The 57,671-nt window shown below is 60.0% G+C and carries 48 protein-coding genes and 3 pseudogenes; 25 read left to right on the top strand and 26 right to left on the bottom strand.

All coding sequences use genetic code 11. From position 1 onward, the window contains the following. Positions 1-3: 3 nt before the first annotated feature. Together FH08_RS0108585 and FH08_RS0108580 are read left to right on the top strand one after the other, a co-directional pair. Positions 4-357: pseudogene (locus FH08_RS0108585) on the top strand (hypothetical protein); the annotation flags it as partial. A 700-nt stretch (positions 358-1,057) separates the two neighbouring features. Further along, positions 1,058-1,564 carry a cytochrome P460 family protein gene (locus tag FH08_RS0108580; RefSeq protein ID WP_051887962.1) on the top strand — a complete coding sequence of 169 codons (507 nt, stop codon included), beginning with the start codon at positions 1,058-1,060 and terminating at the stop codon, positions 1,562-1,564. A gap of 453 nt (positions 1,565-2,017) precedes the next feature. Here FH08_RS0108580 and FH08_RS0108575 read toward each other — a convergent pair whose 3' ends face one another. Beyond that, on the bottom strand, positions 2,018-2,950 hold the full coding sequence (locus FH08_RS0108575) for a 3-hydroxyacyl-CoA dehydrogenase (RefSeq protein WP_031357938.1): 933 nt from the start codon (positions 2,948-2,950) through the stop codon (positions 2,018-2,020). Positions 2,951-2,971: 21 nt separating this feature from the next. Further along, positions 2,972-4,093 (bottom strand): ATP-NAD kinase family protein, encoded by a 1,122-nt coding sequence (locus FH08_RS0108570; protein ID WP_031357937.1) that lies wholly within the window; start codon positions 4,091-4,093, stop codon positions 2,972-2,974. A 103-nt stretch (positions 4,094-4,196) separates the two neighbouring features. Here FH08_RS0108570 and gcvPA point away from each other — a divergent pair, with 103 nt between their 5' ends. Then, positions 4,197-5,615, top strand: a complete 1,419-nt coding sequence (gcvPA, locus tag FH08_RS0108565) for an aminomethyl-transferring glycine dehydrogenase subunit GcvPA (protein ID WP_031357936.1) — start codon at positions 4,197-4,199, stop codon at positions 5,613-5,615. Beyond that, on the top strand, positions 5,605-7,158 hold the full coding sequence (gene gcvPB / locus FH08_RS0108560) for an aminomethyl-transferring glycine dehydrogenase subunit GcvPB (RefSeq protein WP_031357935.1): 1,554 nt from the start codon (positions 5,605-5,607) through the stop codon (positions 7,156-7,158). The genes gcvPA and gcvPB overlap by 11 nt, the downstream gene beginning before the upstream one ends. A gap of 55 nt (positions 7,159-7,213) precedes the next feature. On the opposite strand, the gene FH08_RS0108555 is transcribed toward gcvPB, so the two are convergent. Continuing rightward, positions 7,214-8,623 (bottom strand): aminotransferase, encoded by a 1,410-nt coding sequence (locus FH08_RS0108555; protein ID WP_081889398.1) that lies wholly within the window; start codon positions 8,621-8,623, stop codon positions 7,214-7,216. A gap of 169 nt (positions 8,624-8,792) precedes the next feature. Between FH08_RS0108555 and FH08_RS0108550 the strand changes: the two genes are divergently transcribed. From FH08_RS0108550 to FH08_RS0108515, 8 genes are all read left to right on the top strand, one after another. Then, the gene (locus FH08_RS0108550; protein WP_031357933.1) at positions 8,793-10,250 is read left to right on the top strand and encodes an NAD-dependent succinate-semialdehyde dehydrogenase; all 1,458 of its coding nucleotides are present in this window, start codon (positions 8,793-8,795) and stop codon (positions 10,248-10,250) included. 65 nt (positions 10,251-10,315) lie between these two features. Next, a complete protein-coding gene (locus tag FH08_RS0108545; protein WP_051887958.1) occupies positions 10,316-11,113 on the top strand; it encodes an IclR family transcriptional regulator domain-containing protein in 798 nt (265 codons plus the stop codon). A gap of 185 nt (positions 11,114-11,298) precedes the next feature. Then, positions 11,299-12,054, top strand: coding sequence for an SDR family NAD(P)-dependent oxidoreductase (locus tag FH08_RS0108540; RefSeq protein ID WP_031357931.1), 756 nt, complete (start codon positions 11,299-11,301; stop codon positions 12,052-12,054). Positions 12,055-12,110: 56 nt separating this feature from the next. Beyond that, entirely contained in the window at positions 12,111-12,878 is a 768-nt protein-coding gene (locus tag FH08_RS0108535; protein WP_031357930.1) for an SDR family NAD(P)-dependent oxidoreductase, read from the top strand. Positions 12,879-13,082: 204 nt separating this feature from the next. Continuing rightward, positions 13,083-13,886 carry a transporter substrate-binding domain-containing protein gene (locus tag FH08_RS0108530; RefSeq protein ID WP_031357929.1) on the top strand — a complete coding sequence of 268 codons (804 nt, stop codon included), beginning with the start codon at positions 13,083-13,085 and terminating at the stop codon, positions 13,884-13,886. Positions 13,887-13,967: 81 nt separating this feature from the next. After that, complete coding sequence (locus tag FH08_RS0108525; RefSeq protein WP_031357928.1) at positions 13,968-14,642, top strand: amino acid ABC transporter permease; 675 nt, start codon at positions 13,968-13,970, stop codon at positions 14,640-14,642. Then, positions 14,642-15,388 carry an amino acid ABC transporter permease gene (locus FH08_RS0108520; protein WP_035565685.1) on the top strand — a complete coding sequence of 249 codons (747 nt, stop codon included), beginning with the start codon at positions 14,642-14,644 and terminating at the stop codon, positions 15,386-15,388. The genes FH08_RS0108525 and FH08_RS0108520 overlap by 1 nt, the downstream gene beginning before the upstream one ends. Beyond that, a complete protein-coding gene (locus FH08_RS0108515) occupies positions 15,309-16,049 on the top strand; it encodes an amino acid ABC transporter ATP-binding protein (RefSeq protein WP_031357926.1) in 741 nt (246 codons plus the stop codon). The genes FH08_RS0108520 and FH08_RS0108515 overlap by 80 nt, the downstream gene beginning before the upstream one ends. 19 nt (positions 16,050-16,068) lie before the next feature. On the opposite strand, the gene FH08_RS0108510 is transcribed toward FH08_RS0108515, so the two are convergent. From FH08_RS0108510 to FH08_RS0108500, 3 genes are read right to left on the bottom strand one after another with little or no spacing between them, the layout of a single operon-like run. Next, the gene (locus FH08_RS0108510) at positions 16,069-17,205 is read right to left on the bottom strand and encodes an NAD(P)/FAD-dependent oxidoreductase (protein ID WP_031357925.1); all 1,137 of its coding nucleotides are present in this window, start codon (positions 17,203-17,205) and stop codon (positions 16,069-16,071) included. A gap of 32 nt (positions 17,206-17,237) precedes the next feature. Then, positions 17,238-18,413 carry an NADH:flavin oxidoreductase/NADH oxidase gene (locus FH08_RS0108505; protein WP_235210308.1) on the bottom strand — a complete coding sequence of 392 codons (1,176 nt, stop codon included), beginning with the start codon at positions 18,411-18,413 and terminating at the stop codon, positions 17,238-17,240. Beyond that, entirely contained in the window at positions 18,376-19,317 is a 942-nt protein-coding gene (locus FH08_RS0108500; protein ID WP_160172440.1) for a dihydrodipicolinate synthase family protein, read from the bottom strand. The genes FH08_RS0108505 and FH08_RS0108500 overlap by 38 nt, the downstream gene beginning before the upstream one ends. 415 nt (positions 19,318-19,732) lie before the next feature. Here FH08_RS0108500 and FH08_RS0108495 point away from each other — a divergent pair, with 415 nt between their 5' ends. Continuing rightward, positions 19,733-20,863, top strand: a complete 1,131-nt coding sequence (locus tag FH08_RS0108495) for a porin (RefSeq protein WP_031357922.1) — start codon at positions 19,733-19,735, stop codon at positions 20,861-20,863. Between the two features lie 101 nt (positions 20,864-20,964). On the opposite strand, the gene FH08_RS51265 is transcribed toward FH08_RS0108495, so the two are convergent. The 10 genes from FH08_RS51265 to FH08_RS0108450 all read right to left on the bottom strand — a co-directional run bounded on the left by FH08_RS51265 (position 20,965) and on the right by FH08_RS0108450 (position 32,295). Next, positions 20,965-22,155: an NAD(P)/FAD-dependent oxidoreductase gene (locus FH08_RS51265; protein WP_051887954.1), complete on the bottom strand. Its 1,191-nt coding sequence runs from the start codon at positions 22,153-22,155 to the stop codon at positions 20,965-20,967. Beyond that, positions 22,152-23,876: an FAD-dependent oxidoreductase gene (locus tag FH08_RS51260; RefSeq protein WP_051887952.1), complete on the bottom strand. Its 1,725-nt coding sequence runs from the start codon at positions 23,874-23,876 to the stop codon at positions 22,152-22,154. The genes FH08_RS51265 and FH08_RS51260 overlap by 4 nt, the downstream gene beginning before the upstream one ends. Before the next feature lie 46 nt (positions 23,877-23,922). Continuing rightward, positions 23,923-24,648, bottom strand: coding sequence for an SDR family oxidoreductase (locus FH08_RS0108485; RefSeq protein WP_031357921.1), 726 nt, complete (start codon positions 24,646-24,648; stop codon positions 23,923-23,925). Continuing rightward, a complete protein-coding gene (locus FH08_RS0108480; RefSeq protein WP_031357920.1) occupies positions 24,648-25,430 on the bottom strand; it encodes an SDR family NAD(P)-dependent oxidoreductase in 783 nt (260 codons plus the stop codon). The genes FH08_RS0108485 and FH08_RS0108480 overlap by 1 nt, the downstream gene beginning before the upstream one ends. A 62-nt stretch (positions 25,431-25,492) precedes the next feature. Continuing rightward, on the bottom strand, positions 25,493-26,908 hold the full coding sequence (locus tag FH08_RS0108475; RefSeq protein WP_031357919.1) for a diaminopimelate decarboxylase family protein: 1,416 nt from the start codon (positions 26,906-26,908) through the stop codon (positions 25,493-25,495). A gap of 57 nt (positions 26,909-26,965) precedes the next feature. Beyond that, positions 26,966-27,871: a dihydrodipicolinate synthase family protein gene (locus FH08_RS0108470; protein ID WP_081889394.1), complete on the bottom strand. Its 906-nt coding sequence runs from the start codon at positions 27,869-27,871 to the stop codon at positions 26,966-26,968. A gap of 29 nt (positions 27,872-27,900) precedes the next feature. Next, positions 27,901-29,028 carry an ABC transporter ATP-binding protein gene (locus FH08_RS0108465; protein WP_035565679.1) on the bottom strand — a complete coding sequence of 376 codons (1,128 nt, stop codon included), beginning with the start codon at positions 29,026-29,028 and terminating at the stop codon, positions 27,901-27,903. Between the two features lie 52 nt (positions 29,029-29,080). After that, positions 29,081-29,911: a carbohydrate ABC transporter permease gene (locus FH08_RS0108460; protein ID WP_031357916.1), complete on the bottom strand. Its 831-nt coding sequence runs from the start codon at positions 29,909-29,911 to the stop codon at positions 29,081-29,083. Continuing rightward, positions 29,901-30,824: a carbohydrate ABC transporter permease gene (locus FH08_RS0108455; protein WP_081889393.1), complete on the bottom strand. Its 924-nt coding sequence runs from the start codon at positions 30,822-30,824 to the stop codon at positions 29,901-29,903. The genes FH08_RS0108460 and FH08_RS0108455 overlap by 11 nt, the downstream gene beginning before the upstream one ends. Before the next feature lie 103 nt (positions 30,825-30,927). Next, positions 30,928-32,295, bottom strand: a complete 1,368-nt coding sequence (locus FH08_RS0108450) for an ABC transporter substrate-binding protein (protein ID WP_031357914.1) — start codon at positions 32,293-32,295, stop codon at positions 30,928-30,930. A gap of 523 nt (positions 32,296-32,818) precedes the next feature. Here FH08_RS0108450 and FH08_RS48215 point away from each other — a divergent pair. From FH08_RS48215 to FH08_RS0108425, 4 genes are all read left to right on the top strand, one after another. Further along, complete coding sequence (locus FH08_RS48215) at positions 32,819-33,091, top strand: hypothetical protein (RefSeq protein WP_152602757.1); 273 nt, start codon at positions 32,819-32,821, stop codon at positions 33,089-33,091. 882 nt (positions 33,092-33,973) lie between these two features. Beyond that, positions 33,974-35,239 (top strand): hypothetical protein, encoded by a 1,266-nt coding sequence (locus FH08_RS0108440; RefSeq protein WP_031357912.1) that lies wholly within the window; start codon positions 33,974-33,976, stop codon positions 35,237-35,239. A 96-nt stretch (positions 35,240-35,335) separates the two neighbouring features. Next, positions 35,336-36,211 carry a tyrosine-type recombinase/integrase gene (locus FH08_RS48210; protein WP_200878720.1) on the top strand — a complete coding sequence of 292 codons (876 nt, stop codon included), beginning with the start codon at positions 35,336-35,338 and terminating at the stop codon, positions 36,209-36,211. 165 nt (positions 36,212-36,376) lie between these two features. Beyond that, a complete protein-coding gene (locus tag FH08_RS0108425) occupies positions 36,377-36,637 on the top strand; it encodes a hypothetical protein (RefSeq protein ID WP_031357911.1) in 261 nt (86 codons plus the stop codon). A 66-nt stretch (positions 36,638-36,703) separates the two neighbouring features. Here the strand turns inward: FH08_RS0108425 and FH08_RS52470 are convergent, their stop codons facing one another. Beyond that, positions 36,704-36,844 carry a hypothetical protein gene (locus FH08_RS52470; protein ID WP_160172439.1) on the bottom strand — a complete coding sequence of 47 codons (141 nt, stop codon included), beginning with the start codon at positions 36,842-36,844 and terminating at the stop codon, positions 36,704-36,706. A gap of 201 nt (positions 36,845-37,045) precedes the next feature. Next, positions 37,046-37,876 carry a hypothetical protein gene (locus FH08_RS0108415; protein ID WP_152602756.1) on the bottom strand — a complete coding sequence of 277 codons (831 nt, stop codon included), beginning with the start codon at positions 37,874-37,876 and terminating at the stop codon, positions 37,046-37,048. 1,803 nt (positions 37,877-39,679) lie between these two features. Here FH08_RS0108415 and FH08_RS0108400 point away from each other — a divergent pair. Then, on the top strand, positions 39,680-40,642 hold the full coding sequence (locus FH08_RS0108400; RefSeq protein WP_031357907.1) for a DUF2971 domain-containing protein: 963 nt from the start codon (positions 39,680-39,682) through the stop codon (positions 40,640-40,642). Positions 40,643-40,813: 171 nt separating this feature from the next. Here FH08_RS0108400 and FH08_RS0108390 read toward each other — a convergent pair whose 3' ends face one another. The 3 genes from FH08_RS0108390 to FH08_RS0108380 form a co-directional block, all read right to left on the bottom strand. Next, positions 40,814-41,860 carry a hypothetical protein gene (locus FH08_RS0108390; RefSeq protein ID WP_031357906.1) on the bottom strand — a complete coding sequence of 349 codons (1,047 nt, stop codon included), beginning with the start codon at positions 41,858-41,860 and terminating at the stop codon, positions 40,814-40,816. 393 nt (positions 41,861-42,253) lie between these two features. After that, positions 42,254-42,616 (bottom strand): hypothetical protein, encoded by a 363-nt coding sequence (locus tag FH08_RS51700; RefSeq protein ID WP_152602755.1) that lies wholly within the window; start codon positions 42,614-42,616, stop codon positions 42,254-42,256. Positions 42,617-42,911: 295 nt separating this feature from the next. Then, positions 42,912-43,970 carry a DNA-binding protein gene (locus FH08_RS0108380; protein WP_051887942.1) on the bottom strand — a complete coding sequence of 353 codons (1,059 nt, stop codon included), beginning with the start codon at positions 43,968-43,970 and terminating at the stop codon, positions 42,912-42,914. A 143-nt stretch (positions 43,971-44,113) separates the two neighbouring features. Here FH08_RS0108380 and FH08_RS0108375 point away from each other — a divergent pair, with 143 nt between their 5' ends. Further along, positions 44,114-45,307, top strand: coding sequence for a tyrosine-type recombinase/integrase (locus FH08_RS0108375; RefSeq protein ID WP_031357903.1), 1,194 nt, complete (start codon positions 44,114-44,116; stop codon positions 45,305-45,307). 304 nt (positions 45,308-45,611) lie between these two features. Here the strand turns inward: FH08_RS0108375 and FH08_RS0108370 are convergent. The 5 genes and pseudogenes from FH08_RS0108370 to FH08_RS0108345 all read right to left on the bottom strand — a co-directional run. Further along, positions 45,612-46,031, bottom strand: a pseudogene (locus FH08_RS0108370) (DDE-type integrase/transposase/recombinase); the annotation flags it as partial. Between the two features lie 169 nt (positions 46,032-46,200). Then, positions 46,201-47,655, bottom strand: coding sequence for an ISKra4 family transposase (locus FH08_RS51695; RefSeq protein WP_152602754.1), 1,455 nt, complete (start codon positions 47,653-47,655; stop codon positions 46,201-46,203). Between the two features lie 115 nt (positions 47,656-47,770). Further along, positions 47,771-48,331: pseudogene (locus tag FH08_RS48205) on the bottom strand (trehalose-6-phosphate synthase); the annotation flags it as partial. A 64-nt stretch (positions 48,332-48,395) separates the two neighbouring features. After that, a complete protein-coding gene (locus tag FH08_RS0108350; protein WP_031357899.1) occupies positions 48,396-49,322 on the bottom strand; it encodes a LysR family transcriptional regulator in 927 nt (308 codons plus the stop codon). Beyond that, the gene (locus FH08_RS0108345) at positions 49,319-50,221 is read right to left on the bottom strand and encodes a LysR substrate-binding domain-containing protein (protein WP_051887940.1); all 903 of its coding nucleotides are present in this window, start codon (positions 50,219-50,221) and stop codon (positions 49,319-49,321) included. Before FH08_RS0108345 ends, FH08_RS0108350 begins: the two co-directional genes overlap by 4 nt. Positions 50,222-50,378: 157 nt before the next feature. Here FH08_RS0108345 and FH08_RS0108340 point away from each other — a divergent pair, with 157 nt between their 5' ends. The 6 genes from FH08_RS0108340 to FH08_RS50285 form a co-directional block, all read left to right on the top strand. Next, entirely contained in the window at positions 50,379-52,661 is a 2,283-nt protein-coding gene (locus FH08_RS0108340; RefSeq protein WP_051887939.1) for a N,N-dimethylformamidase beta subunit family domain-containing protein, read from the top strand. A gap of 1 nt (position 52,662) precedes the next feature. Further along, complete coding sequence (locus tag FH08_RS0108335; protein WP_200878719.1) at positions 52,663-54,060, top strand: aspartate aminotransferase family protein; 1,398 nt, start codon at positions 52,663-52,665, stop codon at positions 54,058-54,060. Between the two features lie 365 nt (positions 54,061-54,425). Next, on the top strand, positions 54,426-55,790 hold the full coding sequence (locus FH08_RS0108330) for an MFS transporter (RefSeq protein ID WP_063771177.1): 1,365 nt from the start codon (positions 54,426-54,428) through the stop codon (positions 55,788-55,790). 31 nt (positions 55,791-55,821) lie between these two features. Further along, on the top strand, positions 55,822-56,937 hold the full coding sequence (locus FH08_RS0108325; RefSeq protein ID WP_031357894.1) for a porin: 1,116 nt from the start codon (positions 55,822-55,824) through the stop codon (positions 56,935-56,937). Positions 56,938-57,013: 76 nt separating this feature from the next. Beyond that, complete coding sequence (locus FH08_RS0108320) at positions 57,014-57,466, top strand: acyl-CoA thioesterase (protein WP_051887937.1); 453 nt, start codon at positions 57,014-57,016, stop codon at positions 57,464-57,466. A 63-nt stretch (positions 57,467-57,529) separates the two neighbouring features. Further along, positions 57,530-57,671: 3-keto-5-aminohexanoate cleavage protein (locus FH08_RS50285; RefSeq protein WP_160172438.1), on the top strand; the 142-nt coding region annotated here is incomplete at its 3' end.

The following is a 57,671-nucleotide window of genomic DNA, read 5'->3' as shown; positions in this document are numbered from 1 at the left end:
TGTAAAAAGGCAGCGTTGCTGGCGCGCGGCGGCGATGCGTATCAGGGATATTGCGGCGGTTGCCCTGTGGGCAGCTTCATCAAGGCAAGCGCCTATTTGACCGCGATAGAGGGCGTGCCGGTTCCCTGTGTCATCGAGCGACCGGATCGGGCGCCCGTCTACATTGACGTCGACGTGGCCGCACTGAGGCGCGTTCTGCTGCGCTCGCGCATCAACATCTACGATCTGACGACCGTCGAACTACTGAGCTGCCTGCGGAACGTTCATGACGTCTTCGGTCATGGGAGGTGGGACCACTTGTTTTCGATCGGTGGCCAGTTCGGGCTTCCGACTGATCAACTCAGTTCCGCCGCCTAAGCAATTGCATTAATCGCGTAGTGCAAATAGGCGCTATATGAACTTCTTCAGGAGCGCCGGCTAGATTAGGCCGACTTCGTGCTGAAATGCCGCAAAACCGTTGGGTACGTCCACTTACTCCGCGGTGTGGACCAAGAGCCAGTCGGCAAATGGCGCCTAGGCCAAACACGCTCAGACCTCTATAGGAGTGGATCCCTCACGGCCCGGATCATTTCGACCGACAGGACTCGGATTGCCAGCGACCTCGTTACGTCGTGGATATCTGTAGAGCCGTTTCTTCTCCGAGGTGACGCTAAGGAAACGCACGTACTAACACGACCGAAACGAAGGTATCGCCCGATACCAAGGTCCTATCGATCCGTCCACGCGTTTCTGCTCAAATCATGTCAACGGCTTGTGAAAGGTGTTCCCGATCCAGTTGAGCGCCGGTTTCGGCGAGACGATATGCAAATGCGGAAAGAAATCACTGCACGTTTGGTTCAAAGCTGCGTGCCAAAGTCAAGGCTCGGCTTGCGATTTACGTATTCACGGAATTCACGCGGTGCTTTCTCAAACATCCCAGATAGCTCCCACTGCGGCTTGTATCGTTCTGATATCACCAATCGGATGTAGATCTAAAGAACCCTTTTTGTGGAGACATTCACATCGAAATCTTCCTCAGCATTCGGGATTCTGGCCAATTCGGCAATCAGTAATTTTTATGAACTGGACCCCCACGAAACTATTTTTGACAGCCACTACATCGGCTGCTGTTGCGATAGCAACAGCTCCCGTCAGCGCACATGCGGAAGCCGGATCGCCGATCTACGGCATCACCATCCCCGACGGTTACAGGCAATGGGAGATGATTGCACCCGCCGAAGAGGCCGCTCCGCTGAACGAGCTTCGTGTTGTACTCGGGAACCCTATCGCGATCAAGGCAATCCGCAACTCGACGCTTCCTTTTCCAGACGGAGCCATTCTGGCAAAGCTGGCTTGGAAACGCGTACCATCCCCCGAGTTTGCACCGGCTTCCATTCCCGGGACGGCTACAACAGTTCAAATTATGGTGAAAAATTCAAAGAAGTACGCTACTACGGGAGGCTGGGGATTTGGGCGGTTTATCAATGGCAAGCCCGCTGACGAAGCGCAGCACCAATCATGCTTCGCATGCCACCAAGCGCTGGTGAAAAACCATGATTATGTCTTCACGCGCTTAGCGCCATGAAACGTTTTGTCGCGGTAGGAAACTGCGGAGGAACGATCACCGACAAGTGCTAATCGTGATCCGTTTCGGATGAACTGCAGGCGGCTCTTGTGCGAATAGGTAACTGCGGCTGAGTGGCAAGTCGACTTCGGTCGTTGCCCGTGGGTTCTGTCTGCCTGTCGTGCCTGTCATGCCTGTCATGCCTGTCGTGCCTGTCATGCCTGTCATGCCTGTCATTGTCGCTTAAGATCATAGGGCGATTCAAAAGACTTTTAGGGAGCCGCTCCTACTGAGTGTCACGGCGTGTCGTGTCGTGTCGATGTCGACCGACGATTACTTAACATTATTTCAAGTGCGAAACTTCGATCCGAAAATCCCTTCAAATCAGGTCCCTCATCCGTTCGGAAGGCAGAGACCGGATGAGGCAATTTGCTCTGACGATCGATTGGCATACCGATACTTGCCCCTCAACGCTCAAATCTCCATCTCCCTGCGATCTCGGATCAAAGCCATTAGCTGGCGATCACGCCATTGCACGCGTGCGTCCCAGTCATCAAGCAACAATTCGGCGCGCCGCTCGCCAGCCACACGCGCCACAAGTTCGGGGGTCCACGGATCATGCTGGCCTCGTGAAGCACCCATTCGTTCGTAGGCGGGACCCATCTTTCGCGCATGGGATTCAATCCCGCCACGCGTGTTGAGATCGACTGTCTCGAACGGCCCAGTCACCGACCAGCGCAGGCCCACACCATCGCGCACCACACGGTCGATATCAGCCACGGACGCCACGCCGTCACGCACAAGGCAATACGCTTCCCGCAATAAGGCGCCTTGGAGGCGGTTAAAAATGAAGCCTTCTATTTCCTTCGTTACTCGAACCGCGCTCATCCCCGCCTCTTCGTAAAGCGCATTCGCGCGAGCGATGGTCTCGCTTGAGGTGAACGGCGCGGCCACGATCTCGATCACGGAAATCAAATACGGCGGATTACCGGGGTGCGCGACGAGGCACCGCGCGCGGCCCGGCAGCGCATCCGCAAAAGAGGAAACCGTCAGAGCGGACGATGAGCTCGCCAGCACCGCGTCGGCCCGCGCATTTTCATCGATCTGCATGAACAGCTCGCGCTTGAGGTCCACTCTTTCAGGCGCGCATTCCTGCACAAGCACGGCGCCGCGGACGGCATCGGCGAGGTTGTCGAGCACGACAATGCGGGCCAGCACTGACTCCGCCGAATCATCAAGCAGGTCAAATTCAGCGAGGTCGTTCAGGCGAGCTCGCACCTCAGGTTCCACTGCACACCGCCGTTCATCGGCCGGGTCGTACAAACGCACGTTGAAACCCGCCCGCGCGAACACAATGCAAAACGCCACGCCAATACTTCCCCCGCCGACTATTGCTACCGTCCTCATCTTTCCTCCGTGTCTGAACTTTCAATACGTCACGCGCATGACCATGCTCCGGTTCGCGCCTGTGCGAATCCGCAGCGGTCCTGCAAGCGCGCGATCCATGTCTGCGTCGCCGGTATCCACGAACAGGCGGCCATCGACTAACGACAACAACTTGTGAACGCTCGCAACGGCTTCGATACGCTGCCGCGGTACGCACGCCAGCACGCGTGCGCTGATCGGCTGGTTGCCACGCCCGAACAGGCATCCCTGGCGTCCGATCACGCCGACCACGATAGCTGACGACGACCATCGGTCCAGCAGATTCAACAGCGTCGCTTCGGACGCATCCGCAGCAACCATGCTGCCGTTCACGATCGCATCGACGCCCAGCAAGGTGCCCTGCACGCCCGCGTGTTCACAGAGCCTCGCCATCGTGGTGCCGGGACCGACGATATAAAGCGTGTCGCGCTCGAATTCAGAGGCCAGTTGCCGGCACGCGGCATCAATGTCAGCGCGATCGTTGGCGGGCATATGCGCCTTGCTGCCCTGCATGCGCACGCGGTCAACCGGCGCCAGCGCATAGCCATGCAACCGCGACGAAGCGCGGTCGGCGCGCAGCGTCGCTTCGTCGATATCCAGCAACTCGACGCGCTGCGTATCGAACGCTCCATGAGTGCAATGCGCCGCCAGTTCCCCGGCGCGCGCAGCACTCAGCGCGAACACCCCCGAGTACATTTTCACGCCACACGGCACTCCGATCAGCGGGATGTCCGTGCCGACGATCGCCGCCACGTCGCGCGCCGTGCCGTCGCCGCCGGCGAACAGGATCAGGTCCGCTCCGGCATCGATAAACGCCCGGCATGCCGCACACGTATCCGCCGATGAACTCGGCGCGCCCTTTGGCCACGCGACGACTTGCGCATTCAGCCCAGCCAGGCGGCACGCGTTCTCGCCCATCTCCGCGGCGGCAGTGACAACCCGCACACGCGATGCATCGAGCGCCCGGAGCTTCAACAGCGCGGGCAACGCCCGAGTGCCGGCATCGAACGAGGCATGCAGCGCGCGCGCCGCCTCGACTGTATCGGCGCCATCGCTGCCCTTGAGCCCGACCGCCCCGCCAACGCCGGCGAGCGGATTGATCACTATTCCAATGCAGATCGCCACGTACGCGTCGGGCCTTGCGGCAAAAATTTTATGTGGCTATATTGTGCGCCATACAAACAATTGTGCGCAATAACTATTCAGGCGCCAGTTACCGGAGTAATGAATGCGAAACCAGCCGCATCCCTTCATGGCGAATTCCGTGAGCGCGATCCAGCAGGAAATGCTGGACGCTATCGGCGCGAAAACGATCGAGGAATTGTTCGAGCAGATTCCCGCCGATCACCGGACTCAAGCCCCGCTCGACTTGCCGCCTGCCCTAGCCTCGGAACCAGCGTTGCGGCGTCATCTCATCGATACACTCAGCCAGAACCGTCACTGCGAAAGCGATCTCAGCTTCCTGGGGGGCGGATGCTGGCGCCATCACGTGCCGGCCATCTGCGACGAGATCGTCCGCCGCAGCGAGTTCCTGACATCGGTCTGGGGCACGCCGTCTTCGGACCAAGGGCGCTATCAGGCGTGGTTCGAGTTCTGCAGCCAGTTGGGTGAGCTAGTCGACTGCGATCTGGTGGGCCTGCCCGTCTACACCTGGGGCTGCGCAGCCGGGCACGCGCTGCGTATGGCCTCGCGCCTGAACGGACGGCGTACGGTACTCGTGCCGGAAGCGATTGACCCCGAACGGCTGCTAGTGATCCGCAACTACTGCGAGCCGCCCGAAATGGCGCAGCACCTTTCAATCGTGCCGATGCGTTTCGATCCCGCGACCGGACGCATCGACCTGGCCGACGCTGCCGCGAAAATCCGCGACATCGGCGATGACATTGCCGCCGTTTACATCGAAATGCCCAACTACCTCGGGATTCTCGAAGAGGATGCGCGGCGCCTGGCCGAGCTGGCGCATGCGGCGGGCGCCGAAATGATCGTCGGGGTGGACCCGATCTCGCTCGGCGTGCTCGCACCGCCGCCGTCTTATGGCGCCGACATCGTGGTCGGGACGACGCAACCGCTCGGTGTCCACCTGTATGGCGGCGGCGGACTGGGCGGCTTTATCGCAACGCGCGACGAAGAGCGCTACGCGCGTGAATATCCCACCTTGCTCGTTAGCCTGACGGGAACGAGCCGGCCCGGCGAGATCGGCTTCGGGCTGTCGCTGGCAGAGCAGTCGTCGTATGGATCGCGTGAAAACGGCAAGGACTGGACCGGCAACTCCGTCTACCTGTGGGCGATCGCCAACGCGGTGTATTTATCGCTGATGGGACCGCAAGGTTTCGAGGATGTCGGCAAGCTCATCACTGCACAAGCCCACTATGCGGCGCAACGGCTGGAAAGCCTGCCAGGGGTCACCGTGTCGCTGTCCGGCAGTTTCTTCAAGGAGTTCGTGGTCGACTTTTCCGCGACAGGACGCAGTGTGGCGTCGATCAATCACGCGCTGCGCGAACGCGGCATCTTCGGTGGCCACGACCTTTCCGCAGACATTCCGGCACTCGGCCAGAGCGCGCTTTACTGCGTCACCGAACTTCACGAACGGCGTGATATCGACCGCCTCATCGACACCCTCAGCGAGATCCTGAACCATGACGACTAAGCCACCACTGCGCCGTTATCACGCCGCTGTCTGGGACGAGCCGATCGTGATGGAGATGTCACGCGAGGGACGCCGCGGCGTGGTGTTTCCCGACATCGATGCGGCAGTTGCCGAGCGGGTCGGCGACCCGCAACGACTGATTCCCGCATCGATGCGCCGCTCGACGCGCCCGGCGCTCCCGGAGATGTCGGAACCCGATGTGCTGCGCCACTATCTGCATCTGTCGCAACAGACGCTGGGCATGATGGGCATTTCGCTCTTCGGCACGTGCACGATGAAATATAACGCGCGCCTGAACGAAGCCATCACGTCGCGCGATGAAGTCGCCGAACTGCATCCACGCCAGCATCCCGAGACGCTGCAAGGCGCGCTGCAAATCATTCACTCGCTGGATCTCGCGCTGCGCGAACTGTCCGGCATGGCCCGCTTCGTCTTCCAGGCGGCCGGCGGCGCAGACGCGGCCTACACGCACGCGTGCATCACACGCGCCTACCATGCGGCGCGCGGCGAGCTTGAGACGCGCGACGAAATCATCACGACCATCCAGTCGCATCCGTGCAATCCCGCGACCGCAGCCACCGCCGGCTTCAAGGTGATCACGCTGGCGCTGGAGGAAAACGGCTACCCGTCGGTGGAGGCGCTGAAGTCGGTCGTGTCGAAGCGCACCGCTGCGTTGATGGTCAACAATCCCGATGACATGGGCATCTATAACCCGCATATCAAGGAGTGGGGGCGGATCGTTCACGAAGCAGGCGGACTGTGTTTCTACGATCACGCCAACTTCAACGGCGTGATGAGCCGGATCCGCGCACGCGAACTCGGTTTCGACGCATGCATGTTCATGCTGCATAAAACTTTCGGAGGCCCGAAGGGCGGTGGCGGCCCTGCCGTCGGCGCGTACGGGTGCAGCGCCGCGCTGGCGCCTTATCTGCCGGGACCGCTCGTCGTCGAACGCGATGGTGCCTATCAGCTTGAGCCGGGAGCGGATGGCGGCATCGGCCGGGTGCGCGAGTTTTTCGGCAACGTGCAGACGGTCATCAAGGCCTATGCATGGGTGCGTGCGATGGGCGCGGACGGCATCGCGGCGGCGGCCGACCTGTCCGTGCTCGCGAACAACTACATGACACAGGAACTCATGAAGATCCGCGGCGTGACGTGCTCGCATCCGCACATTGGCGCATGGCGCATGGAGATGACGCGCTTCAGCCTGGAGACGCTCGAAAAGGACACCGGCGTGACCGTGTTCGACGTACAGAACCGGATGGTAGATTTCGGCGTCGATGCATTCTGGCTCGCGCACGAACCGTGGATCGTGCCGCAACCTTTTACGCCGGAGGCAGGTGAGATGTGGTCGAAGGAGGACATTGACACCTGGATTGCCGTGCTGGCGCAGATCTGCCACGAGGCATACACCACCCCGGATATCGTCAGGACCGCGCCGCACAACCATCCGGCCGGCCGGATTGATGGAGCAGCGCTCGAAGATCCATCACGCTGGGCGATGACCTGGCGCGCGCACGTGAAGAAGCGCGCACAAGCATAGAGGTGATCCCAAGAAGTGAACGGTCAGCCGCGTTGCGTGGCGGACCGTTCGTGCTTCAGCCTTTCCAGTGCCCTTCCGCCTTCAGTTCCCCGAAGACCTGATCGACCGCGAGCCGCGCACGCTTCACCATCTCGCCAATCTCGTCTTCCGATATGACGAACGGCGGCGAGAACGCGATGGAGTCGCCGTCCGGCAGGCCGCGCGTGATCAGGCCATTCTTCAGCGCCGCCTTCGCGACGCGCAAACCGACTTTCAACGCCGGATCGAAGCGCTTCGCCGGATTGCGCGCGGCCACGAACTCGACTGCGCCAATCAACCCAAAGCCACGCACATCGCCCACTGCCGGATGATCGCCGAAGGCCGCACGCAGGTGTTTGTGCATGACTTCGCCGCGCGCGCCGGCTTGCGCCACCAGCTTGTCGTTTTCAATGATCTTCAGGTTGGCGAGCGCTGCGGCCGCTGCGATCGGGTGCCCGCTGTAGGTGAAGCCATGGCCGAACACACCGAGCTTGTCGCTGCCCGAGACAATCGTGCGCCACACCTTCTCCGACACCAGACTCGCCGATAACGGCACGTACGCCGAGGTCACGCCCTTGGCAACCGTGATCAGGTCTGGCTTCATCCCCATGGCCTCGGTGCCGAACATCGTGCCAAGCCGGCCGAAGCCGCAAATCACCTCGTCGGCGATCAACAGGATGTCGTATTTATCGAGGACCTTCTGGATGGCCGGGTAATAGCCCTCGGGCGGCACGATCACGCCGCCCGCGCCCATCACCGGTTCCATGATCATGGCCCCGACCGTCTCCGGACCTTCGGCCAGAATCAGCTGCTCCAGATCGTTCGCTAACTTTGTCACGAACTCAGCGTCGCTCTGCCCCGGTTCGGCCTCCCACAAACGGTGCGGCGCCGTGGTGTGCTTGATGAACGACAACGGCAGGTCGAAGCCGTTATGCAGGCCCGGCAAACCGGTCATGCCGGCGGTGACCACGGTCACGCCGTGATACCCGCGACTGCGCGCAATGATCTTCTTCTTGAGCGGCAGGCCGCGCGCGTTGTTGTAATACCAGACGAGCTTCACCTGCGTATCGTTCGCGTCCGACCCCGAGTTGCCGAAGAACACTTTCGACATCGGCACCGGCGACATCTCGATCAGCTTCTGCGCGAGCAGGATGGGCGCATCCGTCGACATCGATGCGAACGTGTGATAGTAGGCCAGCTTCATGGCCTGCGCGTGCATTGCGTCCGCAATCTCACGACGCCCATATCCCACGTTCACGCACCACAGCCCCGCCATCGAGTCGATGTAGCGCTTCCCGCGGTTGTCTTCCAGCCACACGCCCTCGCCGCCCACCATCACGAGCGGTCCGTTGCGTTCGTGATCGCTCAGCGCCGTGAACGGATGAAAAAAGAACTGCCGGTCCAGATCGTTGAGATCGGGCACGGGGCCCGCCACGGGAAAACTCATGAACATTCTCCAAGTTGGAACAGATAAAAAGCGGGTTGAAAGCGCATCGCGCTATGTCAGTGAAAATAACCTAAGTCATATTTGTGCGCATTGCGTCATTTTGGGCGATATGAGAACATAAATCAACGAGTCGAAATTGATCAAACGCCCAACCGAGGAATTTTCAACGATGCTGACACTCAAAGATCCGACCCTGCTCAAACAAGCGCTGTTTCTGAACGACGAGTGGATAGCCGATACAGGGGCGGGTTTTATCGAGGTAGTGAACCCGGCAACCGGCGCACTGGTAGGCAAGGTGCCCAAGGCCACCCGCGCGATGACCGCTATCGCCATCGAAAAAGCGCATAGCGTTTTGCCGGCATGGAGCGCACGCCCTGCGGCGGAACGTTCGCAAATAATCAAACGCTGGTTCGATTTGATCGTCGCCAACGCCGACGATCTCGCCCGGATCCTGACCGCCGAGCAAGGCAAACCGCTGGCCGAGGCCCGCGGCGAAATCCTGTACGGCGCAGCGTTCTTCGAGTGGTATGCGGAAGACGCCAAGCGCCTGCACGGCGAAGTGCTTCAGGCGCCGTCAGCCGGCCGGCGCATGCTTGTGCTTCGCCAGCCGATCGGCGTTTGCGCAGCCATCACGCCATGGAATTTCCCGATGGCCATGATCCCGCGCAAAGCCGCGCCCGCGCTTGCCGTTGGCTGCACGATGGTGCTCAAGCCGGCCAGCGCGACGCCCTTTTCCGCGCTTGCGCTCGCCGAACTCGCGCAGCGCGCCGGCTTGCCCGCCGGCGTATTCAGCGTGCTGACAGGAGCGGCATCGGAGGTCGGCGATGAACTCGCCATCCACCCCCTCGTGCGCAAGCTCACCTTCACCGGTTCGACGGAAGTCGGCCGGTCGCTCATGCAGAAGGCATCTGGCACGATCAAGAAAGTCGCGATGGAACTGGGCGGCAACGCGCCGCTGATCGTATTCGACGACGCCGATATCGACGTCGCCGTGGCCGGGACGATCGCGTCCAAGTTCCGCAACATGGGCCAGACCTGCGTGTGTGCGAACCGAATCTACGTCCAGGCGGGCATTCATGACCGCTATGTGGAGGCGCTCACCCGCGCAGTGAACGCGCTGAAAGTGGGCGACGGCCTCGAGCAAGGCGTGACGCAAGGCCCTCTGATCGACGAACAGGCGGTGGCGAAGGTGGAGGAGCACGTGGCGGACGCGCTCGCGCAGGGGGCAAAGGTCGCGACCGGCGGCAAACGCCACGCGCTGGGTCGGTCATTTTTCGAGCCGACCGTGCTGACAGGCGTCACCCAGTCGATGAAAGTAGCGATCGAGGAAACGTTCGGCCCCGTCGCGCCCGTTTTCCGCTTCGGCACTGAAGAAGAAGCCGTCGCCGCGGCAAACAACACGGAATTTGGCCTTGCCGCCTATTTTTTCACCCGCGACAACGCACGCGTCTGGCGAGTCAGCGAGGCGCTGGAATGCGGCATCGTGGGCGTGAATACAGGCGCGACATCCTTTGAGGGCGCGCCGTTTGGCGGGGTGAAGGCATCGGGCGTCGGGCGCGAGGGGTCCATGCACGGCATCGAGGAATTTACCGAACTCAAATATGTGTGCATTGCTGAAGTCTGCTGATAAGATTTGCACACTGCACAATTTGTGCGCCATGCGCCCACCGGGCTTATTGGAAGGGGAAGCATATGGCCGCATTCGAAACGGCTTTGGATGACGACGACGAAGTTCGTGACCGCGACTACGTCGGCTCGTTCGCTCGCGGACTGGAAGTCATCAAGGTGTTCAACCGGCACATGCCGCGTCGCACGCTAAGCGAGGTGGCCGAAGCGAGCGGCATGACACGCGCGACGGTCCGGCGCTTTTTGCTCACGCTCGTGCGCGAAGGCTACGCGGAGACCGACGGCAAGTACTTCAACCTGAAGCCGAAGATCCTTGAGATTGGTTTTTCGGCGCTGTCGTCCATGAACATCTGGGATATCGCCCAACCGATCATGAGCGCGCTATCTGCCAACGTGCAGGAGTCGTGTTTTGCCGCAGTACTGGACGGTGACTCGGTGATCTATGTCGCGCGGGCGGCATCGAATCGCATTGTGAATGTGGGGATTTCAATTGGCAGCCGGACCCCGGCGCACTGTGTATCGACAGGACGGGTGTTGCTCGCCGCCTTGCCGGATGCCGAGTTTCAACAATATCTGGAATCCGCCAAGCTCCATAAATTCACGGCTAACACGGTGACGTCGAAGGTCAAGCTGCGAGAACTGGTAGAGGAAACCCGCCTGCGCGGCTGGTCGATCGTCGACCAGGAACTGGAGATCAGCCTGCGCTCCATTTCCGTGCCCATTCGCGACCGCGACGGCAAAGTCGTGGCTGCGCTCAACGTATGTTGCCCGGCTGATCGCGTCACGCCGCAAGACATCAGCACACGGATTCTATCCGCCATGCTGGAAGCATCGAAGGACATTACACGGGCGCTGCAGGCCTGATTCTTACTGATCGATCCTCCGTCTCATGAAAACGGCACGCCTCGCGTGCCGTTTTTTTTCGCCCTTTTTTCATCCATTAGTCATCCTTCGTCGCCGATTTTTAATGACACGATGTTTACATGGCGAACTTTTGTGCGCTAATATCGATTCGCCATCGGAAGACGTCACTATCGGAGCCATCGTTCATGCAGTCGTCAGTGAAAGGTAAGGTCGTATTGGTCACGGGAGGCGGTCGCGGCCTTGGTCACGCCATCGCATCGATGTTTGCCGGACAGGGCGCGGTAGGCGTGGTTGCGGATTTGCCGTCGTCCACGCGGCTGGCCCCGCCGCCCGGCATGACGGCGCTCGATTGCGATGTGAGTTCCGAGGCAAGCGTCGCGGCATGCGTGACGGCGACGATCGAGCAGTTCGGCCGTCTTGATGTAGTGGTCGCGAATGCGGGACTCGTGCCGGGCTGGCGCACGACGGACAGCATCGACTTCGATGAATGGGACCGCGTCATGGCCGTCAACGCCCGCGGCGTGGCGATCACGATTGCCAGGACCGCCAAGGTCCTCGGCGTCACGCAAGGATCGATTGTCGTGATGGCATCGATCAATTCGTTCGCGGCCCACGGCCGCCAGATGCTCTACACCGCGTCGAAGCACGCGGTACTGGGCATCGTGCGCGCAGCGGCCCGCGATCTCGGTCCGCAGGGGGTGCGCGTCAATGCGCTTGCTCCTGGCCCGATCGCCACGGACGCACTGCTCGATCGCATCCATCATCGCGCCCGCACGGGCGGCACAGAAGCCGATACCGCACTGCAGGAACTCGCGCGCGGCAATTCATTGGGACGCCTCGCCACCGCGGCCGAAGTCGCGAAGGCCGCGATGTTCCTGGCATCGGACATGGCGAGCGGCATCACGGGCGTGCTGCTCCCCGTCGACGCCGGCTTGCAGTAATCCCCGACAAGCAATCTCCGGCACACCGGCCCTTCTCTCGCTACAGGTCATCATCGATGTTCAGTCTGGAAAACAAGACCGTGCTCGTCACGGGGGCGTCGAAAGGAATCGGCGCGGCAATCGCAACGGCGCTCGGCGCTGCCGGCGCACACGTCGTGGCGCACTACGGCCATGATCGCGCGGGCGCTGAACAGGCTCTCGCCGGCGTGCCTGCATCGCGCAAGCATTTCGTGCAAGCCGACCTGCATGATCTCGCCGCGACCGAAGCCATGTGGGATGACGCGCAAGCATGGCGAGGACACATCGACGTGTATGTCAACAACGCCGCGATCATGCTGTGGCACGGCGGTTTCGAAGCCGATAACGCCACCTGGGACGCCGTCTGGGAAGAGACGCTGGCAGTCAATGTACTAGCGCCCGCGCGCCTGATCCGTCGGGCGGTCAAGCATTTCCTCGCCCGCCAGGGCGGCGTGCTCGTGACCATCTCCAGCTGGGCGGCGCAGCGCGGCGTGACCAATCCCGACACCATCGCGTATGCAGCGTCGAAGGCGGCCGTGCGCTCGATGACCCAGACGGTCGCGCGGGCACACGCACGCGATGGCCTGCTCGCTTATGTGGTCGCGCCAGGCGTGGTCCGCACGCAAATGTCGGAAGCGTTCGCGGCCACTCAAGGCGGCGAGGACAAGATCACCGCCACACTCGCGATGGGCGAGTGGGTTCCACCCGAGGACATCGGCAACCTGGTCGCGTTCCTGGCCAGCGGCACCGCGCGTCACCTGAGCGGCGCCACGCTCGATGTCAACGGCGCAAGCTACGTGCGCTAAATAAAACATCAATTTTGAGAACATAAGTGCGCCTTGCGCACATTTTCTTTGACAGCGTATTTTGATGCGGCGACAATTTTTTCATGCGTTGCCCGAGCGTTACCTGAGTGCGATCTGAGCCTGACCTCTGTCACCGAATCAGCTAACCCGGCAACCCGGCATCCGCCGCGCAGATTTTCCCTTGCCCTTTCTGGAGAGTTCGCAATGTTTAGAGCAGTATTTCTCGTGCTGGCGGCGGTTGTCTCAACAATGACCGCTCAGGTATCCGAAGCCCGTACACTCGATCAGGTCATCAAGAGCGGGACTATTCGCATTGGCGTGAATCCGAACTTTCCGCCCATGAGCTCGTACAATGCGACGAACCAGCTCGCGGGTTTCGATATCGACATTGGCAACAAGATTGCCAGCACGCTCAACATCAAGGCCGAGTTTGTGCCGACCGAAGCCGCGCAGCGCGTGCCGTTCCTCGTGTCCGACCGCATCGATATCTCGCTCGGTGCACTGACCCGGTCCGCCGAACGCGCACAGTTGATCGACTTCACGGTGCCCCTGCATACCGAGTCCATGTCCGTGCTGACCACCGACAAGATCAAGGCCACGAAATGGACGGACCTGAATTCGCCGTCGGTCACGCTGGTCGATATGCGCGGCAACTGGTCGGTCGACTACGTGAAGGACAAGCTGCCGAAGGCCAAGATGCTGCTGGTGGAGTCCATTGCGGACACGGTGCGCGCAGTCGCGCAAGGACGTGGCGATGCGATTGTCGAGAACATCGACTTCTTCCAGAATTTCACCAAGAATTACCCGAACATCAAGTGGCGGACGCTGAACGACCCGATCTTCGTGAATTACGACAGCATCGGGGTATCGAAGGGCAATTCAACGCTCAAGGACTATTTGAACGTGGTGTTGTATGACCTGCACTCGACAGGTTTCGTCAATGACTCATGGCAAAAGGCGTACGGCACGCCGATGCAAAAACCGATCGTACCTAACCCGTATTTCTGAGCCGTGGCCGTGCAAGCACGGCCATATCGTGCATGACAGCCCGTGCCCCGCCGGGCACGTCGTCGTTTGATCCGGATTGCCATGACTTACACCCTTCAATACGCCGACGTTCTGCGCCAGTTGCCGTACCTCGCAACCGGCGCGGTGCTGACGCTCGAGATCGCCTTCGTCTCGTTCTGGCTCGGCAGCGCGATCGGACTTGCCGGCGCACTCGGCAAGCTGCACGGCGGCGCGGTGGTACGCCGCCTGGTGGGCCTGTATGTGGTTGTGCTGACCAATACGCCCGCACTGGTGCAGATCTTCTTCCTGTTCTACGCACTGCCCGACGCCGGCATCACCCTCTCTCCGATGACCGCCGTGCTGATCGGCCTCACCTTGAACTCGGGCGCGTATCTCACGGACATCCTGCGATCGGGTATCAATTCAGTGCGGGTATCGGAACTGGAAACCGCTGAAACGCTCGGCATGTCACGCCTGCAAATGGTGCGTTACGTGATCCTGCCGCACGTTGCCAAGACCATCTATGCGCCGCTCTGCAATTTCTTCGTCTGGCTCGTCCTCGGCAGTTCGATTGGTTCGATCTTCGGTGTCGAGGAACTCACGGGACGTGCGATCAACATTTCCAGTGCGAACATGCGCACTATCGAAACCTTCTCGGTCGTGGCTGCCATGTACGTGGCGCTGACCTTCGTTGCGTCGATCGCCCTTGCGCTGACCGGCCGCTATGCCTTTCGCGTTAAAGCGAGGATCTTCTGATGCTCGACCAGATCATTGCGCAAATTCCCACGTTCTTCACGCGCTTCACGTTCGAGTTCCTGCTGGAGGCCATGGGCCGCACACTGGCGATGACCGCGCTCGGTTGCGGCGTCGGCATTGTGCTCGGGGCCATCATTGCAGTGATCCGCGGCACGAAGGCGCGCGCGCTTGCACCGTTGCGTTTCGTGCTGACGGTGCTGGTCGAAGTGTTCCGGCGCATTCCCTTTCTCGTGAACCTGTTCATCGTCATGTTTGCCCTACAGGGCTTCGGCTCCGACATCTCGCTCTTCACGATTGCAACGGTATCCATTTGCATCGTGGCAACGGCGTTTCTCTCGGAAGTCATTCGCGCCGGGCTTGAATCCGTACCACGCCAGCAGATAGAAGCGGCCGAGGTCATGAACTTCGGCTTCATGCGGACGCTGTTCCTGGTGCTGCTGCCGCAGTCGTGGAAAGTGATCCTGCCACCCGCGTTCGCGTTCATGGTGATGTTCATCAAGGACACGTCGCTGGCATCGCAAATGGGTGTGGTCGAGCTGACGTTCACCGGCAAGGTCCTGATGAACCGGGGTTTCTCGCCCTTTCTCGTGTATGGCGCCGTCCTTGCCGCCTATTTCATTTTGTCCTACCCGCTAAGCCGTCTGGGTGCCTATCTGGAGAATCGCCTTGCCTCACCTCGCAGTCGAAAAACTCTCAAGCGCGTACGCTCAGCAACAGGTTCTCCGCGACATCACACTCTCGGTTGAACGGGGCGAAGTAATCAGCCTGATCGGGCCGTCGGGCTCGGGCAAAAGCACCCTGCTGCGCACGCTGGTCGGGCTGATGCCGCCGACCGGCGGGCGGGTCGTGCTTGACGACGAACCGCTCGATTATTCGTCACGTAAAAGCGTGCGCGCCGCGCGCGACAAGATGGCGATCGTGTTCCAGCAGTACAACCTGTTCCAGAACATGGACGTGCTGCGCAACGTCACCATCTCGCCGCTCAAGATCAAAAAGCGGCCGCGCGAGCAGGTTGAAGCCGAAGCGAAGGAGTTGCTGCGACGAGTGGGCCTTGCTGAAAAGCATGCGAGCTATCCCGATGAACTGTCGGGCGGACAGCAACAGCGTGTTGCCATTGCACGAGCGCTCGCGCTCAAGCCGGAGCTTCTGCTCCTCGATGAAATCACCGCTGCGCTCGATCCGGAACTCGTGAACGAAGTGCTCGACACGGTGCGCACGCTGGCAGGCGAAGGCATCACGATGTTGCTTGTGTCACACGAAATGTCGTTCGTGCGCGAAGTCTCCACGCGCGTGGTGATGATGGATAAGGGGCAGGTAGTGGAGATCGGTACGCCGGACAAGATCTTCGGCAATGCCAGCGAAGCCCGCACGCGTGACTTCGTCGGCAAGATACTGCGGCATCACTGAGTAAAAGCCACTATAGCGATCAGGCGCTCGCCAGCAGGAACGGCGAGAGGTCGACATCGAAAGGGGCGGGCTTCCCCTGCACCAGGCTCGCTACGATCTGCGCCACTGCGGGGCCGGCGGTGAAGCCCATCCAGGGGAAAAAGTTGATGAAGAAGCCGGGCGTGCCCGGCACTTCACCCAGGATCGGCTTCCAGTCGTCCGTGCCGTTCACCACCGCTGCCCAGGTCCGGATCACGCGCAGCGCGCCGAGCGCCGGCACCGTGGCCAATGCCACGGCCATGTTGCGTTGCAGGGAATCGGGATCCGTGCTCGGATAACCGCGGCTGTGCCAGCGCGCAGGCCAGCCGCCGCCGATCAGGATGGAGCCCGCCTGGTTTTGCTTGAGCGTGAGTTTGTCGCCGGCCGAATAGACCAGGTGCGGAATCAACGGCCCGACGCGCTCCGTTACGGCGACCTGGATCGCGAACCCCTGCACGTCGATGGCGATCCCCAGCAACGCGGCAATCTTGCCCGCATCGGCGCCGGCCGCGTTAACCACGCGCCTGGCCCGCACAACCTCGGTCCCGGCCGTTACCTCGAAGCCATCGCCTATTCGCGTGATCCGAGTCACTTCGGCTTGCCGCACGAATCTCGCCCCTAGCGCACGCGCGGCTCGCGCATACGCAAGCGTCGCAGCAAGGGGGCTAGCCTTACCTTCGTCCGGGCAGAATGCACCGCCCACGATTGCGTCCGAGAGATAGGGCGCCAGCGTCCTCACCTCTGCGCGATCGAGCAGCCGGACATCCAGACCTTGCGAGCGCTCCACCTCCGCCTTGGCGGCGATCGATGCCATCTGCGATGCGTCGGTTGCAACCAGCAGGCCGCCTTTCAGGGACACTTCGAGATCGGCGTCGAGCGTCGCCGGCAAATCGCGCCATACATCGATGGAATGACGTAACAAGCCGATGGTCGGCGCGAACGTCCGGGCCCACTGCGGGCCGCGATTGACAAAGGGATCATGGGGGATCTGCGCGTGCAGGCTTCCGGCGTTGGAGCCCGATGCCTGCGTGTTGAGCTCGCTGCGCTCGAGCACGGTCACGGCCACGCCATCGCGGGCGAGATAGTAGGCGGTCGCGCAGCCGGCGAGACCGCCGCCGATCACAATCACATCGTTCATCGGGTCAGCCAAGCGGGATGTTAAAAACGAAGTTACGTGGAGGTGGCATTCGGAACTTGCATGTTACGCCGGGCGAGGAAGAAGGCGAAGTTCTGGGGCAGCAAGGCGTGCGGCGCCGGGTGACCCAGCGAGCGCGCCGCGCGATACACGAAGTTCGGATCGGCCAGTAGTTCCCGCGCGATGGCGACAAGATCAGCGGCGCCTTCGCTGACGATCGCGTCCGCCTGACCCGGCTCCGTGATCAGTCCCACGGCCATGGTCGGGATGCCCGCTTCGCGACGGATCCGCTCCGCGTAAGGCACCTGGTGCCCGGGCGCTTCCGGGCGCGTGGACCTCGCAACCGGGCCACGGATACCGCCCGACGAACAGTCGACCAGGTCGATGCCGGTCTCCTTCAGCCGGCGTGCCAGTTCGATAGTCTCGTCCAGCGTCACGCCGCCCGCGCTTTCATCCACGCACGACGCTCGATACCACACCGGCATGCTGTCCGGCACGGCTCGCCTGACCGCTTGCGCGGCGTCGAGCGCGAAACGCGCGCGGTTCTCGAAAGTGCCGCCATACCGGTCGGTCCTGCCATTCGATATCGGCGATAAAAACTCGTGCAGCAGATAGCCATGCGCACCATGCACTTCGACAAAATCGAGGCCCGCGCTAACGGCGCGCCGGGCACTTGCCGCAAACGACCCGACGATGCGCGCGATCCGTGCCTCGTCGAGCGAAGCGGGAACTGGCCAGCCTTGCGCATGAGCAATCGCCGAAGGCGCGACCGTTTGCCAACCCCGCGGAGGCGATGCACTCGCGAGCGGTCCCGCCCCATTCCAAGGACTGGCCGAACTGCCCTTGCGCCCGGCATGCCCGATCTGCACGCCGACCGGAATGCCCTCCCCGTGATAAAGCTCCGCCAGTTGCCGGAAGCCATCGATCTGACTGTCATCCCACAGTCCGAGACAGCCTTCGCTGATGCGGCCGTCCCGCTCGACCGCGGTGGCTTCGATCACCGCACCGCCCACGCCACCGAGCGCAAAACGCGCGTGATGCGCAAGATGCCACGGGTTCACGGCGCCTTCGACGGCGCGGTACTGGCACATCGGCGAAACGACAATGCGATTGGAGAAGGTAATGCCCCGCGAACTGAACGGCGTGAACAAGCGGATCTCGTGCATTGCCGGCTCAGGCTTTTTGCGCAGCGCACCGCGCGACGTAAGCATTGATGTCGTCGATGATCGAGACGATCTTCGCGCGCCGTTCGATACCCTCGCCGCCCAGCGCCGCGAACTTGGTCAGCGGTGGCCGCACGTCGCCGACCGGATAACCTTGCGACGCCGCCAGCGCCTTCGAATAGCACTGGTGCCCGTAGGTCGGATGGCCTTCCGCGATAATCCGGTCGAAGCTGGCGATCATCTTCTGGATGGTCTTGGCTTCCTCCAGTTCGCCCTCGACCAGGGCGTTCCACAGCCGCGTGGAGGCCTCCGGGATGTAGTTTGCGTACGGGTTCACGTAGCCGACCGCGCCGAGCAGGAAACTCTCCACCGGCCGCTCGCCGGCAAACACGTTCATCACGCCCTCGGTCGCCTCGATCACGTCATAGACGCGGCCGACGTCCATGCTCGCTTCCTTGATATAGCGGACGTTGTCGAGCGCTCGCGTCAGGCGCGCCACCAGTTTCGCCGACATGTCGACGTTGGTCGTCACGGGGTTGTTGTAAAGCATGATCGGCAGCGACGTGGCCTCGGAGATCGCCCGGTAATACTCGAAGATCTCGTCGTCAGTGGGAGTGTAGTAGTACGGTGGTGCGATCATGAAACCGTCTACGCCCAGCGCTTCCGCTTCGCGGGTATAACGCACCGCGTTCGGCGTCGACGCGTTCATGGTGCCGACCAGTACGTCCATCCGCCCGTCCACGTGCTTGACCGTGGCCTCTACATATTGAGTGCGCTCCTCGTCGCTGATGGTCAAGAACTCGCCGGTCGTCCCCAGGATGATCACGCCGGGCGAGCCCGCTTCTATTTGCCAGTCAAGGAAACGCCTGAGTGCGCCTTCATCGATCGACTTGCCGTCGGCGGTAAAGGGCGTCACGGTCACACCATAGCTGCCACGAAAAACTTTACTCACGTATCTCTCCGTTAATTCGTTGAACGCTTGAGCGCCACGCGCACATATTTTGCGCGTGAGATCGAAGCGGGTTTTTGTCTTCAACCGCGCCCCTGATCGCCTTTCACCCGATTCTCGCCGCGAATCAGTAAGATTTGGCGTGTCTATTTAGGTAGCATTAAGCCAATTTCGCAAAAATTTCACAAAATTCCAACATTGAATTTTGTTCACATGGCGTCTGAATGTTAGCATGGCGCACGTTTTGTCACAAAGCGTCTACGTCAAAAATTGCTCCGATGTAGTTCGCCGTGGCGACCGCGAGACGTGCAAACCACGTGTCAGGCGGCACGATTCAGGAAATTCTTCGCAACGGTTGCGAAGGAACTGCTTCGTACTGCCAATTTTCAGCAGCATCAATTCAGGGGAGTTGAGTGGCATGAGAACTATCAGGCGGATCGCAGCGCTTGTGGGCGTTGCAGCAACGGGCTTGGCTCACGCGCAGAGCAGTGTCACGTTGTATGGCGTAATTGACGTAGGTCCCACGTATGTCAGCAATGAAGGCGGCGCGCATAACATCAAGATGGACGACTCGATTGCCTCGGGGGACCGTTGGGGCCTGAAGGGAACGGAGGATCTCGGCGGCGGCCTCAAGGCGATCTTCACCCTTGAAAATGGCTTCGACGCGTTGAACGGCCAACTTCGTCAAGGAGGCCGCGAATTCGGCCGGCAGGCATGGGTAGGCTTGCAGAACGACTACGCGGCCATCACTATCGGCCGCCAGTACGACTTGATCTACGACTACACCGCTAACTACGCAATGAGCGCCTGGGCCAGCGGTTATGCCACGCATCAGGGCGATCTGGATCGGATGGGCTGGGAGCGCCTGGACAATGTCGTCAAGATCAAGAGCGCCGATTTCCACGGGCTTCAGGGTGGCGCGATGTATTCGTTCGGCAATGTGGCTGGCAGCCTTCATCAGCAAAGCGCATGGTCCGCCGGTGGGCAGTACAACCACGGCGCATTTTCGGCAGGCGCGGTCTATTTGCGCATGAATAACCCGTATGGTTCGAACGCGATCGATCCGTACGCCTCCATGGGCGTCTCCAGTTTCCTGGGCCAGACCACGGCAACTCGTAACCCCGTGACCGGGCAGGTCACTGACCTGTTCGCGAGCACACCCCTGCAGATCGACAGTCAGAGCGTCCTGACGCTTGGCGCCAGCTACGTCATGTCGAACGTCACCTACGGGGTTGCGTATTCGGATGTCTGGTTCAAGGGCTTTGGCCGCACGTCGGCATTGCGCACCTACGATGCCGGCGCGTCGTGGCAGGTCACGCCGTCGTTCAATGCGGCCGCGGGTTACTTCTACTCGACCTTCGAAGGTCATCACTACAACGAGGCCAGCCTCGGCTTTGACTACGCGTTCACGAAGCGCACCGATGTCTACCTGCAAAGCTCTTACCTGCGGGCATCGTCCGGTGTGGATGCAGTTCAGGGTTACCTGTTCACACCGTCAACCACCAGCACGCAGACCAGCGTGCGGATTGGCCTGCGTCACCGCTTCTGATACATACACGCCGCACTGCCTCCGGGCGGTGCGGCGCGGTAGGTTGATTTCAATGCTGGTTTCCAAGCTAATTCCAGGCCTATTTTCAGGCTTCACCGCACTCACTGAGCGGTGAGCACTCGCAGTTCTTCTGCCTGAAACCGCATGGGCGAATACGGTCGCATGTCTATGCCAGGGTCACGGCCGGTCATCAGGTCTGCTACCAGACGCGCGGTCAACGGCCCAAGCGTATAGCCGGCATCGCCGGGAATGGCGGCGTGCAATCCGGGGATTCCGGGCATCTCGCCCAGTACGCCGCGGCCATCGACTTTCGAATTCAAGCCGGCCCATGTCCGGATGATATGCAGCGACGCGAGTGCCGGCACCATGAACTGCGCCAGCGATACATTACCGATCATGCTCGCGGGATCGACAACAGGATAATCGGCGCCCGCCGCAAGCTTTGCCGGCCATCCGCCGCCAATCACCACCTGCCCCGTCGATAATTGCTTGAGCGTGATAGACCGCTCGGCATGCTGCACGAGATGCAGGATCAGCGGCGGTGCCGCCTCCGTGAGGTTCATGTGCAGCGGCTCGGGATCCACCGGCAGGAAGGTACCTGCGCTGTCCATAAGCGCGCGTGCGCCGGGGCCGGCCGCAACGGCAACCTGGCTCGCATCGAGCGTGCCGAGCGAGGTGGTCAGCGCAAAGCGCGAATCAGTAGGTCGCAGTTGGTCAACCTTGCATTGATCGACGATGGTCACGCCCATGCGTACGGCCCACGCCCTGATCTGCGCGTTGCACTTGAGCGGATTCAGCTTGCCTTCATTTGCGCACAACTCGGCGCCGAACGCAGCAGGTCCAAGATATGGTGCGATGCGCTCCAAGTCGGCGCGTTCGAGAAGTTCGACGGAAAGACCCAGCTCTCGTTCACGACGGCTCTTAGCCACGAGAAAATCGAACTGCTCGGGCGTCTCGGCGACCATCAGTCCGCCCGACACCTTCATTTCGAAATCCGCGTTGATGGCGCGTTCGAATTCCCGCCAGTACTCGACCGCTTTCGGATAGAGCGGCAACTGCTGTTCGAAACTAGCCACTCGCTCCGGAAAGAGCCGCATGAAACGGCTCTGCATCTGCACGTGAAGACTTCCTGCATTGGCTGTCGATGCCGCAGAGCCACCGGCATCGAGCAGCATGACATCCCGTCCCCGCTGCGCCAAAAAACCCGCCAGGCACAATCCGACAATGCCCGCCCCAATGACCGCAACGTCGGTTTGCCGACGCGGTAGCGTACCTATAGTGGAACCTTTCATGAATCGCTGCCGTAGCCGGCCAGTTCCGCAATTGATACAGGCTTGACCGGCACACGCGGGGCGAAGCCGGACATCTCGTCGCGCGAACGGCCAAAGCGTTCGCAGACGATCTCGTCGAGAACGGACGCGCAGTAGCGCCCCTGGCAGCGTCCCATGCCAATACGCGTGCGCCGCTTGATTGCGCCGACCGTGCTCAGGCCCTCATCGAGCGCTGCATCCAGCTCGCCGAAGGTGACTTCCTCGCACCGGCAGATGACGGTGTTGCCGCAGCGTTCCTTCGGGGCCTTCAGCGGAGTTGCATAGACAGTCCAGAGCGCTTGCTGGAAGCGGCGCTGTTTAGCCAGTTCGGCGGCCGCATGATCGCGCTCGCCGATGAGTGATCCACCAAGTGCATGGCCCAGTGACGCGACAACGGAAGCGCCCACGACTGATCCTTCGGCGAGCGCCGCTTTTGCTCCGCCCAGTCCCGTGCAGTCGCCAAGCGCGTAGACGCCTGCGACGCTGGTCAAGCCGGTGTCATCGCGGCGTGTTGCAAGCTGCCGCCGATGGGTATCGAAGTCATGGGTGCAACCTAGCGCACGCAACAGCTCGTTGGCCGGCTCGAAGCCATAGCCCAGGCACACGACATCTACATCGATACGCTGCGAAAGCGTCTCACCCGAGACACGTGCAAGCGTGACCGACAGCCCGGCCCCGTTTTTCTCTATGGCCTCGATCACGGTGTCATTGATCATGCGCACGCCCTTGCGTTTTGTCGTCCGGCTATAGCCGATACCCTCGGCGACGAGCCCGGGAGCGGCGAGACTCATCGTGACGAGCGCGCCTAAAGTAGCCAGCCCGGGCCGCGGCGCCGCTTCGACCACGGCTGCGACTTCCGCACCACCGCTCAGCAGTTCAGCCGCAAGCTGCAAGTTGAGCGGCCCGTTGCCCGCGATCAGCACGCGCTTGGCCGGCAAGCGCCGGGACGTGCGCCACAGTGTTTGTGCGGCGCCTGTCGTCATGACCCCAGGCAGTGTCCAGCCCGGCACCTGCCAGCCGCGTTCATAGGCGCCGGTCGCGACAATGCACGCCGCGGGCCGGAAGCGGATCGACCGTCCGCGCACAGTCGCGATGAATTCCTTCGGCTCGAATGCGCCCCAGACCAGCGCGTCGTGGATGAACTGCACGCCCGCCTTGCGCGCGGCTTCGATGAGCGCAGCGCCTCGGAGATGCTGCGCATCGGGAGGCGCGACCCCTTGCTCCGAGTCCGACACCCCCAACTGCTTGTAGTACTGGCCGCCGGCCTGACCGCGTTCGTCTAGCACGGTAACTTGGACGCCGGCTCGCTGCGCAAAGAGCGCGGCGGACAATCCGCCTGGCCCGGCGCCGATCACGAGCAACTCCGGTTCGCGTACTTCGGGTTCGGGCGCGGCAACATAACTGCCTGACCCTGACCCTGACCCTGACGCCGAGACCGGCGGCAATGGACGCGCATGCTCCCCGCGATGCACGGTGATTGGCTTCTCGATCTTCGTCATGCAGGCACGCCGGTTCGCCACGCCGTCTATTTCGACGAGACAGTCCTGGCAGACACCCATCCCGCAGAACACGCCGCGCGGCTGACCCGAGACGGTAGTCCGGAACGATCGCACACCATGCGCGATGAGCGTCGCCGCCAGTGATTCACCGGGCCTGGCGTGCAGCGTTTCGCCGTCGAACTGGATAGGAATGGTGTGGGTCATGGTCGGTCAGTGCGTGTATCAAAAAGCTTGAAACAAACGGTCCGCCTCAAAGCGATGGCTCCAGCCGCGTGTTCAGGACGAGTTCGGCCACGGTCGCATTGTTCGGCAGCGACAGCAAGAAAGCGATCGTATCAGCGACAGTTTCCGGACGCAGCCGGTCAGCGACTGGGCTCGCGCTGGCAAAGTGCGCGATCAACTCTGTGTCCACCGCGCCCGGACAAAGAGCCGTCGCGCGCACGCCACTCTCCCAGCCATCGAAGCGCGCCGCATGCGTGAGCGCCATCACCGCATGCTTGGTCATCGAATAACCGATGGAATCTGTCGGCCGATACCGCTTGCCGTCAGTCGAGGCCACGTTGATCACCCGGCCGCGGCCGCCCTTTCTCAACGCGGGCATCGCGGCGCGAATGGTACGGAATGGCCCCTTCACGTTGACCTCCCACATCTGGTCGAGCGCGCTTTCATCGCCTTGTTCAAGCAGTATTTCGAGCAGGATACCGGCGTTGTTGATCAACGCGTCAATGCGCCCGAAGCGAGCGAGTGTTGCCGCGACCCACGTGGCAGGCGACGCGGCGTCGAACGCATCGTAGTGCCCGATCAGCACGCGCGCCGTGTCGGCCGCGAGCACCGGATCGATCCTCGCGGGGTCCCGCACGCCAAGCGACAACGTATACCCGTCGTCGTAGAGACGCTTCGCGATCGCAGCGCCGATACCTCGGGACGCACCCGACAACATCACCACGCCACGCTCTTCCCCGTTAGCGTAAGTCATCAGAAAAGCCCCTGATAGACACCGCCGTCATTGACGATGTTCTGAGCCGTCATGAAGCCGTTCTGGGCGCTGCACAGGAACGCGATCAGATCGCCGCATTCCGTCGGGTCCGCGAAACGTCCGGCCGGGCAGTGGCTCAACCGGTCCGCGACGATGGCTTCATAGGTCGTGTTGCCGCGTGCCGCATGGCCGTGCAGGTTCGTAATCAGCGCGTCCGTTTCGAAGAGCCCGGGGCACACGCTGTTGATCACCACGTTGTGTGGAATCAGTTCGCGCGCCATGGCGGCAATCGCACCGGCGAGCGCGAGCCGCGCTGCATGACTTGGCCCGAAACCGATCTGCGGGAACTTGATGAAGCTCACCGACATGTTGACGATACGGCCGAAACCGCGCTCGCTCATGCCCGGTACAACGGCACGAATGAGTTCGAGCGACGAAAAGAAATGCGCTTCCATCCAGCCGTCCCACGCCTCACGCGTGATCGTCCGGAAGTTATCCGGGACCTGGCGAATGCCGGGATTGGCCACCAGGATGTCCACGATGCCGGCCTGTTCGAGGACCTCGGCGCGTCCTGCGGCGGTGCCCAGATCGGCGCTGACGGTCGCCACTTTCACGCCCGTTTCGGCCGCGAGCTGACGCGCAGCCGTTTGAAGTGTTTCCTGTGAGCGCGCGACCAGGGTGAGGTCCACGCCCTCTCGCGCGAGCGAACGCGCGGCTGCCAGTCCCAACCCTTTGCTGCCGCCGCATACCACCGCGCGACGGCCTCTAATACCTAAATCCATGATGTCTCCGCAGGCCGGCATAGCGCATGCCGGCTCGATCTTGGTTAGTCCCGCATTGGTCTTCAGACCGCTTTCGAAAACGATGCGGCCAGCAAGCGCGGCGGCACCTTGAAGCGGCCGGCCACGTCGCGCCATTGCTCGCGCACCGTGGTGATTTCGGCGGTGCCGCCCGCGACCAGCAACGTCGCCGGCAGCAGTTGTGCGTTGTAGCGCGCAGCGCCCGATTCCGTGTACCCGCCAGCGTCCAGGAACGCGACGAAATCGCCGCGCGCAAGCGGCGGCATCGTGCGGTCGGCGCCAACTTCATCGGAATTGCATAGCGGCCCGACGAGATCCACGTGGTCGGTTGCATCACGCGCCGTCTCTTTTACCGCTACTGCGTGGTAGTACCAGTTGAGAGCCGATGCCCAGGAAAGATGATTCGTCGACAGGTCGAGATTCACCCATTTCTTCGACGCCCCTTGCTTGATTGCACCCACCTGCCCGACCGCGACACCTGCCGGCCCCGAGATCGCGCGACCTGGTTCGATCCTTAGCTTCGGCAGCGGCAGGTTCAACCGCTCCGCTTCCTCGCGGATCGCTGCCCCGCACAGACGACCGTAGATTTCGGGCGTGGGTGCGGCGTTGTCGTCAATCTGCGAACGCGGTCCGGTGCCGTACCATTTGCCGAAGGTCCAGCCACCGCCAATATCGATACACGGCGGCGTCCAACCTGTTTCATCGCGCAGGAATCCTGACCAGGTGATCATTTCGCGGGCCATGATCGCGAAGTTCTCGGGATCGTTCGACATGCGGCTCAGGTGGAAGTGGGTTTCCTTCAATTCGATGTTCGGCATCTGCTGCGCGCGCTTCACGATCTCGACGGTCTGTTCGCGTGTCATGCCCCACTTGGTGGAATCGCTTTGTTCCTTGAGCGTGCCGGGGCCGTGCATAGCCACACCCGTGCGTCCCGCCAGCGGCAGCAGGTCGAGCTTCAACCGGATGCCTATGCTGACCTTCTTGCCGAGCCGGTTTGAAATTGCGTCGATGCGATCAAGTTCGTCCATCGCGTCAATATTCACGCAGATGCCGTTGGCAATCGCCATCTCAAGTTCTTCGTCCTGCTTGTTCGAACCGTTCAGCACGAGCTTCTGCGGGTCGGTTCCCGCCAGCAACGCGATATACATCTCGTTCACGCCGAAGCAGTCGCCGCCCGCGCCTTCCTGATTGAGGATGTGACGAATGGCAAGACCATTGTTCGACTTGTTGGCAAACAGGATTTCAACGTACGGGTAGTGGGCGAGAAAGCCGTCGCGAAACGCGCGATACCGGTCACGTAGTTCGTTTTCCGAAATAATGTAGAGCGGCGCGCCGTGCGTCTCTGCCAGCACCTGCACATCGCAACCGTCGACGCATAGATTGCCGTTTGCCCCGATGCCGATGTACTTGCCGTATTGCACGGAAAAACCGCAGGGGTTTGCATCCGTTCGTTCTGTCATTGTCTTCTCCTTGCTGAAGTCTGGTGTCTGAGTTTGCCGGGGCCGCCGGGGTCCGATCTACAGCAGGCCTTCGGCCTGCAAGCCAGCTGCGAGCGCGTCGCACTGTGCAGCGCCGAGCGGACGCAGCGGCGCGCGCGGCTTGCCGCCGCCGGGAATGTCCAGCAGGTCCATGGCGGCCTTGGTCGACGGATAAAGCGTGCGGCCGTCGCTGGTGAACAGGTCGGTCAGACGGCGCCCCGTGGCCTGGAGTCGTGCGGCGAGCAGGCTCTCGCCATCGCGAGCGGCTTCGAAGAGCATTTGGCCGCCCTCGTCCCACACGTTCGGGAAACAATCGATCACGCCATCCGCGCCCAGTTGCACGGCTGGAACGCCGAACACCGAGGACGGTCCGCAAAACACACGCAAGTTGTCGTGCACGGCGAGGAAAGTACCGTAGAAGTTGTTCCAGTCGCCTGAACTTTCCTTGACGGCCACCACGCGCTCAAGATGGCCCAGGCGCGCGACGAGTTTTGGCGTCAGGTAGTTCACCGCGTTGCCGGGGATGTTGTAAAGCATGACCGGCAAACCGATGCGTGCGGTGACATCGGCGTAATGTGCGTGGATTTCATCGTCGGTCAGCTTGACGAAGTAAGGCGGCAGGATCAGCGCACCATCGCACCCCGCTTTTTCCGCCTGCAATGTCAGCGCGACCGTCTCTTCCACTCCGATCATTCCCGTCCCGGCGATCAACGTGCCGCGCGTGCCGATCACCGCTTTCGAGCTCGCGAAAAGCCGGGCGCGCTCGTCGGCGCTCATCGCCCAGAATTCGCCGGTGCATCCACCCACCACCACGCCCGTCGCACCCAGGGCAAGATGGCGTTCAATCACATCGCCCAGCTCGCGTTCGTCGATCTTGCCACCGTCGTCAAACGGCGTAGTGATGGCCGGCATGGCTCCGGACCAGTTCACACTGTCTCTGTTCATTCAGAATCCTGTTGTCGTTAAAAGTTGTTTCAGGCCGCGTCGCGCGTGCGCTTGATCGACGTGACGTTCGTATCGTCGCAGTTTTGGCGCAAGCCGCTCTTGCGCGAGAACACGTGCACGCGCGCGAGCGTCACGTCGAACAGCACGTCCTGGCCCGCACGAAGTTCGGCGGCAAGCGGCACATCGCTCGAAATGCGCGTGCACAGCGTTGCGCCGCCGCATTCCATCAGCACGATGGATTCATGTCCGGTCGGCTCCACTACCTTGATGCGTGCGCTGTGGGTTCCGCGGCCGAGCACGATGTCCTCGGGTCGCAGGCCGATCGCCACCTCCCGGTCCACATCCGGTTGAAGCGCCGAATGCGGCAAGCGCAGCGACAGCCCGCCCGCACGCAGGGCAAAACCAGTGTCGTCGCGCTGCAGGTCACCGTTGACCAGCGACATTGCGGGCGTGCCGATAAACCCCGCCACGAACTGATTTGCCGGGCGGTAGTAGATTTCGTCGGGCGCGCCGAACTGCTGCAGCACGCCACCGCTCATCACGGCAATGCGCGTGGACATGGTCATGGCTTCAAGCTGGTCGTGCGTGACGTAGACAGTCGTCGTCCCAATGCGCTGATGTAGCTCGATGAGCTCGGCGCGCATGTGCGCACGCAGCTTAGCGTCGAGATTGGACAGCGGTTCATCGAGCAGGAACACCTTGGGCTTGCGGATCAGCGCACGTCCAAGCGCCACGCGTTGCTGCTGGCCGCCAGAAAGCTGTTTCGGCTTTCTTGCCAGCAAGGGTTCGAGTTGCAGCAACTGGGCGATATGAGTCAGCATCGCCGGCCATTCGTTTTTCGGGACGCCGCGCTTCTTCAGCGGGTAAACAATATTTTCCGCCACCGTCAAATGCGGATAGAGCGCGTATGACTGGAACACCATTGCTATGTCGCGCTTGGCTGGCGGCAGTTCGTGCACTTCCTGCCCGCCTATATGAATCTCGCCACTGGTTGGTTGCTCCAGCCCCGCGAGCATGCGCAGCGTGGTCGTTTTTCCACAGCCTGACGGTCCCAGCAGGCAGACAAACTCGCCGTCGCGAATATCGAGGTCGAGCGACGGGATCGACACCGTGTCACCGAAGACCTTGCGTACGTTCTTGAACCTTACTGCTGCCATGGATTTGCTCCGGAATACTTGATCGTGATATTGCTCATAAGGTCGTGAATGCTCATCCCTTCACGCCACCCGCGCCGAAGCCGCTGGTCAGGTAGCGCTGCAGAAAAGCGAAGAAGAAGAGCAGCGGCACGCTCATCATCACGGAGGCCGCCATGAGCAGCGACCACTCGATGTTGAACGACGATACGAGCATGTTCATGACGCCCGTGGTGAGCGGACGGGTTTCGTCGGTGTTGACCATGACCAGTGCGTACAGGTACTCGTTCCACGCAAGGATGAACGTGAACAGAGCGGTCGAGATCATGCCGGGCAGCGCCTGCGGCAGGATGACGTCGATGAAAGCGCCAAGGCGGCTCGCCCCGTCTACCAGGGCCGCTGCTTCCAGGTCTTCCGGAATCCCCGCCATGAAAGAGCGCAGCAACCACAGCGCGTATGGCAACGCGAATGTGGTGTACGAGATGACGAGGCTCGTCAGCGTGTTCTCCAAGCCGAGCTTCACCATCATCAGGTAGAGAGGGATGATCAGTACAACCGATGGCATCAGATAGGTGCAGAGCACCGCGATGGCAATTGTCTCGCGCCCCCGGTACTTGAAGCGCGCGAGACTGTAACCACCCAGCGTCGCGACGACCATCACCACGACAGTCGTTGCCACCGACAGCACCACGGAGTTCCAGAAATAGCTGAGAAACGGCGTGTCTTCCAGCAACCGCTGGTAGTGCTCCAACGTCACGTGCTCAGGCAGCAACTTGATCGGAAAGACAAACAATTCGCTTTGCGGCTTGATCGACGTGAGCACCATCCAGATAAGCGGGAACACCATCAGGATCACAATCGCCCACGTGACAATAGAAGCGGCCAGGTTGGTTTTATCAGCTCGCATCACGGCTCCTCGTGCGTTGCGAGCGGTAGAGATACGCTGCCATCAGTACGCCCATCACCACCATCATGCCGACCGCCGATGTGGACGCGGCCCCCATCTGGTTCAACCCGAACGCCTGTTGATAGACAAGCAGCGGCACCGAGCGTGTCTGATTGACCGGCCCTCCGCCCGTCATAAGGTATAGCAGATCGAACTCCTTGAAGTCCCAGATAATGCGCAGCAGGATCACTACCCCCAGGACTTCCTTCAGTTGGGGCAGCGTAACATCGAAGAAACGGCCGAACGGTCCGGCGCCATCCATTCGGGCCGCCTCATAAAGCGACAAAGGAATAGTCTGTAAGCGCGCCAGCACGGCAATCACGACGAACGGGAAGTACTTCCACGTGCCGACCAGCACGATGCTGATCATCGCGTTCGGCATCTGCCCCAGCCAATTGACCGGTGCGTCGACCACGTGTAACTCCAGCAGCACCTGGTTCAGCAAACCATAGAGGTCGTTGAAGAGCCAACGCCAGACCAGTACCGCCACGACAGTGGAAACGAAGTACGGAAACAGGACTAGACTGCGAGCCGCCGACCGGAACATGATCTTCTCATTCAGCAGCAGCGCCATGCCGACACCGCAAAGAATCTGCAGGACGAGTGTCGACGTCGTCCAGACAATCGTCACCCCGAGTGAGAACCAGAAGGTGCTCGAGACCAGCATGTCGCGATAATTGGCGAGGCCTACAAATGTGGATTGCTGCGTTGGCGTATATACCGCGTTGAGCGAGAGCCAGAGCGCATAAAGCAGCGGATACACAATAGTTGCGATCAGCAGCAGCACCGCCGGAGCGATCAGCAGGATACCGAGCCGGCTGTAAGTCGACTCGAGAGATCGGATGCCCATATTGGGCAATGAAGCTGTAGCCATGCGTTTTTCCGTGACGTGTCCGCCGGTGGCTGCACAAGCCACGGACGGTGAATGGCGTAGGAGCGCGTCAAGTACCGCCTGACTGCTGCAGGCGGTATCGCGCTCAGGCTTTCATCAGCGATTCAAGTTTCTTCGCTGTTGCGCCGATCACGGGCTTGGGCGGCTCGTTGTTCAGCACGACTCGCTGAACCATCTCGGCCAGCACGTTGCTTGCGACAATTTCGTTCGCACGGCGGTTCGGTTTGTGCGCCGGCGATTCGTAGCCGAGGTTGTGACCCGACGCGGCCGCAGCCGACATAAGTTCCACTTCCTTGGGGTATTTCTTGATGATTGCATTGCTGTTGTAGCGCGAATCCGAGGCAATCGTTTTCAGCACGGGCAACAGGTGTGCAGGCGCGCCGAGCAACTCGGAAATATAGCCGGGCGGATCAAAGAGATATTCCGCGAACAGTTTGGATGACGAAATATTTTTCGCCCTCTTAGGGATGAAAACGCACGGAAAGTCGTTATAGGTCCAGGCCGGCACCGACTTCGAGATCGTCGGGTAGGTCGCGCACGTCACCGAATCGGCAATGCCCGGGTTCTGTGTTGCAATATTGTCGAGCACGCGGCCGCCGTAGATACCGGTCGCGGTCGAACCGGAGACGAACGCGGTCAGGCTCTCGCCCCAGCTGTAACCCGTGGCGCCGGGCGGACAGAATTCGCGCATCGACTTATAGAAGTCGAGTGCGTCAAGCGTCGCTTGACTATCGATAGCCACCTGTAACTCCGGCGTGAATACCTGACCGCCGGCCCGATGGATGAAACCGAGCATGATCAGCGACGTCATGCTGTTCAGGCCATACGGCAACGGTGCACCGTAGATTCGGCCGCCCTGCATCTTCTTGCACGCGCTGCGCAATTCGTCCCATGTTTCCGGCACCTTGTCTACGCTGGCCTTTTGCATCAGGTCGCGCCGGATCCACATAACATCCGCTGCGGTATTTGCAAGGCCAGTGGCGCACAGCTTGCCGTCGGCGGTCTTGAACACATCGTTTGCATTCGGATAGTACTTGTCGAGCCCCACGGCTACGGCGACGTCATCAATAGGTTCGACGAGTCCGTCAGCGAAATAAGTTTGAGCTGCATAGGACGGCAGGTGCGTGATGATGTCCGGCACTTGATTCGCTGCAAACGCCGCCGCCAGTTGCGCGGGATAGCCCTCGTCTGACGTGGCTTCGAACACGACCTTGATGCCCGGATGCGCCGCCATGAAACCGGCGATTTGCGCCTTATAGGCCTTGAGTTGGTCCGGCGCGGCTTGTGTCGACCACCAGCGCAGCGTGATGGGCTCCGCGCCGAAGGCGCTGCGGCCGAATGGCAAGCCCGCCACCGTCGCCGACACGCCGGCCGATGCGGCCAGCTTGAGCAAGCGGCGCCGTTTTGCCGAATGACCTGCCGACTCTCTCCCGCGATCCTCGTTAAACGTCATGCCACGCTACTCCTGGTTGATTGTGTGCGCCTGTCGCACCGATGTTCGTATTTATACCTCACCGTAAAACGAGAAACAATGAAAATTCGCGCATACTTTACTAATTCCGCGGACCTTATGTTGTCTTGCCGACAACCATGTTCGCATTGCGCACGAGGTGGAGCGATAATTTTAAACGGCGTCTGCGAAGCCACGGGGAGGCAAGTGGATATCAAATGCATCACTAGCCCAGCGTCGCTTCGTATTTCGAAACCAACTTCGCTGCGCAATACAAACAAGAATGATTGCCATTTGATCTCCCAAGTACGTAGGCGGTCGCCGAACTACAGAAGACTTTGCGGTTGCTGTTCATACAGCGATTTTTCCGGACCGGAACCAGTTTCCAGCGCACATTCCCAACGCGCTACCCACGATTGTGAAAAAGTGCCTCGCGGTCTCGGTCAACGAGCGATATGCGGCTGTTAATCAGGTCGCAAATGCGTTGGCAAGTCTGGACGACAACGAGCTAGACTGGAGCTGTGGGGTGGAAGCCGATGGCACGCGCACGTGGACGAAGTCGGACGGTGAGCGAACCTTTACTTTAGTTGTCGAGGCCGATGGCACTTCCACGGCAACCCGCCAGACCGAAAAGACGACACAAAAACTGAAGGATGGGTGCGCCATGGCCATTGACGAAAAAACCATACGCCGTCTCCTGAAGGAGGTTGAGATGGCCGTTGTGAAGCATCGACCTGAAGACTATTGCACGCGTGCGAAGCTGGGCGCTGGCAGGCGCTCGCCCGAAAAAAGCAGGTGAAACCGGTGTCTACAGAGCAGTTGCTGAGCCGCCTTCGCTACATGGACTCATCCTCCGATTTCCGTATTGGTACAGAGGTGTTGCGTCGGCCAGTTGAATCCGCCAGTTCCAAGTGATAACTTTGCTTATGTAAACTTAGTTAGATGTGCGATATATCTTAAAATTTTGCTTGCTCACTTATCCACCGAAAGTGCGATGCGCTCCGTGAAAACGCATGCAAAATCATAGTCCCAAAACTTTCTCGCCCCCCCTCCACCGGCGCCGGACGGCGCCCCACTCCCCTTTCATCCATAACCTTTGAGTGGTCTGGCACCTCCGATCCGCAGTTGCACATACTCGGGCACAAGTGAGTAAAGCGACCGCCGTCCTGGTGTAGACAAGTTGTCGCGGGTGATTTTGCAATGTCGAACAGTTCTTTCGGACCGCACAAGCCAATTCGCCTATGCTTGTCCGACGCCCTTTCGGCCTGAGCCGACATTCGAGCATCGCCGTTTGAAAGGCCGCTTCACCGCCCTGACCAGTCATCCGCGCATCCTGCAGCATGGGTCCTCGTGCAGATGCTGCGCGCGTATCTTCCGCTAACGGGGCATCCCATAGAGGTGAGCCCACCGTCCCATCGTCGCCATTCCAGAAAAGCCAGAGCCCCGCAACGGACTGGTGCCGTTCGGGGCTTCGGATGATGCTACGGTGCTTCTCTGCAAAGTTCGGTAACCCTGGCGAAAGGGTAGGTGTACTGTCCCACCACTTCAAGTTAAGAAGCTACAGTGCAGGCAACCATAAATACGGAGACTCGCCGTGCGGTATCACGCCTTTGCTGGATAATGCACGCGTGCGCCATAACGCTGCGATTCGCAGCCCAACACAACCGTGGCACTTGTAGACATGTCGTCAAATGACTCCGGATTTAGCAACACGTGCATCTACTGCCCGAGCATCGGCCCATTTACCGCTGAGCACGTAATACCGGCCGGACTGGGCGGTGACGATAGGCGCTTTATGCTTCGCGGGATGGTCTGCAAGCGGTGCAACACCACTATTTTTTCACCTTTGGAACGTGAATTTTTGCGCAAAACGCCTGCTGCGTTGGGCCGTATCTTTCTCCAGCCCGAGGGCCGTCGGCGCGGAAAGACGTCGAATCCACCAAAGCTCGAAGCAAGATCGAAGGTATTGATTGCACCCGAAGGATATCCGGTTGAGATTGAGCTTGGCAGTCGGGCACAGCCAATTGTTCTTCCTCAGATGGTACTCATTGGTGAAAGAGACGGTCAGACGACTGGCTCTGATGAGATGCTGTTGCGAGAGTACGTCGAAAGCGCGCGGACCCTGCTTGCCGCCACGGTAACGTGTGTTCGCAATGAACCAGTTGAAGGGGTTCGGTCGTTACTAGCTACAACGTATACTTGGGGACCCGACGGGTACGAACGAGGGGAAACGCGGTCAGTATCAGAGCCTCCACTTCAGAGCATCTGGAATATCATCCTTGAGCCGAACGAAGATGGTAGCGAACCTTCCTCCCGCGCCCGTATGTTCCGGCGGGAAAACGGCCAGATCGTTCTGCGGGTTACTGAAAAATTGGGTGTAGAAAGAGCATTAACCTTTTTCAGGAAAGTCCTTGAGCAATCCAACTTCGAGGTAATGGCCGCCCGCGACATTCAAAACCCACCTGTGCGATTCGACATGTCGTTTCAGTTGGATGTTATCGGCAGACTGATAGCTAAGATTGGTATCAACCTCCTTGCTTACCTAGTAGGTAGCGACTACGTTAAGCACCCGGAGTTCCAAAAAATAAAGCGCGCGATATTGACGGGCGACCCAGAAATACAACTCCTGCCCACGGAACAAAAAGCCTCGATCGCAAACATATTTTCCGGATTGCCGATCACCCAGCACGGATTCATTATCGTCGCGAAACCCGGGCCTTTCCGGACGTGTTCGCTAGCGGTTGTCACAAGGCTATACGGATCGCTCATCGAGATGATAAGTCTCGGGGAAAACCTCCCGTGGCCCGACCTTCCTAACCACACATTCTTCGCAGTGGATTACCAGATGCATCGCATCGAGCGATACGAAATGCTTGATTTCGTTCGGGCATTCCCGTTCCGTTTTACGGCGCGAGGTGACGCTGCGAACGAGGCGAGTGCCATTTGATAGTGGTAGGTGGCAAAGAGAGTAGTCAACCCGACGGTACCCTAAACAGTTGGACGGTATCCCTCCCCTGTCGAACTCGACGATCTATTGCCGAAAGTGGGACATCGCGAACATCATTCACCCGAAGCTCGGGTCGCTGGAAATCCGCACAGTCACGCCTCCGACATCGTCTACATTCTTGAGAACAGCGGACGGACGTGGACGGTCTGCAAACGCATGCTGGTCTCCATGAAGAAGGTCTTCGACCATGCGTTCGGCAAACGGATTATTGACGTGAACCCCGCCTTCGGAATTGACCTGAAGGCGCTGATGGGCAAGCGCCCACCCGTCCGGAAGCGTCTGATGCTGACCGAGGGTGAGCTGCGGGCGCTGCTGCCGGGTATTGACGATAAGATCGGGCGGGGGAACGGCCCGATGCTGCACGTTCTGTTAGCCACCTGGGTGCGTACCAACGAGCTGGTTATGGCGAAGAAAGCACTTGTCGATGTCAGGCGTGGCAGTTGGTACGTACAGGAAGAGGCAGTTAAGACCCGCGACGGGTTCCTCGTACCCCTAGTCCCGATCGTGACCGCTTGGGTGAAAGAGCTGAACGCCCTCTCGGGTGACTCCGAATGGCGCCTGCCGGTTCGTATCGGCAAGCGACGCAACAGGCTCGGCGAGACGCACGTCGGGAATACAACGCTATGGGCAGCGATTGCCAGAGGGTTCGAGCGGAGCCGGCTGACAATGCCTTACTTCACGCCGCACGACACACGGAGCACCGCGAAGAGCCATATGCGCAACATGGGCATTTCGAAAGAGATCAGCGAGCTGGCGCTGAATCACGCGCTCAAGGGCATGGAAGGGATCTACGATGTCCGTGAAGAGATCCCGGAGCGGCGGGAGGCGATGGAACTATGGGCACAGTTCATCGCCGACTGCTCCAAAGGCGGGGAATCAAATGTGATTCCCATGAATAGAAAGGCCGGCTGAGGGATATTTAGCTTCGACGAGAGCGTCCATGCGCTATTCCAAATTAACGCTGGTGCAGCGAGCGTTTATCGACTACTGCATCGCTTACGAGAAGTACCAAATACTGAGTTCAATGGCGATAAGCACGATGTCGCCAGCTATGACGAACTCAGCAACGAGGTTCGTATGGACGAACATAGCTTCCTAGACCTCCCTGATGAGATCAAGAAAGCCAAAAGCCTATTTCCGGCCGCTCCAGGTGAAGCAGCAGATGCTGCATATCATGAAATGCGAGCGCTGGTCCACGCGGCGCTGGATGAGTGGTTGCGCACCATCCCACCGATGCCGATCGAGCAGGTCGATTTTCCGCCCGAACCCTGGCTGGATAATTTTCGACGCCGATACACTTGGCGTCGAAAACCTGATGCGGTTATCAATCACTGTTAAAATGTACAGTTGTTTACATGGGCACTATGCCCTACACTTGAAGAACGAAGAGCGTGCGGGCCGATCTTACTCAGCCTTTACAAGTATCGGCCAGGCTCGCTTCCCGTACGTTTTTGCGTACAGGCGCTTGCCGTCGACGGTAATGTAAGCGACAAATTTGACTACATAGCCATCAGGCACGGTGAAGTTGCGTTTCAACTTTTCCATAAGTGCACACCTCCTTTCCGGGGATTCCCTCTGTTAGCGCAGAGGGGTCCGGTGTGTTGGTAGGGGTGCCCGCAACGTCTTCGTTACTTGTACCGCCACGGCCCTATCAGCTTTCCTCCTCCAAGAGTTCGAGCTGCTAGGGCCTTCCTTTTTTATGGCGCCTGCTGGGCGGTGTACATCAGGCGCCCTTAGCTCTTCTCATCAGCCGCCCTCCTGATTCGTCGTCTTCACCTTGTAAATGAACTTTAGGGTGCTTTTTAGCGCGTCCAAGAAACCATTCATTTCGTCGGCACTCCAGCTTGTACCGACCTTCGGAAGCTCGGATATCAAGCCGGCTATGGACGGATGCACGTCACTCGCTGGCAAGTCCGGCTTAGGGGAAGGTTGCGTGGGAGGGTCAGGAAGCGGTTGCGGTTGCGTCTCTGCCGCGCCAAGCGGCGCACGCTGAATCTGTTGCGAAAGCGGAATAAGAGGGTCGACTTGACGGTCAACAGCGGCGACCACTCCATTTTCGATCGTTATGATTCCCGCCGCCCGCAGGTACGAAAGCAGCAATACCAACTGCTCCTTGTACTCCGGACCCGCCGCCGCTTCATCCGCGAGAAAACTCACTGCCTCGTTAGCGCTCAGCGATCGAAAGCTCAGCTTCGGAATTAGGGCGGTGGCAAACCACAAGTTCGCGAACAGGGGTCCAAGCTTTTGGGCCGCGGCATCAGGTTCCCACTTGTACCGTTCTGCATACGCGAAGACTTCGTCAGCCGGTACATTCTGATTTTTCTCTCGACGCAACAGTCCCACTTCTAAAAAGAAGGGATTGCAGTTTGAAACTGTGCCGAAGTGAATGTTGACTATCTTGGCAACGTCGTCATTCGATACGGCTTTCTTCTCGGGGCCGCTCGCGGCTGCGTAGGCACGGAGGATATCAAGCTGTTTTGAAAAAGTAGTGCGGTCGGTCGGCAATGCGCGACGCGGCTTGGACTTAACCTTTTTCTCGGCCGATGGGACCGGTTGTTCTTCGCTGACGTCCGACACAATCGCCCTCTTGATCAGATAATGTTGCGATGATAGCTTAAACAATGCGTATTGCGAAACTATAAATGAGAAAAAAGAGCAAATTTCGCATCAAGCCGCATAATCAGTCATAAGTCATTGATTTACAAGGATGTTGCTTGTGAAGAAGAATTCATTTTCCTAAGAGATTTATACAACTCGCACCAATCTGTTTCAGCCTGTTCCATTTTGCATCGCGCGGAGCCTCGTTGCACCTGACCACACCAGCCGGTGCCAGAACCGAAATCGACCGTCGGGAGCGTGCCGTCACTGATTCATGTCGAGTATGTAGGCCTGAAAGTCATGTCCAATCATGCCCGGGGGGCCATCCGTCGTCGTCTGCACCAAAGATGAGCCCGTTAGGACGTGTTGATTTCAAGAGTTCGATCGCGGCACTATCCTTGACCGTCTGCCTAAGCACATTGTCTCCCCAGCCCCCGGATATCCAGCAGGCTTCACGTAATCATCCAGTGCATGAGGGAGGTCAAGGGCGACGGGGGCGACTTCGCGGTTATATGGGTCACCGACGAAGCTCACGTATGCCATGTAGTACCGCGGGGGCGGATTAAGGCGAATTCTTGTGCGTAGAGCGCGTCTTCTTGATTGTTTTCGATCGCAGCGGGTGTACCACCTAGATCGTAAAACGATAATTCGCGAATGTTTTTGTCCTGGACGTACAAAGGAAGCTTTTCGTTCAGCGCTAATATGGAGTAGGAAACGACTAGATAGTTTTTGTAAGCGATCTCAAGCGCGTAGCAAGCGCAACTTGCCGACCGTCTTTAGGGACGTTGTCCGGATCGTGCACCCGACCCGGGGGACCGAAGTGCGCCTCGACCGTTGCGCGAGGCATATTAATGCCAATGCCGGGCGTCGAAGGCTCTTTCAGTGGCCGGCGTTCCGAGTCTCGCCGGAACTCTTACCAGTTTCGTTGGACCAACGAGCGGCTTCGCGCGGCGATCGAACGGCGCTTTGGCGTTCGATATTCTCGCGGCCATGCCTGGAAGATCGCGACGGATTTCGAACTATCGCATTTGATACGTAAAGCGCGTCGTTAAAGGAGGGGGCATTTAAGCATTCCCGGCTGACGCTGCAAACACATGCGTGCGCGGGCGACCGGCCAGGAGCAAACGCCGGCCACAAGCATGTCGGGGGATGTGAATGATAAATTCAGTTCCCAATCGTCATTGTTGCGCACTTGGTGGTGGATCGTGAGTGCGAGTGCAGATAACATGCGTCTACCTTATCGCGTCGCCTTCGCCGGAGTTCGAATCAACAAATATGCCACGCCCACAACAGTCCATTAGCCCAGCGGCGCGAACCCATCTACTTTGCTATTTAGTGGCGAGTGCGCTCGCCTCGCACGCTTTGACGAAAACATGGCGCGTCGACCACGTCGTCGAATCGGCATGCATCTGGTTGGTTAGAAATCGAATGTCAGCGACTTGGCTCGACCGTCTGATCCTTGGACAAATGGCGCTAAGGCTGTCCCGCGAGCACTTAGCCGGTGTGCATGCAATTCGTCAAATGGATGTGCCTACGCTGTTCACCAATGAGCTGACGCTGAACTATCAAAACCCACTGATCGGGAACATCTGGCAAAGGTGCAGTGATGCGCTGGGGTCCATCCCCTCGGACCGGCGCATAGCGGGCCACCAGTGGCCACTGGATTCCGTGCCGCAAAATCGTCGATAATTTCCAAAGTCTGTACTCGATCCGTAGCGAGCCAGAGCAAGTGATCGCCGGGTCAATCCCCCCCGGGCTTGCACGCCGGCATCCGGAGCTTTCATGAATAAGGCCGTTCCTGCTGTCCTGTACAAATACCGCCGGTTTGACGCGCGAACGATCGAGCTTCTGTGCGCCGACAGGCTCTACTATGCAGACCCAGACACATTTAACGATCCGCTTGATTGCCAGCCCTGCGTCGAAGCGGACTGCGACGTTGCAACGTTAGAGCGGACAGTATACGAACTGGTTCGTCGTCGTGTTGAAGGCGAAATGCGGATGGGGGCACGCACGGTGAAATATCGCGGCCCTAAAACAATCTCGCATATAGAGAAGCACAGCCGCGAAGAGGCGCAACAGACTATCGACCGGCTTCGATACAATGCCACTGATCCCGATCTATCCGACGATCCTCCTGGGCCTCATGCGTACGTGCTCGCAAGCACAATCGAAAACGAACTACTTCGACAGTACAACAAGGGAATACTGTCGCTGGCGACGCGCCACGACTGTCCCTTGATGTGGAGCCACTACGGAGACCAGCATCGGGGGCTGTGCATCGGATATAGCGTGCCGGAAGAAGCGCGAACACAGCTTCACGAGGTTCTGTATGGCGGCAACCGGAATGTCAAAGCGAGCGATGTCGCGGCAATGCTCGCCGGTGATGAACAGGCCAGAGTAGCCGTGGATGAAGCCGTACTGTTAAGGAAAGCTCCTGACTGGCGCTATGAAAACGAGTGGCGGGTCCTTGGCACGCGGGGAGCCGAGGATTCAACGCTCGAAATGGTCGAGATCGTGTTCGGCATGAGATGTGGGTCAACCGTGATGCACACCGTGGCGAGCGCGCTAAAAGGCCGCGAAAAGCCCGTAGAACTCTTCGAGATGCACGAAGTGCGCGGAACGTTTGAATTGCAACGAAGCGAGGTGAACGTCGACGAACTCTCGGTGTATTACCCCAGGCGCGCGCTATCGGCCTTTGAAGGATTCGAATTTCTGGATCCGGAAGGGGACGAATCGTCGGCTTAGGCGACCAAGATCGCGAGCGCGACCATCCAGCCCTTCCTCGATTGGAGAAGGATGAGCGACCGGGCCGGGTCGATCAGCGACAGTCGCGGATGACCGTGTCCTCGTGAGGACACGGTCATCAATCATGCTGTTCGCAGGTTAACGCCGTCTTCTCCCGCGAGCTTTTTCAGGCTACTCAGACTTCGCGCCACCCTCTCCCTCAAGCTTATCGATGAACTTGAATATTATTTTTGTACATTTTTGTTCCTGATTACGGAGCATCTCCTGATACTTCCGATCAAGAGTCAGCAAATCCACCAGCCTATACGAGTCCTCCATACGTTGATGATCGCCCAGATTTATTTGGAGTCGCTTTCCTTCCTTTTCGGCGGCTAGACGTTGCCCTTCGATCTCGTTATTTGCTTTCTCTTTGACACCAATCAATACCGCTTTACGTTCAATATCATAATCATTAACGATCACATCGAGATCGGGCTTTGGACACTGTAGCTCCGTTGTATGAGCATCAATGCTCTGGCGCATCCGTTGAAAGTATTCCGGCGGCACAACCGACGTTTTCTTTGCGTTCTCCCAGGCTTCCAAAACAATGTTCAGCCCCACTGGCCATGATGTACCCGCTGCGCGAATGAACGAAGATCCATCCCCGTTGCTATAAGCAGCTTTGTTGAACTTATCGCCAGCGCTGATAGCAACAAAGGTCAACTCAGTCGCAAAGTGATTCGTCGCAATACGCCAGCGAGCTTTGTCCAGCTCTGCGTACTGGACCTTCATTTGGGATTTCGCTGAACCTGCAAGTCTTATGGCTTCTTGCTCTCGAGCTTTCGCGTCAACTGCGCTACGCGTGGCCATGATCAGCGATCGCTTCTGAACATCTATCTCCGTCTGCATCTGAGCACTCTTCTGCGCAAGCTGCTTTTGAGCCTCAAGAAGTGTTTTGCTCTTCTTTTCTGCGGCCTCGTTGTCTAGCTGCAGTTTCGCGTTGTCCTCTTGCAGTTTTTGGTTCTGGAATACGGGAAGCACTGTATAAAAATATCCGAAACCCGCAAGCAAAACAGCTGCTACCGTTGCGACGCTTGCGGCCCGCGAGAGGATCTTATCGATTGTCGCCGTAGCCGTAGGAACTGGCGTTGACGTGTTCCTTGTCCCACCACCTGTTTCCTGCGAAAACCCGTGTGTCGACGCTTGGCGCTTTATATTTCTTCGGAAGGCCTTGGTCATTTTTCTTTAATATTGGCCACGCTTGGCCGTTCGCTCGCATCTACAAATTATAAATGAGGCGGAACCCCGATAGTTCGACACTTCATAACCCGTCGTTCCTACCACCCCAAAACATGGTAGCTAGACCCAAGAGATGAAGGGCAAAATCCCCGTAATGCCTTGCCCAGTAAGGACAAAAAAATTCATGAAGATTGCCACCTGGAGACGTGCGTTTCGGCCTAATAGGCGATAAGTATGACGGCGAGCAAGAGGTCCGCTGGGCCAATGCAGACCTTCGTATGTCCCCATGCCGCAACTAGGCGACTGTCGGCCTTTCGCATGACCCGAGTCGTAACTGCACAAAAGCGACGCGCCAGGTCATTTGTTTCTTTCAGCGCGTAGAAAGCGACTTTCTCAGGTCGACAGCTTGAGTAACGAGCTATCAAATCGCCTTCGTTGCATCTCGCCTACGCTCATCTTCTTAGCCTCACGAAGCTTACCAATCGCAAGCTCAACCTCGCGGATATCCGCGTCGTTTGAAAATTGAGAGCGACCGCGTTGAGTCAATGCAACGTGTGCTTGAGCACTTCGCCCGAGCCACCTCGGTCCGCCCAATTTCTGCTCGATGGCGATTCCAGCGACGTCCATTGCTCCGTCAAGTGAGCCACGTTTCCAGCTCTGACTCGAACCAAAACTCGAACAACAATCACTTGCGTTGCCGGGGCCGGTAACACGTCGGCCAACTTCCCAATAAGTCCCGGTGATCAGCGCGTTCACGCTGCGCGTTGCCGCTCGGCTGCTGCTCTCCACGATGGCACGATATCGCCCTTAATGCCCTTGTTGTCGGTGCTGCTTAAAACGATGACAGTCATTGCTTGTCACAGAACAATATAAGAAGGATGTGTGGCAGCCGGCCCAGAGGACCTCCTGAAGATAAGGCTAATCGATCCGGCGCTGTAACGATGTGCGGGGGTTCGAAGACGTTATTTGCTGATCTCATCGGTTCATACCGCCTTCATGATGGTCCAACCCTGAATCGTACGTCGCCCGCGCGGAACTCTTCCCAATAAAATCACAGCTTTCTCATTCGCGGCGATTTACCCACCGGGCCACTGCTCTTGCGTGGGGCTGCTGTCGACTTCGCTGTCCGCTTCGCCGTCGGCACCTTCTGCTTGGCAGCAGCATTCGTCAGCGACAACGCCAGTTGGTCGCGTTGATCACGCGCCTGCACCGCTTCATCGACATAACGCGCGTTCTCGGTACGCAGCGCATCCAGCTTACCCTCCAGCACACCGACTTGCTGACGCAGATTACCGACTTGCGCCTGCAGCTTCTGCACGTCGTCGCGATGCCGGACACTGCCCTGCTCCGTTTTACGGTTTGCCGTATCCAGTTCCTTCTGCAAGCGCGCGGCCGCTTGCCGCTCACGGTCGATTTCCAGCAGTGCCCGGGTTTCGGCGGCCTTGAGCCGCTCCTGCGCCAGCACGCTGTCGGCACGCAGCTTGTCCAGTTCAGAAGCGAAGTCATGGCGCGCGGTTTCCAGCGCCCGCTGCAACTGCTGCTCGCCCTGTTGCGCGAGTCGTACCTGCTCCTGGAGCGTCGACGCCGTGGCGACGGAGATCGCCAGCGCCTGGTCCAGTTCTGTTATGTGGATCTGCGCGCCGTTCAGCGCGGCCGCACTGCCCGTCAGTTCCTGACGGACCTGGTCGCGTTCGGCCTGCGCCTGAGCCTGCCGGGCCTGCGCTTCCGCGACCGCGCGTTGCGTCTCGAGCTGCGCGGCGGCCAGCCGGTCTTGCGCCAAATCGACCGCACGCGTCCAGAGCGCCGCGGCCAGCTCGCCCGTCGCGGACTGCAGCTCCGCCGGCAGGTCGGGATGCTCGATCCGTACCCGGCTCTTTTCACGGAGAGTCGCCCAAAAGCGCGTGAGCGCCTCGGCCGGCGCGCTCATGCTGCCCTTCTTTACCAGTTGATAGAGCCGGTTCGCGGTGGGCGCAATGCCGTGCCTAAAAAACAGCAGCACGCACACCTCGCGATACAGCTCCTGGGTGCGCGGAAACTGAGTCCGCAATTGCTCGATTTCCTGCGCGATGTCCGCGTGCAGAAGCGGCTCCGGGGCGGGCGACGGTTCCATAGTGGGCAGTTTCGGAAATTTGCGTATTGATAATATAACGTATAACGTTAGTTAATTTTAAACCGAACATTAAATTTAGACATTATGACGATAATGTCAAGTAAAATGACGCATTGTGTGAATTGAGCGCGTCGCGCCCCACCATGCCGTTTCCTGAGCCCCTTCGCGTGTCCGACGGCGCCCTCGTGCCGCTTGAGCAGTTATTTCTGCCGTTAGAACTGGACGGTGGCCGCGGCTCGAACCGCGCGCTCGGCACTCGGCCTCAAATTGCTGCGCAGAACGACGTCGATGCCATCCGGGCGTGGCTGGCGCGCTTCGTGGACACGAAGGCAACCTTCGACACCTATCGCAAGGAGTCCGAACGCCTGTTACTGTGGTCGACCACCGAACTGCGCAAGCCGCTCTCCTCGCTCACACACGAAGACCTCCTTCTCTACCGGCAGTTTCTGGCGGACCCGCAACCGGCGCAACGCTGGGTCATGACCGGTCGCAAAGTGGCCCGCGCCGATCCATCCTGGCGGCCGTTCGCGGGACCGCTTTCCCCCGCGAGCGAGCGACAGGCGTTTGTGATTCTGAATACCCTGTTCGCGTGGCTCGTCAACGCAGGCTACCTGGCCGGCAACCCCCTGTCCCTGTCGCGTCAACGCGCACGCAAGGCCAAGCCGCGCGTCACCCGCTTCCTCGAGGACGATCTCTGGCAGGCCGTCAAAATCTCGATCGACGCGATGCCCCGCGACACCGCGCGCGAGCAGGAACACTACGCGCGGGTGCGCTGGTTGATCTCGCTGTTGTATCTGATGGGTCTGCGCATCTCGGAAGTAGTGAGCAATCCGATGGGGGGCTTTTTTAGACGGCGCGATCGCGAAGGCCAGGACCGATGGTGGCTGACGATCACCGGCAAGGGCGACAAAGAACGATTGCTGCCGGCAACAACGGAACTGATGGCGGAGCTGACACGCTATCGTCGACACTACGGTCTGGCTGCCCTCCCCTATGGCGGTGAAACGACACCGCTGCTGTTGCCGATCGGCGGCGCCCACCGGACAATGACACGCGGCGCCGTGCACCTGATCATCAAACAGGTGTTCGACAATGCGATCGGGCACTTGCTGTCGACGGGCGAAGCGCACGAGCGCGCCGCAGAACGGCTGCGCCTGGCGTCTGCCCATTGGCTGCGGCATACGACAGGCTCTCGCATGATGGATGGCCAAGTCGATTTGCGATACGTCCGGGACAACCTGGGGCATGAATCGATCTCGACCACCAGTCAATACCTGCACGCGGACGACGATGATCGGCACCGTGCAACAGAGGCCGGACTGAAACTCAACTGGTAGCAACTTGACCGTCGGTTCGAACTCTGCATAAGCAGGTCTACGGCCGGGACGCGCCAAGCAGCGGCTATTGTGCACAGCGAATGCCTCAGGTCGAACGAGCCTCAACAGGTTTTCAACGTTTATCGGCGAGTGTCCGTTCTCATGCAGCTATCGGTCGGTCACTCATCGGATTCAACGTACATAATATTTTTGGCTGATCGCTACGAATCACATGCTAGGTGCATGGATCTGCATTGCCGTCAATTGAATGGTTTTAGTGCAAATAGCAGGTGGGGTCGAGATTTCTCCAATAAATAAGGCAGCCTTATTTATTGGAGAGGACCGCATTCCAGACGGAGGGCGCGGTAGTGTCATTGAGCTCGAGCATGGAGAGGCCGAACTGCCCCTTGCGAATGCGATGCATCAGCTCGATGCCAGAAATCGTGGTCGTGGCACTCCAGAACCGCATGAAGCCGAGCATCACGTTCGTTCTGGACTTGATGTTTCGGTGATCCCGCTCAACTTGGTTGTTCAGGTACTTCGACGAGCCGACCTTCGTGTCCTCGGGCAGCATACCATCGACCTTCATCTCACGCACCGCCCGGTAGGAGGCGGCATATCCATCGAGCGTGCTCGTCTCCGGTGGTTGCCCCTGATGTTTGATAGCCTTGCTGAAAAAGGCTTTCGCCGCGGCCACGTCGCGCTTTGCCCTGAGCATGAAGTCGACCGTCTGGCTGGCCCGATCGAAAAGCTGAAGGACGGCACCACACTCAACGCCTCCTGGGCTTGTTGAAGCACGGCTGGTGTTATTTCCTCGGGAGGCGTGAACGGGAAAAGTATTGTGCGCAGGGACGCGTCGCCTGCATGAGAGCGTGCAAAAGTGGGGGAGATCGGTTTTGTCTGGCCGCCACGGCTTAGTGCAAGGTTGCACAGCCTGCTCTGTTCGTTAGTCGGTGCCGGCTTGGCGACGCAGCCCAAATGCATTTGCCGTGAAGCGAGGCGGCTATCTCCAGCTCCGAGACGCGATGGGGGGAGAATTCCTGATTAAAAATCGCGACCCTGACTTGCGCCATGCAATGTGCCCCTTCATCGGTCCAGCGCATCTGTTGCTTCTTGGCCATGCGGTGGCTGACGACCTGGTTCACCGCGGACTCGGCTATGCTGCTGCTGATAGGCAGGCCCTTGCGATGCCGAGCGCCGTAGTTGACCAACGTGCGCCCGTTGTTCTTTAGGTAACTGGAGACCGTGTTCAGGTTCCACCACAGCGTGTTGAATTCGTATCCCTCCCTTGCCAGAAGCCGACTGTCCAGTGTCCTGATCCGCTCCAACGCCTTGTTGCCCTTGCCATGCCAGACCAACCACTTGGCGTGGATAATTTCCGTCTCCACCGACTCGCGCTCCATCGAGTCGATCATCTTGCTGCCGAACACAGAGCGCTGCGCCGCCTGGAATTTCATCGCGATGTGGAACCAGTCGAGAATCCGGCCGCGAGCAAGCTGACTGCCCTCGACAGTCTTCGCAAATTCACCTGCGTCGTCGCTGATTACGGTCACGCGCTCATCGCTTGTCACGCCGTATTGGCTGAGAAACTGATCGAGTCGCGCTGCGGCCGACTTGACCTCTTTATGCACATAGGCGTACAGCTTTGGAGGACCGTCGGTGAACGTCGCTCGCCCGGTCACGATGTTCACGTGGCCGCCAGGGCTTCTCAACTGGTCGCAACTTCGCAGCCACGCCGAATCAACGCTCACGGCGGCGACACGGCTGGATTCGCGGACCTGTAGATCTGTCGCGGGTTGCGGCAGCTTCGCGATATCGCGCTCGATATCAGCGTCGAGCAGTTTTCCAAGGGTGTGAATTCGGTTCCGGGCGCCGCTGAACGAAATGCCCTTGTTTAGCGGCAGCACTTCCTTGAGCATCGTCGTGGCCTGTCGGTATGGCAGATGGGCCGCCCACTTTGCCTGAAGGTATTCCAGCTCCGGCGTGACGCGCCTAGTTAGCGTTTTGGACAAGGGATGCACGACACGCCGTGACGTCTGCGCAGTCTGCTCGCAAGTACACGACCAGAGTCGCGGACTCTTCACGATCACTTTGCCGTATACAGTGCGTAGCACCGTCGAGCGACTATCCTTGTGGCGTAGGGGAGCACCGCAGAGCCGGCAATGGGTCTGGCCCAAGAGCCACCATTGCACCTGTTTCGAGATCAATTCGGCCTGCACCTTGGCTAGCAGCGATCGTCCTTCGGCGAGTGTCAGACCCAGTTGGTCAAGACTGCAGTCCCGGCGCTCAATCACGGCCAAAACTCCGTCGCCGTCATTGACCGTGTCGCTGTCTCCATCGGCCAACCTTGCTTCGATGATCAACCGCATGGCTTCCTCCCACCGTTAGGATATCGATCAGCGTACTCCACACGAAACGGTTGCCGCGCAGAAAGCATTATTGGCCCTCTCGGCGAGGCTCCCCAGCTTTTGCACGCTCTCGTTTACGGAAGCCGATCAAGTCGTACATGAACAGCGAGCGCATCAACCATTCATGCTCGGGAACCGCCGCCATGATCTCGAGCGGGGGCATCGGAACATGCAGGAAGAAGCCGATCCGGTTAGGGCACCCCATGGCCCGCAACTCGGCCGCAAGGGGAATCAGATGGAAATCGTGGACCCGGATGAGATCGTCGGGCTTAAGGAGTGGCATCAGCTTCTTCGCGAACAGCTGGTTTACCCGCCGATACCCGGCAGCAAAGTGGACGTCGAAATTTGCCAGATCGAGCCGGTAGTGAAATACTGGACACCACATATCGTTGGCGTACCCGAGATAATACGTATCTTAGTCGCGCTGACTCAGGTCTATCGTGGCCAGTGTCACATTGCCGACACTATGCACGCGAAGATCCTCGTATTCCGCGGTCGCCTCCCCTTCGTCACTGATTTTGCCGCTCCAGCCAAACCATAGGCCGCCAGTCTGCTGCAAACTTTCCTTCACAGCTACAGCTAGCCCTTCGGCCCTCCTCAGAGGCGGACATCCGTCGGGCGATGCGGATGGAGGTATTGCGACAGAGGAGCGACGCTGACTCAGTCGGCTTCCCGGCGGCCGCTACTATCCGCTTCTCCAGCTAATCCCGTCCCTGATAGTGACCTGCAATCAACTGCGTCACCTGCTGCCAGAACCAATGCGCGCCCGGGTCCCGGGCGCTGCGCCGATGCCGCACTGCGCTCAGTGAAAAATTTCGCTCCAACGTCGCGACACTGCTGGCCCGGTAACGCCCCAGCAACGCAAGCGGTTCGATCAGGCTGCGCGGCAGCCACACGGCGAGGTTGCTCGTCGAAAGGATCATTGGTACGGCGAGGTAATGCGCGACCCGCAGTCGGACCTGGCTGGTTAGCCCCTGCTCGGCGATCAACTGCTCGACGTCGGGGAAGCGACCCACCAGCATGAATTCGAATTGCGTCAGCAATTCCCGCGTGACAGCCCGACCCGCAAGGGGATGATGTTCGCCCGTGACAAGCACGTAGTCCTGATCGAACAAATGCGCGCGCTCGAATTCGACGCCCATGTCGGGCAGTTGTCCCAGCGCGATGTTCACTGCGTTGGTTTCAAGTGCGCTCGCGAGTTCGCCGAGCGGGATTTTGACTGACCGCAGCCGAAGGTTGGGCGCGATTGTTGCCAGATGCCGGTGCAACGTGGGCAGGAACGACAGCTCGCCGCTGTCGCTCATGCTGACCGTAAAGGTGCGGTCCGATTGCTCGGGCGCGAACGTGCCGGTTTCCTGCAGCGTGTCATGGATTTCGCTCAGCGAGCGATGAATCGCTGGCGCAATCAGGTTCACCAACTCCGTGGGTTCGACACCGCCGGGCCTGCGCCTGAACAGCTGATCCTTGAGCAGCAAACGCAGGCGCGTGAGCGCGCTGCTTACGACCGGCTGCGAAACGTCGAGGCGCAGTGCCGCACGGCCAATGTTGCGTTCTATGTAGACCGCGTCCAGCACTTCGAGCAGGGAAAGATCGATATGCGCCCTGTCGTTATTTACGCGTCGGTTCATCGGGCCTCCCCCGACTTGCGAAGCGAATCACGTATAAGGTTGCCCATCCATATCAGTGCCGGGTCGAGCGCCGCGCGCGGATGGCGAAACAGGTTTACCGCCACCGCTCGCTGCTGGACGGGCGGCGCGACGATCCGGTATTTGCCGATCGCAACGATCGCGCGCGCGACACTGCGCGGCAGCCACACCGCCAGGTCACCGCCGTGCAGCAGCGCGGGCACCGACAGATAGAACGACGTGCGCACGCTGACTTGCCTGGTCAGGCCGAGGTCTGCCATGAGCTGTTCAACGTCGGGCGACTCTCCGGCCACCACGTAGCGTGTCTGCTGCAGCGCTTCGCGCGACGGGTTGCGCGGCAACGCATGTGAACGCGCGACGAGCAGCACAAAGGGGTCGTTGAACAGATGCTCACGCACGATGTCGTCTCCAAGCGGGCCGTAACTGCCGATCGCGAAGTCGATTTCGCCGGCCTGCAGCACCTGCGGGATACGGTGCGTCGGAATCTGTGTCATCTCGAGCCGCACGCGGGGCGCCAGCTCCTCGACGCGTTGCCGCAGCGGCGGCACCGCAACGATTTCGATGCTGTCGCTCATATGCAGGCGGAAGGTCCGCTGGGCGGCGTCCGGCTCGAAGCCGAACCGCTGCACGAGGCAGTCTTCGAGCAGGGTCAGCGCCTCGCGAATACGTGGCGCCAGCGCGGTCATTCGTTCAGTCGGCGCAACACCGTTGCCGGTCCGGACGAATAGACGGTCCTCCAGAAGCGCACGCAGCGTGACCAGCGCGTTGCTAACCCGCGGCTGGGACAGGTTGAGCCTGACCGCCGCCCGGCTCACACTGCGCTCGCTGTACACCGCGTCGAGGATTCGCAGCAGGTTCAGGTCGATATCGTTGATATTCATGACACGAATATACGATCAAACGCCTGACGCGTAGTGGAAAAAATATGACGGACCTAGACTGCACTGGAAGCCGTTTCATGACGACACGGCCGCCGCCCACTCCAGTCAATCCGCTGCGCGTGCGCGTCAGCGCCGCGCCTAGAGGTAAAAACCAAGCATGATCACGATCACCGGATACAGCGACGTTCTTTCGGCCGGACCGGGCGAAACCATCGAATTCAAGGTCTCCAGCAAATCGCCGAGCCCTTTCGCCGCTGAACTGGTGCGCGTGATTCACGCCGATCCTAACCCCGCTGGTCCCGGCATGCGGTTCGAACCGCTCGGCCAGTTGTTTGCGGGTACTTTCGCATCGGTCGACAAGCCGTTACTGTCAGGCTCTTTCGCGCGCGTGAACGGCGTGCCGGCGGCGGGCTCCGAGGCCGGGCTTACCGCGGGCACCCGCATCCAGCCGACTGCGCTCGCCCGCGGCGAACAGTGCGTGATGTCGCAACGCAGCGTTGGATCGCACGCGGGTTTCGCGCTGCTGGTGAGCGAGACCGGCATCGAACTAAGGCTCAATGCGGGCCAGGGAATACCACCTGTGCGCGTGCTATGCCCGGCGCGGTTGGATGCCCGATGGTATGACGTCTGGTTCGCGATCGATGTCGCGTCGAACCTGATCGAGGTGGGTGTCGCCCAAGTCGAAGGTGACGTTGCTGCGCCAGTGCGCTGCCATGTAGCGCAAACGCTCGACCGTGGATGGCGTGCGCCACACCGCGATGACGTCGCGGATCTACTGATCGGTGCACTGGAAGACGGTGCCGGGCGGCGCGCGCATTTCAACGGCAAGATCGAAGCGCCGTTCGTTGCCGACGCGCCGCCGTCACCCGCCAGGAATGCAGCAACAGTCGAATACGCCGCGCCGCGGGCCAGCGACTTCAGTTCGGACGTGCTTTACGCCGCGTGGGAATTCGCGCACGGCATCGACACGCTGGAGATCGCAGATACAACGCCTCATGCGCGCCATGGCACGCTGCACAATCTGCCGACGCGCGCGGTGCGCGGTAGTGCGTGGAACGGGCGCGAGCGCTGTTGGCGCACGGCGCCGGCCCACTACGCTGCAATCCATTTCCACGACGACGATCTGCACGACGCCGGCTGGTCGACCGATTTCGCGTTCACTGTGCCCCCGACGCTACATAGCGGCGCGTATGCGATGCGCGTGAGCGTCGACGGCGCCATCGACTACCTGCCGTTCTATGTACGTCCCGAACTGGGCAAGCCAGGTGCCCCGCTCGTGTTCGTCGCGGCCACCTACACCTATCAGGCGTATGCGAACTATGCGCGCGGCAACTTCGACACGGCATTGCGCAACAAGGTCAGGCAATGGAGCGCGTATCCGCACAATCCCGATGAACATCCGGAAGTCGGTCTGTCGACCTACAATCTGCATACGGATGGCAGCGGGGTGATGTTCTCGTCGCGCCTGCGCCCCATGCTGACGATGCGTCCGGGTTTCCTGACGTTCGACGATCCACGCGGCTCCGGCTGCCGCCATTACATCGCGGACTCGCACCTGCTCGACTGGCTCGAGCACGAAGGCTTCTCATTCGACGTCGTCACGGACGACGACCTGGAGCGCTTCGGCGCCGCACTGCTCGAACCATATGCCGCGGTGCTCACGGGTACACACCCCGAGTACCACACGGCCGCGACACTCGACGCGTTAGCCGGCTACAAGCGCAGCGGCGGTAACCTCGCATACATGGGCGGCAACGGCTTCTACTGGCGCGTCGGCTGCTCGGCTCGCGTGGCCGGCGCGCTTGAAGTGCGACGTACCGAAGGTGGCGTGCGAGCGTGGGCGGCCGAGTCGGGCGAGTACGTCCACGCGCTCGATGGTGAATACGGTGGACTGTGGCGCAGCAGCGCACGAACGCCACAGCAACTCGTCGGCGTCGGCTTCAGCTCACAGGGGCCGTTCGAGGGCTCACACTACCGCGTGCTCGACGCTGCGCGCACACAGCCCGGCGGCACACTGCTCCAGGACATCGCGGGACCGCTGTTCGGCGGCTATGGCCTGTCCGGTGGCGGCGCAGCCGGCTTCGAACTGGATTCGACGGAAGCGGCCGATGGCTCCTCGCCCAACATCACGATCCTCGCGCGATCCGAGGGCCACAGTGCAGCCTTTGGACCAGCGCTCGATGCCCTGCTATCGCACACTGCAACGCGCGCGCGGAAAACGCCCGACACGCTGATTCGATCGGAGATCATCTACTACGAGACCGGCTATGGGGGCGCCGTCTTCTCGGTAGGCTCGATCACCTTCTGTGGCGCGCTTTCACACAACAACTACCGGAACGACGTTAGTACGCTGCTGCGAAACGTGCTTGTCCGCTTTTCACACGACCGTGGTGCAAATGCTAATGCTGCGCCCGCCGTCGCCTACACCGAGGTCAACTGATATGTCCGAACACTTCCCCGCGCGCTTCGTCGGAGATACGCCGCACGGCGGCAGCGTGATGAGCTTCTATTTGCCGAAGGGCGCAGCCCGACCTCCACGTGTCGCGCATGGTGAAGGTATCTATCTTTATGACGAGAGCGGCGTGCAGTATCTCGATGCCACGTCGGGCGCCGTCGTCAGCAATCTTGGCCATTCGAATCCGCGCGTCGTCGCGGCGATGATTGAACAGGCGCAGCGTGTCACGTTCGCCTATCCGCGCTTCTTCGAGAGCGAGCAGAACGTGCGTCTCGCCGACCGGGTGACGGGCCTCGCGGGTGAGGGATTCGACCGGGCCTTTTTCGTGTCCGGCGGCTCCGAAGCGAATGAATCGGCGCTCAAGCTGGCGCGGCAGTACGCGGTAGCGCGTGGCGAACCCAGGCGCTACAAGGTCATTTCGCGTGACCCTAGCTACCACGGTTCGACGATGGGTGCGATGGCCGTGACCGGCGATTCGTTCACCGAGTCCATCTATGGTCCGATGTACAAGGCAATGCCAAAAATCCCCGCACCGATCACCTATCGGCTGCCGCCGGGGGTGAACTCCACCGATTACACGGCGACGTGCGCTCAGGCACTGGAAGCGAAGATTCTCGAAGAAGGGCCGCAGACCGTACTCGCTTTCATCATCGAGCCGATCGGTGGCGTATCGAGCGGTGCGCTCGTGTCGCCGGCGTCGTATTACCGCTCGGTTCGGGAAATCTGCGACCGCCACGGCGTCCTGCTGATTCACGATGAAATCATGAGCGGCGCGGGGCGCAGCGGTGCGTTCCTCTCTTCGCAGCACTGGGAAGGTTCGCGGCCCGACATCGTAACGCTGGCCAAGGGACTCGCTGCGGGATATACACCGTTCGGCGCGGTGCTTGCACCGAACCGCATCGTCGAGACCATTGGCGAGCAAGGCGGCTTCGTGCACGGCCACACGTATTTCTCGAATCCGTTCTCATGCGCGGTCGCGGCTGCAGTGCTCGATGAAGTCGTCGAGCAGCAACTCGTCGAGCGGGCGGCGCGGATGGGCGAGTATCTCGATGGGCAACTGCGCGATCTGCAGCAGCGTTGCCGGTTGATTGGTGACGTACGCGGCAAGGGACTGTTGATGGCAATTGAACTTGTCGCTGACCCGGTCACGAAACGGCAGTTGCCCGTGGCAATGAACGCACCCGCACGGCTCACAAACTACGGTCTTGCGCACGGCATAGCGCTATACAACCGGCGCGCCAACCGCGGTCAGTTCGGCGACATCCAGCTGATCGCGCCGCCGCTGATTGTGACTGAGCCTCAGATCGATGAACTGGTCGAACGGCTCGAACGCTCGCTTGCCGACTTCGAACGCGATCTTGATCGTGAAGGCCTGCTTCCATGACGTGAAAGTCTAACCCCCCTCAACGTAGGGCGTTCACGCGGGTCGTGTAGTCCGTGTGCGCACCGCAAACTATTCCGTTTCAACACCACATGAAGTCGCGAAGCCTTAGGGCGACGCGGCTTTTTTTCATTCGGTCCGCGATATATCGGGGGCGTCGGCACACGCCGCGCGTTCTCGGCGTTTCCCCTATCTGCTGTCAAAACCACGCCGACCGGCCCTCTGCGTGGATATTCGTTTCGTGAATATCAACTAATCGGTAAAGCGCGTCGCGGACGCAATTTTGGCTTTCTACTGTTCGTCACGTGCCGTGACACGTGGCTTTTTTGAGCACGGGTGGCCTCCATTCCATGAACAGGGACTTGCGCATGAATTTATCGCTTCAAGGCACCCATACGCCGGCGGCCCGCCGTCGGCATGCGGTGATCTCCGCCACGATCGGAAACGCGCTCGAATGGTTCGACATCATCGTATTCGGCTTTCTCGCCATCACCATTTCGAAGCTGTTTTTCCCGGCGAAAGACGAGTTGACCTCGTTGCTGATGACCGTGGCGACCTTCGGCGTATCGTTCTTCGTTCGGCCGATCGGTGCGGTCGTGCTTGGTATCTACGCGGACCGCGCCGGTCGCAAGGCGGCACTGTCGCTGTCAATGCTGATGATGACGGTCGGCACGCTGTCCATCGCATTCGCGCCGACATACGCGTCGATCGGCCCATGGGCGACGCTCGTGATTGTTGTCTCGCGCGTGATTCAGGGTTTCTCTGCAGGCGGCGAGTTCGGCAGTTCGACCACCTTCCTGCTTGAGCACACCCCCGAGGAGGAGCGAGGTTTCTATGCGAGCTGGCAAGTCGCGAGCCAAGGCTTGACCGCAGTGCTGGCAGCACTCTTCGGCATGCTCGTTACGCTTCTTCCGGTCGACGCCCAACTCTCCTGGGGCTGGCGCGTGCCGTTCCTGTTCGGCGCGCTGATCGGACCCGTGGGCTTCTACATCCGCCGCAAGGTCGACGAAACACCGCAATTCGTTGATGAGGTGCAAAAGGCCGCTCGCATAGCACCGAAGTTCGGCAGCGGCCTGGGCGGTCTCGTGCCCGCTACCGGTCTGATCGTGCTGTCGACGATCGGCTCGTACGTCCTGCTGCTCTACATGCCGACCTATGCCATCCGCCAGTTGCATCTGCCCCCTTCGCTCGCGTACTACTCGGTGATGGCCGCCGGCCTCGTGCAGTTCGTGTTGTCGCCGTGCTTCGGCGCGCTGGCGGATCGTATTGGAGCGGCGCCCGTGATGGTGCCTGGCGGGCTCCTGGTAGGCCTGGGCATCTATCCGGCCCTCGTCTTCATCGACGCGGCGCCTAGCGTGATGCGTCTCGTCTTGATGCAGTTCGTGCTCGGGATCGGCCTCGCCGCCTATTTCGCGCCGGTGCCAGCCCTGATGGGGCGCTTGTTTCCAACGGCCTCCCGCACAACCGGCCTGTCCGTCAGCTACAGCTTTGCCGTGACGATCTTCGGGGGCTTCGCGCCGTTCATCGTCACCTGGCTTATCGGGAAGACCGGCGACAACCTGTCGCCGGCTTACTACGTCGCGTTCGGCGCGCTCGTGAGCCTAATCGCGTTGCGGTACTGCCGCGTTCATAGCGGCAGGCATCTGCATAGCGCGATGGCGCCGTCCTCCTCGCCCCTTGACGCGCTAAAGAACCGCAACGACGCGTCCCACGTCAACGATTGCACCCACTAAGCCTTCAATTGAATTTTCTCCAGGAAACGCCATGAAAATAACGACCGTTGCACTGATTCCCGGAATGCTTGCTTGCGGCATTGCAAGCGCACAATCGTCTGTCACGCTGTACGGCGCGATCGACACGGGCCTGCGTTACACCACCAACGCCGCCACAACGAAAAGCGCGACCACCTGGGGACTGGGCTCAGGTGCATTAATGGGAAGCCGCTTCGGCCTGAAAGGCAGCGAAGACATTGGCGGCGGCACCGCCGTGAGGTTCGTGCTCGAGAACGGCTTCATTCCGACTACCGGCGCATTCGACCAGCAGGGGCAGCTATTCGGTCGCCAGGCTTGGGTCGGTATCGATAATCAGACTTACGGCACCTTGCAGATGGGCCGCATGTACAGCCTTCCGTTCTGGCAGCTTTCCAACTACGACACGTTCAACTTCCCGAACTATCTGCAGGAAGCTTGGGAGACGCGTTTCTTTGGCGTGCGGCTGGACAACTCCATGAAATATTCGATTTCACGCGATGGCTTTTCTCTCCAATTGCAGCATTCGTTCGGCGGCCAACCGGGCGATTTCCAGGCTGGTTCGACTGACGCCGTAGCGTTCTCCTACAGCCGCAATGGCCTTGCCGCCGGCGCGGTTGCGCAACGCTCGAGCGACGCAACGGACCGGCACGCGAACGTGTTCGGCGGCGGCGCGAACTATACGCTCGGCCCGGTCGCGCTGTACGGACTCTATATCTATTCCAGGCGCGATGCCGGGTTTACGGTGGGCACCACGACGGGTTCTCCGCTCGCCAACACGAGCATGTTGTCCAATCTGAATACCGCGACCGGCGCCAATACACAGACCGCGAGTCGTCGCGATTCGTACATGGATATCGGCATCAACTATTTCATCGCACCCGCGTTGAGCGCAGGCGTGAGCCTGATGTTCGACAACGTGGCCGGAGTCGCGGGGAGCGAGAGCGGCAAGATCAAGACGCTCGTCGCACTCATCGACTATCACCTGTCGAAACGAACCGACGTCTACGCTGAACTCGACCGCAACGTCTTGAACGGCGCGTCCGTGACGGACCCAAACAACCCGGTGGGCAGCTTCGGCGGGCGGGCCAATCAGACAGGCGCCACGCTCGGGCTGCGCACGCTCTTTTGACGCCGCTCCGTTGCGCATGCACAGCAGGTGGCGCGCCGGTTTGAAATCCGAACGCAGGCCGAAACGGAAAAGATAGATGGATAACAAGCGAGCATTCGAGTCGGAAAAACGGGTCCGCTTTCAACATTGTGATCCTGCGGGAATCGTTTTCTATCCACAGTACTTTGTGCTTTTCCATGAACTGATAGAAGACTGGTTCAACGACGGCTTGGACGTGAACTATGCCGACTTGGTCGCGGTGCAGCGACTGGGTGTGCCCACTGTGCGACTCGAATGTGATTTTGTCGCGCCAAGCACCATTGGCGACACGCTCCAGCTTCGCCTGGCAGTGAGAAGAGTCGGGACGACCTCAATTGCGCTCTCGCTGATGGCATTTTCAGGTGACGAACTCCGCATGCGTATCGAACAGGTGATCGTGCTGTTTTCGCTCGATCGCCGCGCACCGCTAGCAATCCCGGAAGACCTTCGGCGACGCATCGGCAAATTCCTCATGCCTGAGCGGCTGATAACAAGTCAGAAAGAAGTTTGAATCTGCATGTCCCCGCCCTCGCGAGCCGTCAGAAATCAACCAAGCACTTCATGGAGACTCAGCATGGCTACCAACAAGGTTATCGTTCTCGTCGCTCCCACGGGTGGCATGGCGTTCAAATCACAAAACCCGCATCTTCCGACGCAGCCCGATGAAATCGCCCGGGATGTCTACGATTGTTATAACGCCGGGGCCAGTGTGGTTG

The sequence above is a fragment of the Caballeronia sordidicola genome (assembly GCF_000729995.1).
Taxonomy (GTDB): domain Bacteria; phylum Pseudomonadota; class Gammaproteobacteria; order Burkholderiales; family Burkholderiaceae; genus Caballeronia; species Caballeronia sordidicola_A.
This window is presented reverse-complemented; position numbering and strand designations above follow the sequence as displayed.

Excerpts from the sequence above, each read along its gene's own strand:
- FH08_RS0108580 (WP_051887962.1), top strand. The coding sequence starts at position 1,058 with ATGAACTGGACCCCCACGAAACTATTTTTGACAGCCACTACATCGGCT.
- FH08_RS0108575 (WP_031357938.1), bottom strand. The coding sequence starts at position 2,950 with ATGAGGACGGTAGCAATAGTCGGCGGGGGAAGTATTGGCGTGGCGTTT.
- gcvPA (WP_031357936.1), top strand. The coding sequence starts at position 4,197 with ATGCGAAACCAGCCGCATCCCTTCATGGCGAATTCCGTGAGCGCGATC.
- gcvPB (WP_031357935.1), top strand. The coding sequence starts at position 5,605 with ATGACGACTAAGCCACCACTGCGCCGTTATCACGCCGCTGTCTGGGAC.
- FH08_RS0108555 (WP_081889398.1), bottom strand. The coding sequence starts at position 8,623 with ATGAGTTTTCCCGTGGCGGGCCCCGTGCCCGATCTCAACGATCTGGAC.
- FH08_RS0108550 (WP_031357933.1), top strand. The coding sequence starts at position 8,793 with ATGCTGACACTCAAAGATCCGACCCTGCTCAAACAAGCGCTGTTTCTG.
- FH08_RS0108545 (WP_051887958.1), top strand. The coding sequence starts at position 10,316 with ATGGCCGCATTCGAAACGGCTTTGGATGACGACGACGAAGTTCGTGAC.
- FH08_RS0108540 (WP_031357931.1), top strand. The coding sequence starts at position 11,299 with ATGCAGTCGTCAGTGAAAGGTAAGGTCGTATTGGTCACGGGAGGCGGT.
- FH08_RS0108535 (WP_031357930.1), top strand. The coding sequence starts at position 12,111 with ATGTTCAGTCTGGAAAACAAGACCGTGCTCGTCACGGGGGCGTCGAAA.
- FH08_RS0108530 (WP_031357929.1), top strand. The coding sequence starts at position 13,083 with ATGTTTAGAGCAGTATTTCTCGTGCTGGCGGCGGTTGTCTCAACAATG.
- FH08_RS0108525 (WP_031357928.1), top strand. The coding sequence starts at position 13,968 with ATGACTTACACCCTTCAATACGCCGACGTTCTGCGCCAGTTGCCGTAC.
- FH08_RS0108520 (WP_035565685.1), top strand. The coding sequence starts at position 14,642 with ATGCTCGACCAGATCATTGCGCAAATTCCCACGTTCTTCACGCGCTTC.
- FH08_RS0108510 (WP_031357925.1), bottom strand. The coding sequence starts at position 17,205 with ATGAACGATGTGATTGTGATCGGCGGCGGTCTCGCCGGCTGCGCGACC.
- FH08_RS0108505 (WP_235210308.1), bottom strand. The coding sequence starts at position 18,413 with ATGCTTACGTCGCGCGGTGCGCTGCGCAAAAAGCCTGAGCCGGCAATG.
- FH08_RS0108495 (WP_031357922.1), top strand. The coding sequence starts at position 19,733 with ATGAGAACTATCAGGCGGATCGCAGCGCTTGTGGGCGTTGCAGCAACG.
- FH08_RS51265 (WP_051887954.1), bottom strand. The coding sequence starts at position 22,155 with ATGAAAGGTTCCACTATAGGTACGCTACCGCGTCGGCAAACCGACGTT.
- FH08_RS51260 (WP_051887952.1), bottom strand. The coding sequence starts at position 23,876 with ATGACCCACACCATTCCTATCCAGTTCGACGGCGAAACGCTGCACGCC.
- FH08_RS0108485 (WP_031357921.1), bottom strand. The coding sequence starts at position 24,648 with ATGACTTACGCTAACGGGGAAGAGCGTGGCGTGGTGATGTTGTCGGGT.
- FH08_RS0108480 (WP_031357920.1), bottom strand. The coding sequence starts at position 25,430 with ATGGATTTAGGTATTAGAGGCCGTCGCGCGGTGGTATGCGGCGGCAGC.
- FH08_RS0108475 (WP_031357919.1), bottom strand. The coding sequence starts at position 26,908 with ATGACAGAACGAACGGATGCAAACCCCTGCGGTTTTTCCGTGCAATAC.
- FH08_RS0108470 (WP_081889394.1), bottom strand. The coding sequence starts at position 27,871 with ATGAACAGAGACAGTGTGAACTGGTCCGGAGCCATGCCGGCCATCACT.
- FH08_RS0108465 (WP_035565679.1), bottom strand. The coding sequence starts at position 29,028 with ATGGCAGCAGTAAGGTTCAAGAACGTACGCAAGGTCTTCGGTGACACG.
- FH08_RS0108460 (WP_031357916.1), bottom strand. The coding sequence starts at position 29,911 with ATGCGAGCTGATAAAACCAACCTGGCCGCTTCTATTGTCACGTGGGCG.
- FH08_RS0108455 (WP_081889393.1), bottom strand. The coding sequence starts at position 30,824 with ATGGCTACAGCTTCATTGCCCAATATGGGCATCCGATCTCTCGAGTCG.
- FH08_RS0108450 (WP_031357914.1), bottom strand. The coding sequence starts at position 32,295 with ATGACGTTTAACGAGGATCGCGGGAGAGAGTCGGCAGGTCATTCGGCA.
- FH08_RS0108440 (WP_031357912.1), top strand. The coding sequence starts at position 33,974 with ATGTCGTCAAATGACTCCGGATTTAGCAACACGTGCATCTACTGCCCG.
- FH08_RS0108425 (WP_031357911.1), top strand. The coding sequence starts at position 36,377 with ATGGACGAACATAGCTTCCTAGACCTCCCTGATGAGATCAAGAAAGCC.
- FH08_RS52470 (WP_160172439.1), bottom strand. The coding sequence starts at position 36,844 with ATGGAAAAGTTGAAACGCAACTTCACCGTGCCTGATGGCTATGTAGTC.
- FH08_RS0108400 (WP_031357907.1), top strand. The coding sequence starts at position 39,680 with ATGAATAAGGCCGTTCCTGCTGTCCTGTACAAATACCGCCGGTTTGAC.
- FH08_RS0108390 (WP_031357906.1), bottom strand. The coding sequence starts at position 41,860 with ATGACCAAGGCCTTCCGAAGAAATATAAAGCGCCAAGCGTCGACACAC.
- FH08_RS0108380 (WP_051887942.1), bottom strand. The coding sequence starts at position 43,970 with ATGGAACCGTCGCCCGCCCCGGAGCCGCTTCTGCACGCGGACATCGCG.
- FH08_RS0108375 (WP_031357903.1), top strand. The coding sequence starts at position 44,114 with ATGCCGTTTCCTGAGCCCCTTCGCGTGTCCGACGGCGCCCTCGTGCCG.
- FH08_RS51695 (WP_152602754.1), bottom strand. The coding sequence starts at position 47,655 with ATGCGGTTGATCATCGAAGCAAGGTTGGCCGATGGAGACAGCGACACG.
- FH08_RS0108350 (WP_031357899.1), bottom strand. The coding sequence starts at position 49,322 with ATGAACCGACGCGTAAATAACGACAGGGCGCATATCGATCTTTCCCTG.
- FH08_RS0108345 (WP_051887940.1), bottom strand. The coding sequence starts at position 50,221 with ATGAATATCAACGATATCGACCTGAACCTGCTGCGAATCCTCGACGCG.
- FH08_RS0108340 (WP_051887939.1), top strand. The coding sequence starts at position 50,379 with ATGATCACGATCACCGGATACAGCGACGTTCTTTCGGCCGGACCGGGC.
- FH08_RS0108335 (WP_200878719.1), top strand. The coding sequence starts at position 52,663 with ATGTCCGAACACTTCCCCGCGCGCTTCGTCGGAGATACGCCGCACGGC.
- FH08_RS0108330 (WP_063771177.1), top strand. The coding sequence starts at position 54,426 with ATGAATTTATCGCTTCAAGGCACCCATACGCCGGCGGCCCGCCGTCGG.
- FH08_RS0108325 (WP_031357894.1), top strand. The coding sequence starts at position 55,822 with ATGAAAATAACGACCGTTGCACTGATTCCCGGAATGCTTGCTTGCGGC.
- FH08_RS0108320 (WP_051887937.1), top strand. The coding sequence starts at position 57,014 with ATGGATAACAAGCGAGCATTCGAGTCGGAAAAACGGGTCCGCTTTCAA.